61 protein-coding genes, 2 tRNA genes and 1 pseudogene (2 of these 64 running past the window's edge) are annotated in these 57,297 nt (G+C 36.6%); 34 read left to right on the top strand and 30 right to left on the bottom strand.

Annotated elements, in window-relative coordinates:
• On the bottom strand, nucleotides 1-38 hold the start of the coding sequence (locus CVS84_RS08015; RefSeq protein WP_107691838.1) for a hypothetical protein. The gene continues 172 nt to the left of window position 1, outside the view; only the first 38 of its 210 coding nucleotides appear in the window; its start codon is at nucleotides 36-38; its stop codon lies off the left edge, out of view.
• A 98-nt stretch (nucleotides 39-136) separates the two neighbouring features.
• On the opposite strand from CVS84_RS08015, the gene CVS84_RS09745 reads away from it, so the two are divergent.
• The 12 genes from CVS84_RS09745 (at nucleotide 137) to CVS84_RS07960 (ending at nucleotide 11,811) form a co-directional block, all read left to right on the top strand.
• Nucleotides 137-403 (top strand): transposase, encoded by a 267-nt coding sequence (locus CVS84_RS09745; protein WP_320205228.1) that lies wholly within the window; start codon nucleotides 137-139, stop codon nucleotides 401-403.
• Between the two features lie 16 nt (nucleotides 404-419).
• A complete protein-coding gene (locus CVS84_RS08010; protein WP_320205229.1) occupies nucleotides 420-1,013 on the top strand; it encodes an IS1595 family transposase in 594 nt (197 codons plus the stop codon).
• Nucleotides 1,014-2,270: 1,257 nt separating this feature from the next.
• Entirely contained in the window at nucleotides 2,271-2,492 is a 222-nt protein-coding gene (locus CVS84_RS09555; protein WP_199906122.1) for a hypothetical protein, read from the top strand.
• Entirely contained in the window at nucleotides 2,413-2,670 is a 258-nt protein-coding gene (locus CVS84_RS09550; protein WP_199906121.1) for an FkbM family methyltransferase, read from the top strand. The genes CVS84_RS09555 and CVS84_RS09550 overlap by 80 nt, the downstream gene beginning before the upstream one ends.
• 94 nt (nucleotides 2,671-2,764) lie before the next feature.
• Nucleotides 2,765-4,624, top strand: a complete 1,860-nt coding sequence (gene asnB, locus CVS84_RS07995; RefSeq protein WP_107691836.1) for an asparagine synthase (glutamine-hydrolyzing) — start codon at nucleotides 2,765-2,767, stop codon at nucleotides 4,622-4,624.
• Nucleotides 4,611-6,230, top strand: coding sequence for a glycosyltransferase (locus tag CVS84_RS09740; protein WP_107691835.1), 1,620 nt, complete (start codon nucleotides 4,611-4,613; stop codon nucleotides 6,228-6,230). Before asnB ends, CVS84_RS09740 begins: the two co-directional genes overlap by 14 nt.
• The gene (locus CVS84_RS07985; protein WP_107691834.1) at nucleotides 6,227-7,144 is read left to right on the top strand and encodes an NAD-dependent epimerase/dehydratase family protein; all 918 of its coding nucleotides are present in this window, start codon (nucleotides 6,227-6,229) and stop codon (nucleotides 7,142-7,144) included. The genes CVS84_RS09740 and CVS84_RS07985 overlap by 4 nt, the downstream gene beginning before the upstream one ends.
• Nucleotides 7,137-8,279 carry a glycosyltransferase family 4 protein gene (locus CVS84_RS07980; RefSeq protein WP_107691833.1) on the top strand — a complete coding sequence of 381 codons (1,143 nt, stop codon included), beginning with the start codon at nucleotides 7,137-7,139 and terminating at the stop codon, nucleotides 8,277-8,279. The genes CVS84_RS07985 and CVS84_RS07980 overlap by 8 nt, the downstream gene beginning before the upstream one ends.
• 9 nt (nucleotides 8,280-8,288) lie before the next feature.
• A complete protein-coding gene (locus CVS84_RS07975) occupies nucleotides 8,289-9,041 on the top strand; it encodes a glycosyltransferase (RefSeq protein ID WP_107691832.1) in 753 nt (250 codons plus the stop codon).
• 10 nt (nucleotides 9,042-9,051) lie between these two features.
• The gene (locus CVS84_RS07970; RefSeq protein ID WP_107691831.1) at nucleotides 9,052-10,032 is read left to right on the top strand and encodes a glycosyltransferase family 2 protein; all 981 of its coding nucleotides are present in this window, start codon (nucleotides 9,052-9,054) and stop codon (nucleotides 10,030-10,032) included.
• 21 nt (nucleotides 10,033-10,053) lie between these two features.
• Nucleotides 10,054-11,184, top strand: a complete 1,131-nt coding sequence (locus CVS84_RS07965; protein ID WP_107691830.1) for a glycosyltransferase family 4 protein — start codon at nucleotides 10,054-10,056, stop codon at nucleotides 11,182-11,184.
• Between the two features lie 551 nt (nucleotides 11,185-11,735).
• Nucleotides 11,736-11,811 (top strand) — tRNA-Val (locus CVS84_RS07960).
• Between the two features lie 74 nt (nucleotides 11,812-11,885).
• Here the strand turns inward: CVS84_RS07960 and CVS84_RS07955 are convergent.
• The 4 genes from CVS84_RS07955 to CVS84_RS07940 all read right to left on the bottom strand — a co-directional run bounded on the left by CVS84_RS07955 (nucleotide 11,886) and on the right by CVS84_RS07940 (nucleotide 15,715).
• A complete protein-coding gene (locus tag CVS84_RS07955; RefSeq protein ID WP_087578171.1) occupies nucleotides 11,886-13,304 on the bottom strand; it encodes an alanine/glycine:cation symporter family protein in 1,419 nt (472 codons plus the stop codon).
• A gap of 279 nt (nucleotides 13,305-13,583) precedes the next feature.
• Entirely contained in the window at nucleotides 13,584-13,925 is a 342-nt protein-coding gene (locus tag CVS84_RS07950; RefSeq protein WP_107691829.1) for a hypothetical protein, read from the bottom strand.
• Between the two features lie 67 nt (nucleotides 13,926-13,992).
• Nucleotides 13,993-15,159 carry a replication-associated recombination protein A gene (locus CVS84_RS07945; protein WP_234411923.1) on the bottom strand — a complete coding sequence of 389 codons (1,167 nt, stop codon included), beginning with the start codon at nucleotides 15,157-15,159 and terminating at the stop codon, nucleotides 13,993-13,995.
• Between the two features lie 28 nt (nucleotides 15,160-15,187).
• Nucleotides 15,188-15,715, bottom strand: a complete 528-nt coding sequence (locus tag CVS84_RS07940; protein WP_107691827.1) for a pyridoxamine 5'-phosphate oxidase family protein — start codon at nucleotides 15,713-15,715, stop codon at nucleotides 15,188-15,190.
• An 80-nt stretch (nucleotides 15,716-15,795) separates the two neighbouring features.
• On the opposite strand from CVS84_RS07940, the gene CVS84_RS07935 reads away from it, so the two are divergent.
• Nucleotides 15,796-16,089 carry a hypothetical protein gene (locus CVS84_RS07935; RefSeq protein ID WP_107691826.1) on the top strand — a complete coding sequence of 98 codons (294 nt, stop codon included), beginning with the start codon at nucleotides 15,796-15,798 and terminating at the stop codon, nucleotides 16,087-16,089.
• Between the two features lies 1 nt (nucleotide 16,090).
• On the opposite strand, the gene ung is transcribed toward CVS84_RS07935, so the two are convergent.
• The gene (gene ung / locus CVS84_RS07930) at nucleotides 16,091-16,783 is read right to left on the bottom strand and encodes a uracil-DNA glycosylase (RefSeq protein ID WP_107691825.1); all 693 of its coding nucleotides are present in this window, start codon (nucleotides 16,781-16,783) and stop codon (nucleotides 16,091-16,093) included.
• Between the two features lie 63 nt (nucleotides 16,784-16,846).
• Here ung and CVS84_RS07925 point away from each other — a divergent pair, with 63 nt between their 5' ends.
• From CVS84_RS07925 to infC, 3 genes are all read left to right on the top strand, one after another.
• On the top strand, nucleotides 16,847-17,422 hold the full coding sequence (locus tag CVS84_RS07925) for a YbaK/EbsC family protein (protein ID WP_107691824.1): 576 nt from the start codon (nucleotides 16,847-16,849) through the stop codon (nucleotides 17,420-17,422).
• Nucleotides 17,423-17,764: 342 nt separating this feature from the next.
• Entirely contained in the window at nucleotides 17,765-19,585 is a 1,821-nt protein-coding gene (gene thrS, locus CVS84_RS07915) for a threonine--tRNA ligase (RefSeq protein WP_107691823.1), read from the top strand.
• Entirely contained in the window at nucleotides 19,582-20,100 is a 519-nt protein-coding gene (infC, locus tag CVS84_RS07910; protein ID WP_107691822.1) for a translation initiation factor IF-3, read from the top strand. Before thrS ends, infC begins: the two co-directional genes overlap by 4 nt.
• 1,317 nt (nucleotides 20,101-21,417) lie before the next feature.
• Here infC and gdhA read toward each other — a convergent pair.
• Nucleotides 21,418-22,776 carry an NADP-specific glutamate dehydrogenase gene (gdhA, locus tag CVS84_RS07905; RefSeq protein ID WP_107691821.1) on the bottom strand — a complete coding sequence of 453 codons (1,359 nt, stop codon included), beginning with the start codon at nucleotides 22,774-22,776 and terminating at the stop codon, nucleotides 21,418-21,420.
• A gap of 196 nt (nucleotides 22,777-22,972) precedes the next feature.
• A complete protein-coding gene (locus CVS84_RS07900) occupies nucleotides 22,973-23,560 on the bottom strand; it encodes an SMI1/KNR4 family protein (RefSeq protein WP_107691820.1) in 588 nt (195 codons plus the stop codon).
• A gap of 523 nt (nucleotides 23,561-24,083) precedes the next feature.
• On the opposite strand from CVS84_RS07900, the gene CVS84_RS09460 reads away from it, so the two are divergent.
• Nucleotides 24,084-24,260: a hypothetical protein gene (locus CVS84_RS09460; protein WP_159070077.1), complete on the top strand. Its 177-nt coding sequence runs from the start codon at nucleotides 24,084-24,086 to the stop codon at nucleotides 24,258-24,260.
• Nucleotides 24,261-24,363: 103 nt separating this feature from the next.
• Here CVS84_RS09460 and CVS84_RS07895 read toward each other — a convergent pair whose 3' ends face one another.
• The 6 genes from CVS84_RS07895 to glmM form a co-directional block, all read right to left on the bottom strand.
• The gene (locus CVS84_RS07895) at nucleotides 24,364-25,803 is read right to left on the bottom strand and encodes an acetyl-CoA carboxylase subunit A (RefSeq protein WP_054195976.1); all 1,440 of its coding nucleotides are present in this window, start codon (nucleotides 25,801-25,803) and stop codon (nucleotides 24,364-24,366) included.
• A 117-nt stretch (nucleotides 25,804-25,920) separates the two neighbouring features.
• On the bottom strand, nucleotides 25,921-26,466 hold the full coding sequence (locus CVS84_RS07890) for a hypothetical protein (RefSeq protein WP_107691819.1): 546 nt from the start codon (nucleotides 26,464-26,466) through the stop codon (nucleotides 25,921-25,923).
• A gap of 9 nt (nucleotides 26,467-26,475) precedes the next feature.
• Nucleotides 26,476-26,910: a CopD family protein gene (locus CVS84_RS07885; RefSeq protein WP_054195978.1), complete on the bottom strand. Its 435-nt coding sequence runs from the start codon at nucleotides 26,908-26,910 to the stop codon at nucleotides 26,476-26,478.
• 9 nt (nucleotides 26,911-26,919) lie between these two features.
• Entirely contained in the window at nucleotides 26,920-27,282 is a 363-nt protein-coding gene (locus CVS84_RS07880) for an NINE protein (protein ID WP_107691818.1), read from the bottom strand.
• Complete coding sequence (gene lspA, locus CVS84_RS07875; RefSeq protein ID WP_107691817.1) at nucleotides 27,272-27,724, bottom strand: signal peptidase II; 453 nt, start codon at nucleotides 27,722-27,724, stop codon at nucleotides 27,272-27,274. The genes CVS84_RS07880 and lspA overlap by 11 nt, the downstream gene beginning before the upstream one ends.
• Complete coding sequence (gene glmM / locus CVS84_RS07870; protein ID WP_087578184.1) at nucleotides 27,717-29,057, bottom strand: phosphoglucosamine mutase; 1,341 nt, start codon at nucleotides 29,055-29,057, stop codon at nucleotides 27,717-27,719. Before glmM ends, lspA begins: the two co-directional genes overlap by 8 nt.
• A 157-nt stretch (nucleotides 29,058-29,214) precedes the next feature.
• On the opposite strand from glmM, the gene rpsT reads away from it, so the two are divergent.
• From rpsT to CVS84_RS07850, 4 genes and pseudogenes are all read left to right on the top strand, one after another.
• Complete coding sequence (gene rpsT, locus CVS84_RS07865; protein ID WP_107691816.1) at nucleotides 29,215-29,484, top strand: 30S ribosomal protein S20; 270 nt, start codon at nucleotides 29,215-29,217, stop codon at nucleotides 29,482-29,484.
• A 13-nt stretch (nucleotides 29,485-29,497) separates the two neighbouring features.
• Nucleotides 29,498-30,565 (top strand): peptide chain release factor 1, encoded by a 1,068-nt coding sequence (gene prfA / locus CVS84_RS07860; protein WP_107691815.1) that lies wholly within the window; start codon nucleotides 29,498-29,500, stop codon nucleotides 30,563-30,565.
• 344 nt (nucleotides 30,566-30,909) lie between these two features.
• The gene (locus CVS84_RS07855) at nucleotides 30,910-31,329 is read left to right on the top strand and encodes a TOBE domain-containing protein (RefSeq protein ID WP_107691814.1); all 420 of its coding nucleotides are present in this window, start codon (nucleotides 30,910-30,912) and stop codon (nucleotides 31,327-31,329) included.
• A gap of 224 nt (nucleotides 31,330-31,553) precedes the next feature.
• Nucleotides 31,554-31,739, top strand: a pseudogene (locus tag CVS84_RS07850) (FAD-binding protein); the annotation flags it as partial.
• Between the two features lie 27 nt (nucleotides 31,740-31,766).
• Here CVS84_RS07850 and CVS84_RS07845 read toward each other — a convergent pair.
• Entirely contained in the window at nucleotides 31,767-31,994 is a 228-nt protein-coding gene (locus CVS84_RS07845; protein WP_107691812.1) for a replication/maintenance protein RepL, read from the bottom strand.
• A gap of 1 nt (nucleotide 31,995) precedes the next feature.
• Complete coding sequence (locus CVS84_RS07840) at nucleotides 31,996-32,361, bottom strand: diacylglycerol kinase (protein WP_021090215.1); 366 nt, start codon at nucleotides 32,359-32,361, stop codon at nucleotides 31,996-31,998.
• A gap of 53 nt (nucleotides 32,362-32,414) precedes the next feature.
• Between CVS84_RS07840 and CVS84_RS07835 the strand changes: the two genes are divergently transcribed.
• Entirely contained in the window at nucleotides 32,415-33,173 is a 759-nt protein-coding gene (locus CVS84_RS07835; RefSeq protein WP_107691811.1) for an exodeoxyribonuclease III, read from the top strand.
• Between the two features lie 3 nt (nucleotides 33,174-33,176).
• Here CVS84_RS07835 and CVS84_RS07830 read toward each other — a convergent pair whose 3' ends face one another.
• Both CVS84_RS07830 and CVS84_RS07825 read right to left on the bottom strand, forming a co-directional pair.
• Nucleotides 33,177-35,597: a GGDEF domain-containing phosphodiesterase gene (locus CVS84_RS07830; protein ID WP_107691810.1), complete on the bottom strand. Its 2,421-nt coding sequence runs from the start codon at nucleotides 35,595-35,597 to the stop codon at nucleotides 33,177-33,179.
• Nucleotides 35,587-36,459: a cytochrome-c peroxidase gene (locus CVS84_RS07825; RefSeq protein WP_107691809.1), complete on the bottom strand. Its 873-nt coding sequence runs from the start codon at nucleotides 36,457-36,459 to the stop codon at nucleotides 35,587-35,589. Before CVS84_RS07825 ends, CVS84_RS07830 begins: the two co-directional genes overlap by 11 nt.
• Before the next feature lie 142 nt (nucleotides 36,460-36,601).
• On the opposite strand from CVS84_RS07825, the gene CVS84_RS07820 reads away from it, so the two are divergent.
• Complete coding sequence (locus tag CVS84_RS07820; protein WP_107691808.1) at nucleotides 36,602-37,051, top strand: type II secretion system protein; 450 nt, start codon at nucleotides 36,602-36,604, stop codon at nucleotides 37,049-37,051.
• A 257-nt stretch (nucleotides 37,052-37,308) separates the two neighbouring features.
• The gene (locus CVS84_RS07815; protein ID WP_107691807.1) at nucleotides 37,309-38,640 is read left to right on the top strand and encodes an MATE family efflux transporter; all 1,332 of its coding nucleotides are present in this window, start codon (nucleotides 37,309-37,311) and stop codon (nucleotides 38,638-38,640) included.
• On the opposite strand, the gene CVS84_RS07810 is transcribed toward CVS84_RS07815, so the two are convergent.
• Genes CVS84_RS07810 through CVS84_RS07795 form a run of 4 tightly spaced genes read right to left on the bottom strand, consistent with a single transcriptional unit; the run spans nucleotide 38,621 to nucleotide 42,659 of the window.
• The gene (locus tag CVS84_RS07810) at nucleotides 38,621-39,427 is read right to left on the bottom strand and encodes a metal ABC transporter permease (protein WP_054195991.1); all 807 of its coding nucleotides are present in this window, start codon (nucleotides 39,425-39,427) and stop codon (nucleotides 38,621-38,623) included. The two genes, CVS84_RS07815 and CVS84_RS07810, sit on opposite strands and share 20 nt — an antisense overlap.
• A gap of 1 nt (nucleotide 39,428) precedes the next feature.
• Entirely contained in the window at nucleotides 39,429-40,214 is a 786-nt protein-coding gene (locus CVS84_RS07805) for a metal ABC transporter ATP-binding protein (RefSeq protein ID WP_085657950.1), read from the bottom strand.
• Nucleotides 40,211-41,716, bottom strand: coding sequence for a nickel/cobalt transporter (locus tag CVS84_RS07800; protein WP_107691806.1), 1,506 nt, complete (start codon nucleotides 41,714-41,716; stop codon nucleotides 40,211-40,213). The genes CVS84_RS07805 and CVS84_RS07800 overlap by 4 nt, the downstream gene beginning before the upstream one ends.
• Before the next feature lie 16 nt (nucleotides 41,717-41,732).
• Nucleotides 41,733-42,659, bottom strand: coding sequence for a metal ABC transporter solute-binding protein, Zn/Mn family (locus tag CVS84_RS07795; protein WP_107691805.1), 927 nt, complete (start codon nucleotides 42,657-42,659; stop codon nucleotides 41,733-41,735).
• Nucleotides 42,660-42,806: 147 nt separating this feature from the next.
• Between CVS84_RS07795 and CVS84_RS07790 the strand changes: the two genes are divergently transcribed.
• Complete coding sequence (locus tag CVS84_RS07790) at nucleotides 42,807-43,166, top strand: Fur family transcriptional regulator (protein WP_072594097.1); 360 nt, start codon at nucleotides 42,807-42,809, stop codon at nucleotides 43,164-43,166.
• On the opposite strand, the gene CVS84_RS07785 is transcribed toward CVS84_RS07790, so the two are convergent.
• Nucleotides 43,157-43,549, bottom strand: coding sequence for an acyl-CoA thioesterase (locus CVS84_RS07785; RefSeq protein ID WP_107691804.1), 393 nt, complete (start codon nucleotides 43,547-43,549; stop codon nucleotides 43,157-43,159). The genes CVS84_RS07790 and CVS84_RS07785 overlap by 10 nt on opposite strands.
• Before the next feature lie 45 nt (nucleotides 43,550-43,594).
• On the opposite strand from CVS84_RS07785, the gene CVS84_RS07780 reads away from it, so the two are divergent.
• A complete protein-coding gene (locus CVS84_RS07780) occupies nucleotides 43,595-44,320 on the top strand; it encodes a class I SAM-dependent methyltransferase (RefSeq protein WP_107691803.1) in 726 nt (241 codons plus the stop codon).
• On the opposite strand, the gene CVS84_RS07775 is transcribed toward CVS84_RS07780, so the two are convergent.
• Both CVS84_RS07775 and CVS84_RS07770 read right to left on the bottom strand, forming a co-directional pair.
• A complete protein-coding gene (locus CVS84_RS07775; RefSeq protein WP_107691802.1) occupies nucleotides 44,317-45,198 on the bottom strand; it encodes a DMT family transporter in 882 nt (293 codons plus the stop codon). The two genes, CVS84_RS07780 and CVS84_RS07775, sit on opposite strands and share 4 nt — an antisense overlap.
• The gene (locus tag CVS84_RS07770) at nucleotides 45,195-45,944 is read right to left on the bottom strand and encodes a DUF4197 domain-containing protein (protein WP_107691801.1); all 750 of its coding nucleotides are present in this window, start codon (nucleotides 45,942-45,944) and stop codon (nucleotides 45,195-45,197) included. Before CVS84_RS07770 ends, CVS84_RS07775 begins: the two co-directional genes overlap by 4 nt.
• Before the next feature lie 110 nt (nucleotides 45,945-46,054).
• On the opposite strand from CVS84_RS07770, the gene CVS84_RS07765 reads away from it, so the two are divergent.
• Entirely contained in the window at nucleotides 46,055-46,615 is a 561-nt protein-coding gene (locus CVS84_RS07765) for a manganese efflux pump MntP family protein (protein WP_107691800.1), read from the top strand.
• Between the two features lie 83 nt (nucleotides 46,616-46,698).
• On the opposite strand, the gene CVS84_RS07760 is transcribed toward CVS84_RS07765, so the two are convergent.
• Nucleotides 46,699-46,773: transfer RNA gene (locus tag CVS84_RS07760), tRNA-Glu, on the bottom strand.
• A 68-nt stretch (nucleotides 46,774-46,841) separates the two neighbouring features.
• Between CVS84_RS07760 and CVS84_RS07755 the strand changes: the two genes are divergently transcribed.
• Genes CVS84_RS07755 through CVS84_RS07735 form a run of 5 tightly spaced genes read left to right on the top strand, consistent with a single transcriptional unit; the run spans nucleotide 46,842 to nucleotide 52,811 of the window.
• Complete coding sequence (locus tag CVS84_RS07755; RefSeq protein WP_107691799.1) at nucleotides 46,842-47,312, top strand: hypothetical protein; 471 nt, start codon at nucleotides 46,842-46,844, stop codon at nucleotides 47,310-47,312.
• Nucleotides 47,309-48,160, top strand: a complete 852-nt coding sequence (nfo, locus tag CVS84_RS07750) for a deoxyribonuclease IV (protein ID WP_107691798.1) — start codon at nucleotides 47,309-47,311, stop codon at nucleotides 48,158-48,160. Before CVS84_RS07755 ends, nfo begins: the two co-directional genes overlap by 4 nt.
• Nucleotides 48,157-49,389, top strand: a complete 1,233-nt coding sequence (locus tag CVS84_RS07745; RefSeq protein ID WP_107691797.1) for an OmpP1/FadL family transporter — start codon at nucleotides 48,157-48,159, stop codon at nucleotides 49,387-49,389. Before nfo ends, CVS84_RS07745 begins: the two co-directional genes overlap by 4 nt.
• A gap of 12 nt (nucleotides 49,390-49,401) precedes the next feature.
• Nucleotides 49,402-51,078 carry a fatty acid--CoA ligase gene (locus CVS84_RS07740; RefSeq protein WP_107691796.1) on the top strand — a complete coding sequence of 559 codons (1,677 nt, stop codon included), beginning with the start codon at nucleotides 49,402-49,404 and terminating at the stop codon, nucleotides 51,076-51,078.
• On the top strand, nucleotides 51,078-52,811 hold the full coding sequence (locus CVS84_RS07735; RefSeq protein ID WP_107691795.1) for an ATP-binding protein: 1,734 nt from the start codon (nucleotides 51,078-51,080) through the stop codon (nucleotides 52,809-52,811). Before CVS84_RS07740 ends, CVS84_RS07735 begins: the two co-directional genes overlap by 1 nt.
• Here the strand turns inward: CVS84_RS07735 and CVS84_RS07730 are convergent.
• The 4 genes from CVS84_RS07730 to folE all read right to left on the bottom strand — a co-directional run bounded on the left by CVS84_RS07730 (nucleotide 52,808) and on the right by folE (nucleotide 55,436).
• Entirely contained in the window at nucleotides 52,808-53,155 is a 348-nt protein-coding gene (locus CVS84_RS07730; RefSeq protein WP_107691794.1) for a hypothetical protein, read from the bottom strand. The two genes, CVS84_RS07735 and CVS84_RS07730, sit on opposite strands and share 4 nt — an antisense overlap.
• Nucleotides 53,148-53,369 (bottom strand): hypothetical protein, encoded by a 222-nt coding sequence (locus CVS84_RS07725; protein WP_159070076.1) that lies wholly within the window; start codon nucleotides 53,367-53,369, stop codon nucleotides 53,148-53,150. Before CVS84_RS07725 ends, CVS84_RS07730 begins: the two co-directional genes overlap by 8 nt.
• A gap of 190 nt (nucleotides 53,370-53,559) precedes the next feature.
• Nucleotides 53,560-54,852, bottom strand: coding sequence for a flagellar protein export ATPase FliI (gene fliI / locus CVS84_RS07720; RefSeq protein WP_413784324.1), 1,293 nt, complete (start codon nucleotides 54,850-54,852; stop codon nucleotides 53,560-53,562).
• Nucleotides 54,853-54,863: 11 nt separating this feature from the next.
• Entirely contained in the window at nucleotides 54,864-55,436 is a 573-nt protein-coding gene (gene folE / locus CVS84_RS07715) for a GTP cyclohydrolase I FolE (RefSeq protein ID WP_021090409.1), read from the bottom strand.
• A gap of 137 nt (nucleotides 55,437-55,573) precedes the next feature.
• Between folE and tig the strand changes: the two genes are divergently transcribed.
• Both tig and clpP read left to right on the top strand, forming a co-directional pair.
• Entirely contained in the window at nucleotides 55,574-56,905 is a 1,332-nt protein-coding gene (gene tig / locus CVS84_RS07710) for a trigger factor (protein ID WP_107691792.1), read from the top strand.
• Nucleotides 56,905-57,297: the 5' portion of an ATP-dependent Clp endopeptidase proteolytic subunit ClpP gene (gene clpP, locus CVS84_RS07705; RefSeq protein WP_054196008.1), read on the top strand. 198 nt of this gene lie beyond the right edge of the window; the window shows 393 of its 591 coding nt (coding positions 1-393); the start codon lies at nucleotides 56,905-56,907; its stop codon lies beyond the right edge, outside the window. The genes tig and clpP overlap by 1 nt, the downstream gene beginning before the upstream one ends.

Genomic DNA, 57,297 nt, shown 5'->3' with positions numbered 1-57,297 from the left:
GCTTCTTTTAACCTTAATAAAAACTCATCGTAATTCATTATGTGCCTTAATTATATATTAGCGTATTATACAATTTTTCTTAATTTAAAAGCAAGTATATTTAGGTAAATAACTTATAGTATTTTAAGCAAAATTTATGTATAATACATATTTTAGAAATAAAAACACATATAAAGGTTTAAAAATATCTCAACACTTCCTTCTCTCATCTAAAGCTAGAACAATCTCGGTTAGAAAGATAGCTAGTATGAGCGAGAATGAGTGTTACGAGTATTTTAAGTCGATTCGTTGGAGTAGCAACAAGGGTAATCCCGTTTGTCCGACTTGCGGAAGCGCTTCATCTCATTATTTTATAGAAAGTAGACTTACAGTATCGTTGCAAGGATTGCTTTCATACTTTTAGCGTTACAAGCGGAACGATATTTCACTCTCATAAGCTTGATTTTAAAGTTATCCTTCTTGCTATCGTTATATTCTCCAATGCTACTAAAGGAATTTCAGCCTTACAGCTTAGTAGAGGTTTAGACGTTCAATATAAAACGGCTTGGGTCTTATCTCATAAAATAAGAGAAAGCCTTATGACTAGTAATAGCGGAAATAAATTTAGCGGCATAGTCGAGATGGACGGAGTATACGTCGGAAACTATATAAAGCCCGCTAATAATATAAACGATAGAATAGATAGACGCAAGGCTTTTAAACCTAATAAACGAGTTATCATATCTTTACGAGAGAGAAATCTATTTGGAAGCGGAGCTAGTAAGACTAAGACCTTTATTCTAAAAAGCGAGAATAACGTAAATATAAACGCTATCGCCAAATCTCATATTGCGCCAAACAGCGAAATTCATACCGATGAAAACTCGGCTTACGACGATTTGCTGGCTCATTACGATTTAAAAAGAGTAAATCACCAAATAGAATATAGCGGTATGAACGGAGAGAATAATAACCAAAGCGAAAGCTTTAACGCTAGATTTAGACGCTTACAATACGGTCAATGCCATGGCTAGGAACGCTATATTTATCAAACTATGCCAACGAAATAGCTTATAGGGAGGACACAAGAAGGCTAGATAATAAAGCTATAATGGACGATATTTTATCGAGATGTTTAGCCGATAACTCAATATCTAATGAATTTTGCGGTTACTGGCAAGGAAACAAACGAGTAGCCGAAAGGCTTGGAGCTTAGGAAGCTATTTTATAAAATTTTACTCCGTTGTCGGTAAATAACGAGATAGTTCCTCTTTTTATAAGCTTTGAAATTAAAGAGGATATGTTTTGCTTATATTTGGCGATGAGGGCGTCATCTACTTTTTCATCTTTAAAAACATACTCGGCTATTTCATTTACAGTGCTAGGCTTTATCTTTAAACACTCTATAATCCTACGATTTAATTCTCCGTGAGGAAAGTATGAAGCATTACTAATCCTTTTTAGCCTGAATAAAGGTGGTCTTATAGCTAGGGTCAAATATCGCGATAGCCTTATCTATCGTTTCAAGCTCAGACTTTATTTTTGAGATTATATTCTGATGATATTTGATATTCCATCAAAGTTTAGAATACTTACTAACTAGAGCCAATATTACGTGAGATTCAGCCATATAAATCCTTTACGATATGCTATAATAGACTGAATCTTAGCGGATTTTAGGATGAAAGTCTTGTGCGGATGCTACATAATACCGAAAATTTGATATAGTTATAATAGATGGTATTAGAAGACCTCAATGTTCAAATCTAATTAAAAAATACTTAAATTATCAATCTGACGTGTAGGTATTGCAGTATTAGATAATTATTGATTGGCTCAGAGAAATGTTAAAATATTTAAGAGAAAAACTAGACTTCTTGGAGATTGATTTTCATGGCTTCGGCCCTATAAATGTGACTTCTGTATTTATAACAAGAAATTTTAGATTCAAACCAATTGATAACATACAGCCTATTTTTTCTGTATCAGCTATCAAATATAGTGGAGAATAAATATTGCTACAACAAATACTTAAAAAAATTTTACCTAAAACATTAAAAGAAAAATTATTGAGTTTGGAAATAATAATTTAGATGGATATGCAACAAAATCATATTCACAAGAGAGTGAAGATATAATTTTGGAAAGATTATTCGTAGAATAAAATTTGGTTTTATGTAGATGTGGGTACTCATCATCCCAAGCGTTCTTCAAATATATTATTTTTATAAAAAAGGATGGAGGGGTATTAATATAGTATAATTGCTTTTGATAAATTTCGTCCAAGAGATATGAATATAGAAAGGCCAATATCTGATAAAAAACAAATTTTAACCTATTACGCCTCTAATGAACCTGCTTTAAATACCTTTTCAAAGGAGTTAGCAGTAGAGCATGAGAAAGAAAATTATTTTATAAAATTTACAAAAGATATTGAAAATACAATACTTGAGGATATTCTTAAAAGAAATTTGCAAAAACCAGGATATAGATTTTTTATCGGTAGACGTTGAAGGACTGGATCTTATGGTTTTAAGATCAAATAACTTTGAAAAATACAAACCAAAAATAGTTTTGATAGAAATTTTAGGAAATAGTTTTAGTGAAATTGAAAACAATAAAATAGCTGATCATTTAAATCAATACGGCTACTCTATCTTTACAGAGACTATTAATACTGTATTTTTATAAATAGTAGTTTTAAAAAAGATAGGTTTTTGTAGTCTTATGATTTAATATCTGTATTGGTCTATAAAGTAATTATGTGAAGGATCTTTAAAAATATATGTGTGGAATATTAGGAACAATACCATCATCAAATGGAACCGAATTTAAAAATGCCTTGAATAGATTAGAGCATAGAGGTCCTGATGGTTTCGGGATAGAAACAATTGAAAATAGTATTACATTGGGACATAGAAGACTAGCTATTGTGGATTTGTCAAACGATGCTCATCAACCAATGTATGATAAAACAAAAAGATATTGTGTAATTTTTAATGGTGAGATATATAATTTTTTGGAAATTAAAAAAGAGCTAGAAGTAAAAGGGCATACATTTTGTTCATCATCAGACACAGAAGTTTTGCTTTATTCTTATATAGAGTGGGGTGAAGAGTGTGTCTTAAAATTTAATGGAATGTGGGCTTTTGCTATATGGGATAGTCAAAAAAAAGAGCTTTTTTTATCCAGAGATAGATTTGGCAAAAAACCACTTTTTTATGCCATGACTGATGGTAAATTTATATTTGCCTCAGAAATGAAGGCTATCTATCCATTTTTAAAAGAAATAAGACCATCACAAGATTTTCATTGGATGAAAAATAATATTTTTTCCTATGAAGCAACCGAAAAATGTTTGATAGATGGAATTAAAAGATTTCCTTTTGGACATAATGGAATTTATAAAAATGGAAATTTGGTTACAAAAAGATACTGGAACACGCTTGATAATATTGTGGACCCACCCAAAACATATGATGCTCAAGTAGAGCGTTTTAGGGAGCTATTTTTGGATGCTTGTAAGATTAGGATGAGAGCAGATGTTCCTATAGGAACAGCCCTTAGTGGAGGACTTGATAGTAGTGCAACTATTTCAGCTATGGCTCATCTGTCAAAGTCTAATGTTGATTATGGCAAGAATGACTGGCAACATGCTTTTGTTGCATCTTTCCCAGGTACTCCACTTGATGAATCGCATTTTGCAAAAATGGTTGTTGATCATATAGGAATTGAAGCTACTTATATAAACATTGAGCCTCTTAAATATTGGGATAACCTAGAAAAATATTTTTATATGTTTGAGGATTTATATATAACTAGCCCGATACCAATGATGGCTACATATGGAGCTGTAAAAAAATATGGAACGACAGTGACATTAGATGGGCATGGAGCAGATGAGCTTTTTAGTGGCTATGGGCATTTAGTTGAAGCCTTATGGAATAGTAAATTTTCGATAAAAAATAGTATTGACATACTTAATACCTATCAAGAGACATTGGGTAATGGAACACAGTTTGATAGGAATAGTAATTTCAATATATATGTTAAATTTATGATAAAGAAAATAGCAAAAATATTTTTTGGAAAAGAAATTAGGTCAAAAGATGCCAACCATAAAAATTTTAAAAAACTTGATAGCTTTTCTCAGCAACTATATATAATTTTTCATGAAACGATATTGCCAACCTTGCTTAGGAATTATGATAGGTATTCTATGACAAATAGCGTAGAGATAAGGATGCCTTTTATGGATCATAGGATCGTCTCTTTTGTAACCTCTTTGCCGTATTCTAGTAAATTTGGAAATGGCTATACAAAAAAGCTCATAAGAGATGCTATGGATCCTTATATGCCAAAAGAGATAACATGGAGAAAGTCTAAGGTAGGATTTAACTCTCCAATAGTTGATTGGATGCAGGGCGATTTAAAGGAATGGTTTTTGGATACGGTTCATGAAAAAGGCTTTATGGAATCTAGCTTGATAGACAATCCACCTGAGCTTCAAAGACAAATTTCGAATATAGCAAATAAAAATACAAATAGCTATGTGTTGGCTGAAAATTCTTGGAAGAATTTAACACCATATATTTGGGAAAAAGCAATTAAAAAATTTGGGGCTGGCAATAATGCAACAAAGTGATATAAAATCGTATAATTTAGCACCAATAGTGCTATTTGTCTATAATAGATTAGATCATACAAAGCAGACCATAGAGGCTTTGCAAAAAAATGAAATTTCAAATAAGAGTGATCTTTTTATATATTCTGATGCGGCTAAAAACGAAGGGTCAAAACAAAAAGTAGCAGAGGTAAGAGAATATATAAAAAGTATAAACGGATTTAAAAATATTACAATCATTGAAAGAGAAAAAAACTATGGTCTTGCAAATAGTATCATAGACGGTGTTACAAAAATTGTAAATGAATATGGCAAAATAATTGTTCTTGAAGATGACTTAATAACAAGTCCAAATTTTTTAAAATTTATGAACGAGGCGTTGGAAATTTATAAAAATGAGGACAAAGTATACAGTGTTACTGGGTATTCTTTTACTGATAATATATCGGATATCGAAAGTAGCTATTTTTTGAAACTTACTAGCTCTTGGAGCTGGGGTACTTGGGTGGATAGATGGCAACAATTCAAACGAGATAAAAAGGATTTGGAGCAAATTGTCAGTAGCTCAATACAAGAAAAAAATCTTTTTAACTTCGATGATTCTTATGATTATATCAGCATAACTAAGATGCAGATCAATGATAAAATAGATTCGTGGGCGATTTATTGGTATCTGTGTGTATTTAAACAAAATGGACTTACACTATATCCTGCTAAGAAGTTAGTGAAAAATATTGGGTTTGATGGAAGTGGAACTCACTGTTCTTTCTCGGAACATGAGGACGAACTAGTAAATTTTTATCCTAGTTTTACAAAAGATATTGTTGAAAAAACAGTAAATAGAAATGTAGTGTCTAGCATATTAAGAGAAAAAAATAAAATAAGCATAAAAAGAAAAATAATAAATAAACTAAAAAAACATTTATCTCAAAAACAAAAACAGATTTTATTAATACTATTTTCTAAGGCACAATTACTCTTTCATAAAAAAGATATAGGCAAAAATACATATATTGATAAGACAGTGCATGTAACAGGCTGGAAAAATATCTTAATAGGGAATAATACTGGTATCAGCGAATACACTTGGATAAATGTAAATAAAAGGTTGGGAGACAATAAGCATATTATAATTGGCAGCAACTGTTATATTGGCAGAAGGAATTTTTTTAGCTCAGGATTATTAATAAAAGTATCAGATTATTTTATGAGTGGCATTGATTGTAAATTTATGGGAAGCGACCATATTTTTAAAAATCCTTTTATACCATATATTGCTACTGGAACAACTATGGAAAAAAAAATTATTATTGAAACCAATGTATGGCTAGGCGCTGGAGTGAGTGTTATTGGAAATTTAACAATAGGTAGAGGCTCTATAGTAGGTGCTGGAAGTTTGGTTAACAAAGACATACCACCTTTTAGTGTTGCTGTTGGGAGTCCTTGTAAAGTTATAAAAAGATATGACTTTGGTGCTGGAAAATGGGTAGGAATAGACGAATATGATTTCAACAATGATTCATTGATTCCAACAGAAGAGGAGTATGCAAATAAATTAAAACAAAATTTTCCAAATGTTATCATTCCATTTGTTGCATGTGGAAAAAATAAAGGTGATTTGTTTTGAAAAAAATATTAATTACTGGAGCCAAGGGTTTTTTGGGTTCGAACGTAGCACATCATTTTAAAACTCTAGGATATCAGACATATGGTATAGGACATGGTGGACTGTCTATAGAAGAGTCGAAAGAGATTGGGCTTGACTACTGGAAAAAGGATGATGTGTCGATAAAGGCAATTTTAGAATTTGAACAAGTTTTTGATGTTATAGTGCATTGTGGCGGTAGTGGCTCTGTTGGTTTTTCTGTTAAATGCCCATACGAAGATTTTAAAAAAACAGTAAATGGTACACTTGAAGTTTTAGAATATATAAGGGTGTATAACAATAATTCCCATCTTATCTACCCATCAAGTCCAGCAGTACATGGCGAATGTGAGGATAAGCCGATCGTAGAAGAGTATTTCGGAAGACCAGTTTCTCCTTATGGGTATCATAAAAAAATAGCCGAGGATCTATGTCAGAGCTATAGTGAAAAATTTGGTTTAAATATTTCTATAATAAGACTCTTTTCAGTATACGGAAATGGTCTTAAGAAGCAGTTGCTTTGGGATGCTTGCCAAAAAATATTAGATAGTAGTGATGAGGCCGTCTTTTGGGGTACGGGGAAGGAGACAAGGGATTTTATACACATAAGTGATGTTTTGCGTTTAGTTGATATGTTGTTAAAAAAAGATGAGAAATTTTATATCATAAACGGCGGAACTGGTGTAAAGCATACCATAAAAGATGTAGTAGAAATGATAAGAAATCTAGTAAATCCAAATATTAATATAAAATTTAATAATCAAGCAAATGTAGGAAATCCAATATACTACTGGGCGGATACACACAAGCTAGAAAAAAATGGTTTTAAGGCGGATAAAAATTTAAAACAAGAGATAATAAACTATGTAGAGTGGATAAAGGGACTGGATGATTAAAGTTGGATTTATAGGTAGTGTGTCAAAAGAATGGATGGGCGGATTAAACTATTTTAAAAACTTGCTTTTTGCTATAAATTCTGTAGAAAAAAAAGAGCTTGAAGTATTTGTTTTTGTTGGTAAAAAAATAGATATAGAAACAAAAAGAATGTTTCAAGAATATGCAACTGTAATAGAAGATAGCGTATTTGACAGAAAAAGTATAAAATGGTTTCTTAGTAAAATAGAACAAAAAATATTTAAAACAAATATTTTGCTCGAAAATATCCTTAAAAAACATAATATACAAATACTTTCTCATGCAGCTATAACAAATTTAAAAAATGTAAAAACTATAAATTGGATACCTGATTTTCAACATATTCATTTACCTCAAATGTTTTCTGAAAAAGAGATACAAAATAGGAATAATAATTTTTTAAAGTTAATAAGAGATAGTGATCTAATTGTTCTTAGTAGTTTTGATGCATTAAAAGATATGAAAAAATTTGCACCTAATTATGAAGACAAGGCAAGAGTTTTGCAATTTGTTTCGCAACCAAATAGTAGATATTTTGAACTAGACGAACATGATAAAAGTTTGTTATTGCAAAAGTATGAAATAAAAGATGATTTTTTTTATATACCAAATCAATTTTGGAAGCATAAAAATCACATGATGATATTTGAGGCCATTGGTGAATTAAAAAAAGATAGCATTGAGATTAATATTGTTTGTACTGGGTATCTAGGTGATTATAGAAATAAAACATATATTGATGATACAAGGGGATTTATAAAATCAAATAATCTTGAAGATAATATAAAACTTTTGGGTCTTGTGGATTATGAAGATGTTTTTGCATTAATTAAATTCTCAAAAGCGGTGATAAATCCATCTTTGTTTGAGGGTTGGAGCTCTACAGTTGAAGAGTGTAAAAGTGTAGGAAAAAATATGATCTTGTCTGATTTGGATGTGCATAAAGAACAATATCCAAACGCAGTTTTTTTTGAAAGGGATAGTATTGAGTCTTTAAAAGAAGTACTAAAATTTTATAAGATAGAAAATGAGAGTAATGTAGAGCCATTAGAAGCAAGGACAAAAAAATTTGCAAATATTTACTCTTCAATTTGTAGAGAAGCTTTAACTTACTAGGGCGTAACAATGAATAAAGATATCTACTATAAAAATTATGAAGAAAGACCCACAAGACTTAGTGTAATTACCGCAACTTATAATGTAGAAAAATTCTTACCTAGATTAATAAAAAGTCTGCAAGAGCAAGTCGATAAAGATTTTGAGTGGATCATTTCTGATGGAGCGTCTAGCGATAAGACTTTAGAAATTTTAAAAAATACGCATGGGATAAATATAAAAGTAATTTCGGGCGAAGACTTTGGGATTTATGATGCTTTAAATAGAGGCATAAAAGCTTGTAATGGAGAATTCTATCTTGTTATCGGTGCTGATGATGAGCTTTATCCAAATGCTATTCAAGATTATAAGAAAGCCATGGGGGATGGTGTAGACATAGTAACAGCTTGTATTGATACTAATAATGGCAAAATCGAGCCAAATAGTGGGCCAAGATGGCTAAAGGCACAAGCTCATTATATCTCTGGGCATGCTGTAGGCTCAATATACCGCACAAGTCTTCATCAAAAACTTGGTTACTATTCAAGAAAATTTCCAATAGCAGCAGATCAGCTATTTGTACTAACTGCTGCAAATTATGGAGCAAAGATAAAAGTTGTAAAAAGTGTTGTCGGTAAATTTTCAAATGATGGAGTTAGTAGTATTGATATATTAGGAACTCTTTGTGAATTTTACAGAGTTCAGGTGGCGATGGGCGAAAATAAATTTTTACAAACCGTCCTATTTATTTTAAGACTTATTAAAAATTTTAGAAAATTATAAAGATATATAAATGAAAGACTACGATGTTTCTATAATAGTTCCTATTTACAATGTGGAGAAATATATAGAAAAGTGTGCAACTACGCTTTTAGAGCAAGACTATAACAATATAGAGTATATTTTTGTAAATGATTGCACTCCAGATAGTTCTATGAAAATTTTGAAGGACATTATTGAAAGATACCCAAATAGAAAAAGCCATGTAAAAATTATTAATAAAATAAAAAATGAAGGCTTACCGCAAGCTAGAAAAAGTGGGTTGAAAATATCAAGTGGAAAATACATTTTACATGTAGATAGTGACGACTGGGTCGATAAAGATATGGTAAGTTCTTTGATTAGTGAAGCTAGAAAAAGTGATGCAGACATAGTTTGTTTTGACTATATTAAAGAATTTAATAAAAAAAGTATCGCAAAAAGTTTTTTTTATACAAAAAATCATCCAAAGTCTAATTTGGACTTTGTGAAAGCTATTTTATCTCATGAAATTTCTGTTTCCATGTGCGATAAATTGGTTAAAAGAGAGCTTTATGAAAATGTTGAATTTCCACATTTTTCACACTGCGAAGATAGTTTTGTAAATTTACAGCTTTTTTATTGGGCAAAAAAAATTACTCACGTTGCAAAACCATTTTATCACTACAGGACAAATCCTAATTCACTTTCTAGTAGTTTTTCAAATAATAAAAAAGCCCTTGGTGATTTTGCTGATTTTAGCATAGCTGTAAAGAAATTTTTGATACAAAAAGATCTTTTTGATGAATATTTTAAATTTCACATTCCTACTATTTTAAAATTTACTTTGGATTATTCTGAAAGCGATTTTAAAAAACAAATAAATGCTATATGCCCAGAAGCAAATAATATAAAATATGTTTTTCAAATCAATAGAAATATAATCTATAAAATTTTATATAGTACTGTTTTTATAGGGTTTCCGCAAATTTTTGTTTTTGCAAAAAAAGTATTTATTAGGCTTAGAAATTTTTAGATTCATATGATTGGAGTTGCTATGAAAATTTTTATAATCGGTAATGTCTCGTCTATGATGATAAATTTCAGAGAAGAGTTTATAAAACTACTTGTATCAAAAGGGCATGATGTCTACTGTTTAGTTAGTGACTACAATGAAGAAAGTAGAAAAAAAATAATCTCATTGGGTGCAACACCGCTTGACCACACTTTAAATGCAAAAGGGCTAAACCCATTTAAAGATCTCATTGCTACATATGATTTGGTTAAGCTATTTAGGCAGCATAGGCCAGATGCGGTTTTTTCTTTTTTTGTTAAGCCAGTTATTTTTGCAACTATAGCCGCAAAAATAGCAAGAGTGCCACGAATAGTAGGCATGATAGAAGGGCTTGGCGGAGCTTTTACAGCTCATAAAAATGGGCAAACAAAAAAGGCAAAAATTATAAAAACTATACAAGTTCTTTTATATAAAATTTCACTACCATCTCTTGATGAGCTTATATTTTTAAATAATGACGATAAAAAGGATTTGATTGATAGATACAATATAAAAGTAAAGTCCATAAATATATTAGGTGGTATAGGTGTTGATCTTGATAAATTCTCATATACTAAAGCACCTACTGATCCTATAAGTTTTATTTTTATAGCAAGACTTCTTGCAGAAAAGGGAATATTTGAGTATTTAGAGGCAGCTAAAATCGTAAAAGAAAAATATAAAGATGTAAAGTTTTATATATTTGGTGGTTTTGATGAGCACAATCCATTTGGATTAACGCAAGAAGAGCTAAAAACTTATCTTGATAGTGGCGTAGTTATATATCCTGGCTTCGTAAATGATATAAAAGAACGGATAGTGAATAGTTCCATTTTTATCTTGCCTTCGTATTACAGAGAAGGTGTGCCAAGAAGTACGCAGGAAGCCATGGCAATAGGAAGGGCAGTAATAACCACAAATAGCGTAGGATGTAGAGAAACTGTTGAAGATGGAGTAAATGGATTCTTGGTGCCACCATTTGATAGTAAAATTTTGGCACAAAAGATGATTTATTTTATACAAAATCCAGAAATGATAGTCCAAATGGGTATAGAAAGCAGAAAAATAGCTGAAGTAAAATTTAATATAAATGAAAAGAATGAAAGACTTGCAAAGATTATTATTGGGAAATAGCACATTGCCATTTTTAGGTTTTTAATTTAAAATTTTATATTGACTGGATTTTAGCAAACTTATCGTGATTTAAATAATAAAACCAAGACAAGCTCACTAGTTTTTTCTAGGCTAGACTTCTACCCCGTTAGTCCACTAACTGATTTTGTATTATTCTTATCAGCCTTTTGTTTTAAAAATTCCTATTCATCTTTTGTAGGTTTATACTCACCTTTGAAGAATTTTTAGCATCAATCTTTTACTCTAGATATTCTCTTTGTAAATTTTTATATGTTAGCTTCCAGTATTCAAGATAATTTCCAAAGCTAGCACCATGTCCTACATCATGGCGGTAGCTTACACATTTTAGCTCTTTATCGCTATCAAGGAGTCTTTATGATGACGTGTGAGTTGCCGATATTGACCGGGTAGTTTTTATCTTTACCAATAACTGCGAAGCAAGCGTTAGCTAATTCTAAATTTATCCATTACATTTACTGCTTATAAACAAATTTAATTACTAAAGAATTAAGCTAAATAAAATATAAAATAAAATATAATCCCAAATCTTTGGTCCCGTAGCTCAGTTGGTAGAGCACTACCTTGACATGGTAGTGGTCGATGGTTCGAGTCCATTCGGGGCCACCACTTCTAATAAAATATCCTAAACAAGAGATTCAAAAATTAATTGTTAGTAATTTTTCTAAAGATGTGGTAAAGATTTATTTCAAATAATCTTTCACATCATACTCTTTGCCAGCATCGTGATCTTTTAAAAGTTTTGCCACGATAGGGCTTAAAATGATGATGGCAATTAAATTTGGTACGACCATCAAGCCATTAAACATATCTGCTAGGCTCCAGACAAAATCAACTTTTTGCAAGCTTCCCAAAAATACAAAAACGACTACTAAAATTTGAAAAGCTCTGACCGCTTTTGCCCCAAGAAGGTATCTTACGTTGATCTCAGCAAAATAGTACCATCCAAGAATCGTTGTGAATGCAAAGAAAAATAGGCAAACAGCTACGAAACTATATCCGCCAACCTTACCAAAGATATGCGATGAGAAGGCTTCTTGCACCAAGGTGATACCTGTAAAGACTGCCTTACCGTTTTCAAAGCTAATAACATTTGCAGTAAGCACTACAAAAACCGTGATATTTAGCACGATAAATGTATCTACAAATACGCTCATTATACCAAGTACTGCTTGATCGACTGGGTGTTTGACGTTTGCAGCAGCGTGTGCGTGCGGAGTCGAGCCCATGCCAGCTTCGTTGCTAAAAAGACCCCTTGCTATTCCGTATCTCATCGCAGCTGCTATGCTGGCTCCAGTAGCTCCACCCCACGCAGCTGAAGGATCAAACGCTGCTTTGTAGATAAGCAAAACTGCATCTGGAATTTCGTGAAAATTTAAAGCGATAATGATTAGTCCAACACCTACATAAAGTAAAGCCATCAAAGGCACGATCTTTTCAGCCACTCTTGCGATCGCCTTTACGCCGCCTATAAAGATGACTGCGCAGACGATTGCTAAAAAAGCTCCAGTTATCCACTGAGGTATACCAAAGGCACCTTTAAAGCCGTCTGAGATCGAGTTTGCTTGCACCATATTGCCGATAAAGCCAAGTGCGATGATAATAGCGATAGCGAAAAATCCAGCTAAAATTTTTGCCCATTTTCCCTTTAATCCACGACTTATATAAAATGCCGGACCGCCTATCGTGTGCCCGCTATCATCTTTTGTGCGGTAAATTTGAGCTAGGCAAATTTCAGCAAAATTTGTAGCCATGCCTAAAAATGCAGCGCACCACATCCAAAATATCGCTCCAGGACCGCCCATGATAAGAGCTGTTGTCGCACCTACTAGATTGCCAGTGCCAACTTGTGCGGCGATTGCGGTTGCGACCGCTTGAAACTGGCTCATACCGGCCTTGCCAGCAGCTTCGCCGTGAAGTGAGAAATTCCCAAAAAGCTCTCTTAGGCCCATTTTAAACTTAAAAATTTGAACAAACCCAAGCCTAATAGTAAAAAATAGTCCAGTGCCGCAAAGTAGGGTAATAAGGAAGTATGGACCCCAAAGAAATGAATTTATACTTTCAACACAATTATTTAAAATTTCAGCAAAATTTGTAGGCATTTTCTTGACTTTCATTGGTGTAGTTTAGAGAGCGAGTATATTTAAAAAAATATAAAATTAAAATAAATAAGAAAAATTTTTTAGCTTGGTTTAAAATTTCGCGCTAGTTTTCGGCTTACTCGTGGCAAGCGTGTTTTTGATAGCTAGATTTTACGACAAATTTTTCGTGTTATAAGGCGTTTTTTTGATTGATAATTTCTAAATTTATTCCGCAAAGACGGCTTATGAGGACTAAAATTATTTCTTGATTTTTGGATTTTAAAATTAGGTTTTTGTTTTTTAGAAGGCTTTTACAAACAATTCGCTATTTTTCCTGCGTGGGCATAGCTTGGCAAAACGTATTTGGCTATTAGTTTTGCTAAAAATCTTATAAAGCACGTTAAAAGTAGCTTTGGCGTTAAATTTTGCTTCATTGTTATTTGCTGGATTTGCCATATTTTGTCCACTGTTTGACTTGTCGGTAGTCACGCTCTGCGTTAAATTTTTCTCGCCGATCGCTTCCCAAAGTTGTTTAAAAATTTCTGGAAATCCGCTTGCTCTGCCATAAGCTGTTGTTAATCTACTCCAAGGCACGTCTTCTATCTTTAAATTTGCGATGTACGCTAAATTTTGCTTGTTCATCTGCATTCCTTTTAAAATTTACTCTTATACTTGCCATAAATAAATCTGACAGAGTAAAGCCTAAAATTTAGCCCTTAGATTTTATTTTCTCTAGCCACTCATTTAGTGTTTTTTCAAAGCCTATGCCCTTGCTTTTGTAAAAAACGAGCGGTTTTTCTAGATATTTTTGCTCGACCCAGCCGCCAAAATCATGCGGATAAAGGTAGTCTTTGCTCTCTTTTGTGTGATTTTTTAGATATGGTGGGATTTTTAAAATTTCTTCGCTCTGCACGTATTTTAGGGCGGCATTTATAGCATTGTAGCTGGAGTTTGACTTTGGCGAGCTGGCTAGATAGATGGCGCACTGAGCAAGTATAATCCTAGCCTCTGGAAAGCCTATCTCTTTTACCGCACTTAGTGTGCTGGCGGCTAAATTTAGCGCATTTGGGTTTGCGTTGCCGATGTCTTCGCTGGCAAATATCGCCATCCTTCTAGCGATGAAGTCCGCACTCTCGCCAGAGTCTATGAGCCTTGCAAGATAGTATATGACGGCGTTTTCGTCGCTTCCACGCAGACTTTTTATAAAAGCGCTTGCTAGCTCGTAGTGCGTGTCGTCCTCTTTTGCCCCTTCTTTTAGGGCGTTTTGGCGAAGTGTTTTTAAATTTTCTAAGCTCACATTTTCATCAAGCGTGATGGCAAATTCGAGTAAATTTAGCATAGCTCTTGCATCGCCACCACTACTTTTAAAAAGATACTCCTTTGCCTCCTCATCAATGCTAAATGAAATTTGCTCTCTGATCTTGCCAAGAAGCTCCTCAAAATCGCTACTGCTAAGCGGCCTAAACTCAAAGAGCATCGAGCGACTTCTGATGCCTGAGCTTAGCGTGAAAAAGGGATTTTCCGTGCTAGCTCCGATGACTAGGGCCTTGTAGTTTTCCATGGGAATTAGCAGTGCTTCTTGTTGGGTTTTGCTTAGGCGGTGGATCTCGTCTATGAAAAAGAGTGGCTTATTTAAGGCGTTTTCGTAGTTTTTTAAAATTTTGCGAAAGTCATCTATCCTTAAATTTCCGCCATCAAACTCGTAAAAGTCGTAGTTTGCTCCGCTTGCTACTGCTCTTGCAAAGCTCGTCTTGCCACAGCCTGCTGGACCATAAAAGATGGAATGCGGGATTTTGCTAGAGGCTATAAATTTTAAAAATGCCGCCTTAACCGCCTTTTGTCCGCAAATTTCATCTAAGCTTTTTGGTCTAAACATCAGTGCAAGTGAGCTCAAATTTCATCCTTTACTTTGCTGGTTTTGGCAAAATTTTAGCCTTTGCACTAAGGCTCTCTATCTTTAGCTCATAAATTTTCATGATCTTTAGCCCATACTCGGCCGCCACGTCAAAAGTGCTCATCGCGTAGGCGGTATATTTTTGGCTGAGAATTTTTAAAATTTCATATCTTTTGGCTTCATCTGTCACCTCGTAGGCTCTCGTTTTTGCGATGGCGCTTTTATACTCAGTCGTAAAGACCTTGCCGCCAAGCGCTTTACCGTCGTCTTTTATCGCCTCTAGCTCGCTATCATTTAGATGTGGGACTTTGTTAAAACTAACGCAGACAAACTCTACTTTTCGTCCATTTTGAAGTAGTTTTGCCTTACAGCCAGCGGTAGCTCCGTGTATAAAAATGCTTTCACCAACTCTAACAGGCGAGACCGGTACGCTAAAAATTTCTCCCTCATCATCCACGCATGAAATTACTGCATATTCACATTCATCTATGATTTTTAAGCCATCTTCACGGCTTAGCTCTCTATCTTTTCGTCTCATTTTTTATCCTTTTTTTGAAAAAGTATTTTAAAATTTAAGTGCTTAAAGGCTAGTATAACGCAAAAATTTCAAGGAAAAACATGAAAAAAATAGCTATTTTTGCCCTTTTGCTGGGTGTAAATTTAGTCCATGCAAACGATGTTTGCAATGAATATATCAAGCAAAGTAGGCTATATCTTGACGAGCTTTATGCCAAAGAGAGCAAGCGACTTGCAAATGATGAAAAGGAGCTAAGGCTTTTTGAGCTTAAATTTGATGAGTTTAAACAAAGACAAAGCGGCCAAGAAGCCATAATTTTACAAAACAAAGATGAGAAATTTTGCAAAAGAAAGCTTGAAGAGACAAACAAACTTTTAAATGATCTAAAAAAATAGATCAAATTTTTACATTTAGATCCCAGTCTATCGGCGTTTTACCGTGATTTGCTAGGTAGATATTTGCCTTTGAGAAGTGACGGCAGCCAAAAAATGCGCCACGAGCTAGCGGACTTGGGTGGGCTGCTTCTAAGATGAGGTGCTTGCTAGCGTCTATTAGCGGTGCTTTGGCTCTAGCTGGATTGCCCCAAAGCATGAAAACTACGTTTTGTAAATTTTGGCTAACTTTTTTTATTACAGCATCCGTAAAGCCCTGCCAGCCAAAGCTTGCGTGGGAATTTGCCGCTCCAGCGCTAACGCTTAAAGTTGAGTTTAGAAGCAGCACGCCTTGCTTTGCCCATTTTGTGAGATCGCCACTATTTGGCTCTTTTATGCCAAGATCAGCGTAAATTTCTTTGTAGATATTTACAAGACTTGGCGGGACCCTTACACCACTAGGTACAGAAAAACTTAACCCCATGGCTTGGTTGGCGCCGTGGTAGGGGTCTTGTCCTAAAATGACAACCTTTACGGCGTGAAATGGCGTTAGGTTAAATGCGTTAAATATAAGCCCACTTGGTGGATAGACGACGCCAGCGCTCTTTGCTTTTAAGAAATTCTCTTTGATCTTGGCGAAATTTTCACTCAAAAACTCATCTTTTAGCATCTCTTTCCAGCTTGGTTCGATCTTTACGTCATCTAAATTTATCTGCATTTTCCTGCCCTTTTTTGGTTTTAGCGGTATAATTTTAACTAAATTTATCCAAAGGAAAGAGCGGTGTCTGAGCAAATTTTTAATAAAATCCATGACCTTCTTAGCAAAAATGGGGCTAAATTTAGGGTGATAGAGCATGAGAGTGTGAGGACTTCAGAGGAGGTCGCTAAGATAAGGGGCACGAAGATGAGCCAGGGCGCAAAGGCGCTGGTATGCTCTATAAAAGGCGTAGATGAGGAGAAATTTGGGCAAATTTTTAAAGATGAAAATGTGTTAAATGCCTACTTGCTAGATGACGAAAAGCCAGTGATGAAGGTTGGTAAAATTTACTTGCTTGCTGTCTTGCCAGCTGACGAGCAAGCGGACCTTGACGCGCTTGCTCAAAAATTTGATGGCAAAAGAGCGAGCCTTGCTAGCCCAGACGAGGTTACGGCCTTGGCTGATTGCGTATTTGGCTCGGTTCCGCCATTTAGTTTTCATAAAAATTTACACCTTGTCGTGGATGAGAGTTTGCTTGAGCGAAACGATGAGATCGCCTTTAATGCAGGGCTTCTTAATAGATCAGTTGTCCTAAATGCAAAAGACTACGCTAGGATAGTAAAGCCGGTGCTTGTTAAATTTAGAGAAGAAAAGTGCTAGGCTAACCACTTCCTAGCACTAAATATTGTCGGGAGAAAAATGAATTTTAGTAATGCAAAGACGAGAAATTGCTAAATTCATTTCAGTGGCAAATATTATCAGCGATAATCTTAAAATATAATAAATTATATAAATAAAATATGCTAAATTTAGGTATTTTTATAATTTTATATAAAAATATATATTTAATAATCCAAAAATTTTAGCTCGAATTTATTAAAATTTAAAAAGAATTTATAAAAATTTGCTTAGCAAATATTAAGTTTAGCTTAAAGCCCATTTTGATAAAATCCTTAATCGTTCTTTTATCGTAAAAAAGACAATTTGATATAAGGAAAAACAATGAGCGATATCATCGCATACAAACTAAATGGCGAAATAGTCGATACTCAAAGTATCGCAGGGCGCGAAAGTAGTGCTGAGCCTATCTATTTTGACAACTCAAAAGAGGCACTACACGTTATCAGACACTCCTGTGCACACCTCATGGCACAAGCTATCAAATCACTCTATCCAAAGGCGAAATTTTTTGTCGGACCAAACGTAGAAGATGGATTTTATTATGATTTTAGAGTTGATGATGAGGGCACGAAGCTAGGCGAGAGCGATCTAGCAGCGATCGAAGATAAGATGAAAGAGCTTGCTGAGAAGAAATTTGACATCGTCAAAACCTGCTCAACTAAAGCTAATATGAGCGATAAATTTAAAGATGACGATCTAAAACAAGAGGTCCTAAAAAGAATTCCAGATGGCGAAGTGAGTAGTTACTCGCAAGGCGATTTTGAAGATCTTTGCCGTGGACCACACCTGCCAAATACTAAATTTTTAAGATTTTTTAAGCTTACACGCGTAGCTGGGGCATATCTTGGCGGTGATGAGAATCGCGAGATGCTAACAAGGGTTTACGGCACAGCATATGCAGACAAAGAGAGCCTAAAAGAGCACATCCGCATCATCGAAGAGGCTAAAAAGCGCGACCACAGAAAGCTTGGCGTCGAGATGAAGCTATTTACATTTGACGACGAAGTGGGTGGCGGCCTACCGATCTGGCTACCATACGGCGGACGCTTGAGATCAAAACTAGAGCAAATTTTATACAAAGCTCACCGCGACCGTGGCTACGAGCCAGTGCGTGGGCCAGAGCTTTTAAAAGCTGACGTGTGGAAAAAGAGCGGCCACTACGCAAACTATAAAGAAAATATGTACTTTACGACTATTGACGACGTGGAGTATGGCATAAAGCCGATGAACTGCGTTGGTCACATCAAGGTTTATCAAAGCGACATCAGGTCTTACCGCGATCTACCGCTTAAATTTTTCGAGTACGGTGTGGTGCATCGTCACGAAAAAAGCGGTGTACTTCACGGACTTTTCAGGGTTCGAGAATTTGCGCAAGATGACTCGCATATCTTTTGTATGCCAAGCCAGATCAAAGAAAATATCCTAGAAATTTTAAAATTCGCCGGCAAGATAATGGAGAATTTTGGCTTTAACTACGAGATGGAAATTTCAACCAAGCCAGCCAAAGCGATCGGTGGCGATGAAATTTGGGAAACTGCGACCAAAGCACTAAAAGAAGCCCTTGATGAAAATGGCTTTAAATACGGCATCGACGAGGGCGGTGGCGCATTTTATGGACCAAAGATTGACATTAAAATCACTGACGCGCTAAAGCGAAAATGGCAGTGTGGCACTATCCAAGTGGACTTTAACCTACCAGAGCGCTTTGATCTAGGCTACATCGATGCAAACAACGAAAGACAGCGCCCTGTAATGCTTCACAGAGCCTTGCTTGGCAGTTTTGAGAGATTTATAGGAATTTTACTTGAGCACACTGCTGGTGAGTTGCCATTTTTCATCGCTCCTACGCAAGTCGTCATCGTGCCGATTAGCGACGCGCATTTAGACTACGCAAAAGAAATTTCACGCGAGCTAAGAAAGATTAACGTCGATAGCGAGATCGCAAGTAAAAATGAGAGTTTAAATAAAAGAATAAGAACGGCAGAAAAACAAAGGGTGCCTATGATAGTCGTGCTAGGAGACAACGAAGTAGCGAATAAGAGCGTTGCATTGCGCGACAGACAGGCTAGAACGCAGAGCGATATGAGCTTGGCGGAATTTATAAATTTAACGAAGGAGAAACTTAGTGAGGTACATTTTTGAGTAAGGAAAATGAAGTATTGCTCAATGAGGACATAAGGGCGAGAGAGGTAAGATGTGTAGGAGATGATGGCACTGCGTATGGTGTCATCTCAAGAGATGAGGCTTTAGAGATCTCAAATAGGCTTGGGCTTGACCTGGTGCTTATAGCACCAGATGCGAAGCCACCAGTTTGCAAGATAATGGACTATGGTAAATTCCGTTATCAGCAAGAGAAAAAGCAAAAAGAGGCCAAGAAAAAGCAAAAAACCATCGAGATAAAAGAGATAAAACTCTCTGTCAAGATCGCCCAAAACGATATAAACTACAAGGTTAAACACGCAAGCGAGTTTTTGCAAGATGGCAAACACGTTAAATTTCGTGTCTTTTTAAAGGGTCGCGAGATGAGTACTCCAGAAGCTGGTGTAGCTATGCTTGAGAAGGTCTGGGAAATGATAAAAAATGAAGCTGATCGCGACAAAGAGCCTATAATAGAAGGTCGTTATGTAAATATGCTTGTAACTCCAAAAAAGGGTTAAATTTTCACAAAGAGCAGGCTAAGGCTTGCTCTTTTTTATTAAATTTTTAATACAAAAACTCACAAATAACTATTTCTCAAAAATTCTATCATTTTTATATGTGTTAAATTTACGCAAAGGCGTTTGCAGGGTTGATATACCTTATGGTTAAATTTGATAGGCAAAATTTGGATGTGGTTTAAATTTAGTAAATTTTTGTCTTTACTTGCTGGAATTTGCCCGCTTTGTTATCGTTCGCATGGGTGTTATGCTGAAAATAATCTAGGCAAATCGACTTTCTTGCGAGCTTACAAATTTTTAATGCTTGCGTGAGTGTTTTTAAGCTAAATTTTGCCTAATATCTAGCTAAATTTGGTAATGGGATATTGCTTTAATAATACTTTTTACAAAAAGCTTTGACTACTCTTGGTTTTATGTGGCGACCAAATTTGACGAGAAATTTGCTTGTTCGTGGATTAAATGGAGCAAATTTTAATTTTTACTTACTAGAATTTGCTCCATCCTTTTTCTGCCAACCATTACATGGGTGCTTTGCTGAAATTCGACTAGGCAAGAGCTCGCCTGAAAGAGTAAATTTGATAACTTCTTGTGAATTTTTAAGTTTATGGTACTTGCGCTTAACATTTTAAGTTAAATTTCGCCTAGTAGCTGTATAAATTTGCTAAAAAATTCGCTTGTTTATAGTTTAAATTTATAAAAGAGAATTTAGGCTGGATGAGCATAAATTTACTAAATTTTATAAGCCATTTCTTGGCAAAAATCAAATGCACTATAATCTGCTTGGATAAAATTTAGTGTTTGCTCATTCTCTGTAAGGACTTCTTCATTTTGCCTTGCTATATCGATGCCAGCTAACACTATAAAAATTTCTCGCTCGCAACGCGCTTGCTACAAATTTCTTCATCTTTAAACAGCCACACATAAACATACCACTCGTGCAATCAAGCAAAAGCATCCATGACAAAAACTTTCAAATTTGTTTCACAAATTTCGCCACTCCACCATTTGCTACCACGCCAGCTTTTTTGACAAAATTTCTATTAAATGCTCTAAAAATAGTAATCTGCTCGCCAACTTAGTGTAAATATTTTAAATTTAGGCGAGCTTCAAATCCACATCTATCACACCGCCACGAATTTATCAAAACGAACGCTGCATAAAATACTTCAAACTAGCGTAAATTTGATAGTTTGTCAGTAAAATTTGCTATATAAAAAGCAAACTCTCTTTTAGCTAAAAGTCCAAACTTATTTCATATTGATTTACGTCCAAATTTAACTTGGACGTAAATTTACAGAGATAAGAGCAAAATCAGCCCTACACATACCCTTGCTCTATCATCGCATCGGCCACTTTTCTAAAGCCCGCGATATTTGAGCCAAGCACTAGGTTGCCCTCATCGCCAAACTCTTTACTAGTTTCGTAGCTTAGTTCAAAGATGTGATTCATAATGCCATGAAGTCTGCGATCGACCTCCTCGAAACTCCACGAAGTCATGCCAGCATTTTGCATCATCTCAAGACCACTTGTTCCCACACCGCCAGCGTTTGCTGCTTTTGCTGGAGCGAAGTAAAAATCCTTTTGCGCTAGCATAAAATTTATCGCATCAAGCGTGCTTGGCATATTTGCGCCCTCAGCCACGAAGCGACAGCCGTTAGCGTAGAGCGTCTTGATGTCGACTAGGTGAAGCTCGTTTTGCGTCGCGCACGGAAACGCTCCATCGCACGGCACGTCCCACACGCCGTTTCTGCCCTCTTTGTACTCGCTCACGCTTACGTATTTTGCGTTCGGTCTAAATTTGACGTATTCGCTAAGGCGCGCGCGTTTTACTTCTTTTAGCTCTTTAAGTACGGCTAGATCGATGCCCTCTGCGTCGTAAACGTATCCGTTTGAATCAGAAACCGTGATAGGCAGCGCGCCTACTTGATAGAGCTTTTCTACCGTGTATATGGCGACGTTTCCGCTACCGCTTATGCTGCATTTTTTGCCCTCTAGTCCCAGTCCTGCTTTTTTTAGCATATTTTGCGTAAAATAGACCAGTCCGTATCCGGTTGCCTCCGTGCGCGCTAGGCTGCCGCCCCAGTTTAGGCCTTTGCCAGTTAGGATGCCGTCAAATCTGCCCGTGAGTTTTTTATACTGCCCAAACATATAGCCGATCTCGCGCGCGCCCACGCCGATATCGCCTGCCGGTACGTCTACGGTGTTGCCGATGTGGCGGTATAGCTCACTCATAAACGCTTGGCAAAAGCGCATTATCTCGCCCTCGCTCTTGCCTTTTGGATCAAAGGTGCTGCCGCCTTTTGCGCCGCCGATATTTACGCCCGTGAGCGAGTTTTTAAAAATTTGCTCAAATCCTAGAAATTTTAGCACGCCAAGATCCACGCTAGGATGCAGTCTGATGCCGCCTTTATAGGGACCCACGGCTGAGTTAAACTGTACGCGGTAGCCGTTATTTACCTGCGGTCTACCGTCGTCGCCCGTGTACGTGACGCGAAAGATCACCGTGCGCTCGGGTATCACGATGCGCTCTAGGATCGCGTGTTTTTGGTACTTGCTTTCTCTTTTTATAAGCGGCTCGAGGCTGTTTAGCACCTCGGTCGCAGCCTGGACAAAGACGCCTTGACCCGGATTGGTCTTTTTTATCCACTCCATCGTTTTTTCGATGTACTCGCTCATTTTGGCTCCTATTCGTCAAATTTTCGTAGTTGAATATTAACTCTCCTAGAAAAAATTTTTATTTAAATTTATTTTTATATTTTTATTTTAGGCAATGAGCGTTACACATCGAAACTAAATTTATAAAAAGTGGTTTTTGTTTCGATCGCTGGGATAAATTTATAAAAGAGATTTTAGGCTAAGAAGCCTAATTTTGCTAAATTTCATATGCCATCTCTTGCCAGAAAAGAAGGACTTTATCGTCTGCTTGGACAAATTTTAGGATTTGCTCGGTTGATGGCAGAGTTTCTTCATTTAGCCTTGCTATATCGATGCTAGCAAGTGCTATGAACAATTTCTCAAAGTCGCTTGCGATGCATCTACCGCAAAGCTCCTCATCTCCAAAGAGCCATGCATAGACCGCGCCACTTGTGCAATCAAGCAAAAATATCCACGGATCACCCATGGCAAAGACTATCAAATTTAAAGGGCGAGCTTCACCTTGCCACCATTTGCCGCCGTACTCATCTATGCTATTTAGCCGTACTATCTCGCTTGCATAGTCACCTCTAGAGCCGAATTTGACATTGCAAATTTCAAAATTTCCAAGGTCAAATTTGCTTAAAAGCTTTGTAAATTTAGCTGGAAAATTTATGCCAAGAGTTTCTTGTGCGTTTTTAAGTGCTTGTGCGGTGGCTTTAACATCATTTTGAAGCAAGAGTCTCATGCCAGTCATACCCTCTTGCTCTAGTGGCAAGAAAATTTGATCTAACTTTTGAGCGATTTCATCTAGCTTTAAAAACATATCAGTCCTTTAATTTGCTAAATTTTGGCAAATTTTATCAAATTTATTTCAGGGAGCTTTTAAATTTGACCCATTTGTCGCCAAATTTAGACCACAATCTTCATAAATTTAAGAAGCTGGCAGAGATAACTAAGAAAACTAGCAATCACTAAATGCGAGATGTTATAAAGGATTAATGATGAGGTAAATTGGCTTGGTAAAGCCGCGTAGCCCATAAAAGAGATTTATAACGACGCTAAAACATACGAGATTGAGGGCTTTCGCATGTGCATGAGCTCGCCACTTATAGTGGAGTGTAAAGAAATTTTGAGCGGCGCAGCATTCAAAAGTGGAGCAAAAGATAAAAAAATTAAATGAGGGTATGCCGCCTAAAGACATGGTACAAGAATAGGTAAAACTATCTGGTGGCTAAAGCTTGGCGCATATCTCTAAACGCTAGTTTGCCTACGTGAGAGGGTGTGCTTTACTTTGGCACCGCTGGCAATAACGGACATCTCTATGCCGTTGAGGCAAAAGTGGCGAGGTGATATTTAAATTTAAAACAAGTGGCACGGAGCATTTTCTCTTAGTTGGCGATCAAATTTTGCTCGCAAACCACAAAAATAAGCCAGTTTTGATAAGCACTAGAAATGGCTTGCTTTTAAAAGAGATAGAGTTTGAGAATTTTAGGCTTGGTGTAGATCATGCTAGTAGACGCTAGCAGGTTTTATACCATGGCAAATGACGGAGCTAAGACGTACGCAGTTTGCGCGAGGATTTAGCTTTGGCGAAATTTATCGCCAAAGCTGTAGCGAGAGATAAAATTATCTCTTCTTTTTATATCTTTTTATCGCCTCTACGATGACTTCTTCTAGATCGTCGTTTGGCTCTTTATTCATGTCGTCGTAGGTATTTTCAAGGATAGTTTTTAAGTTTTTCTCAACGTAGCTAGTATCGAAAAATCCTCTTCTAAACTCCTTGCTTTTGCTGATCGTTAGCAAAAATGGGATGATCGTTCGCACGCCCTCGATAGTAAATTCTTCAAGCGCTCTTTCAAGCTTATTTACCGCTAGGTCGTAATCAGTCGCCTTTACGATCAGCTTTGCGATCAAAGAGTCATAAAATGGCGGTATGGTGTAGTCTTTATAGACGTGGCTATCGACACGCACAGATGGGCCAAGGGCTGGGTAGTAGCCCTCGATCGTGCCTGGTGCTGGGATGAAATTCTCCCAGACATTTTCAGCCGTGATCCTTGCCTCTATCGCGTAGCCTCGTGGTTTGATGTCGCTTTGCTCGATCTCTAAAATTTCACCAGCTGCGATCCTTATCTGTCTAACGACTAGGTCGTGGCCTGTGATCTCTTCAGTGATGCCGTGCTCCACTTGGATACGGGTGTTCATCTCCATGAAGTAAAAGTTATTGTAGTCATCTAGCAAAAACTCGATCGTTCCTACATTTGAGTAGCCCACAGCCTTTGCAGCGGCCACTGCGGTTACACCCATGATCTTTCTTAAATTTTCGCTGATAGATGGGCATGGTGCGATCTCGATGATCTTTTGGTGGCGCCTTTGGATAGAGCAGTCGCGCTCGCAAAGGTGGATGATGTTGCCGTAGTTATCGCCTAAAATTTGAAACTCGATGTGGCGAGGATTTACGACAAGCTTCTCCATAAAAACTTCATCGTTATTAAAGTAGGTCTTTGCCTCTCTAGTACACGACTCAAAGGCGTCTTGCATATCTTCTTCTTGCCAAACTTCTCTGATGCCACGTCCACCACCACCACCGCTTGCTTTTAAAATGACTGGATAGCCGATACGTCTAGCGTGCTCTTTTATGGCGTCCATGCTCTCGTCATTTAGCTTTTCTGTACCTGGAACGATTGGTATGCCGTTTCTCTTCATTAGGTATCTTGCGATATTTTTATCACCCATTTTTCTTATCACTTCAGCCTTTGGACCGATAAAGATAAGCCCAGCGTCCTCGACCGCCTTTGCAAATTCGTAGTTTTCGCTTAAAAAGCCGTATCCTGGGTGTATCGCGTCAGCTCCGCACTCTTTAGCAAGCTTTACGATAGCTTTGGCATCAAGATAGCCTTTGATCGGATCTTCGCCCACTTGATAGGCCTCATCAGCGATCCTTACATGCAAGCATTCGCTGTCTGGTGCTGTGTAAATTCCTACGCTTTGGATGTGTAAATCCCTACAAGCTCTGACTATCCTAACTGCGATCTCACCACGATTTGCGATAAGAATTTTATGTATCATAGGCTATCCTTTTTGAGTTTTGCTTATCATATAACTATTCGTTTTATTTTTAGATAAATTTATTAAGTCTGGTTTTAAAATTTGAGTGCAAAGGCTAAATTTACACTCAAAATTTTTCTATCTATTGATGATTTGTGGAAAAGGTGTGGCTAGGGCTTTTTTGCTAAAATCTTGCGACTCGATCGTGAAATTTGTAGCAAATCTTTGAATGCCCTCTTTTTTATAAGCACGCCTTTGGATAGTAAAAAGGACTAAATTTCCGCCTTGTTTGGTGTAGCGATATATCGAGTGCTCAGCTGTTGGCACACCATTTAGGTTTGAAAATATCGTGATATCAAGATAAATTTCATTTGCCAGCGGACCCTTTTTATAAGCCACTTTTAGCCCTTTTGCTTTTAGCTCTTTTAGATCATTTATTTTTTGCTCAACTGCTTGCTCTGGCGTAGCGTCAAATTTAAGCGTATTTAGCGAGAGCATATAACTAAAACTATCTAGTTTCTCGCCAGGGAGCAAATACTCCTGTGTGAATAAATTTGGCACAGGCTTGGCTGAATATGCTAGTGAATATAGTCTATTGTCAAATTTTATCTGCATCGGCTCAAAGTATTGAGTCGCTGCAAGCAAGAGTGCTGGCAAAGCGATAAATGCTAAAAATTTCTTCATCAAATTCCCTTAAAATGGATTTACTATCATGACCCAGATAATGATAAGCATCGCGATAGTTGGCACTTCGTTGTAAGCTCTAAAGAAGATGCCACTTTTGTTACAGCGTTTTTCTTTGAGCTGCTTCATGTAGCGTCCAAGGTCTAGGTGATAGATAGCCATTAAGATGACAACCAAAATTTTAACATGGATGTGACCAGTTTTTATAAGATCAGGCATCGCGATAAGTATCAAAATGCCAGTGAAAAATGAGCCAATGAGTGCGACCCAACCGATGTAGTGATACATCTTATACTCCATCACTTCGACCACTTTTACAAAGTCTGGCTTATCCATGTTTTCTACGTGATAAACGTAGAGCCTTGGCTGATAAAACAGCACTGCCATCCACGAGATGAAAAACAAATAGTGGAGGTATTTTAAGTAAAGATAATATTCTGCCATAACGTCTCCTTATCTAAAAAGTATCTCTTTTCTAGCTTCAAATTCAGCCTTGCTGATCGCACCATTCTCAAAAAGCTCGTAAAGCCTTTTTAAGTCCTCTTCTTTATCTTTTAGTTTTAGTCTCTCTTTTAGCTCGACTTTTTGTAAATTTTTCTCGACATAAGCGCCAACTAAAAATGCATCGATGATCCACCAAATGCCCCAAATAGCCAAGAATAAATAACCAATGAGAATGATTTGCAAAGAGTAACCGATAAAAAATAGTCCCATCATCAAAAAGCCAGTGATAAATTTACCAAGGTAAATTCTATGCGCCCCAAGCCAGCCAGTAAGTAGCCAAAGAGCGTATGCGACGTAGATATTATTTCCCACTCTCTCTCCTTTTTCTAAAACTTTGCCAAAGTATCATCACGACGCAAAGATCGATTATCACGTCAGCGAAGTTAAAGACCGCAAAGTTAAACCACTTGTGCCAAAAGACGTAATCCACGACGCCGCCATGGATAAATCTATCTGTGATATTTGAGCTACCAGCTCCTAGCAAAGCTCCAAGCCAAATGGCATGCGAGCAAAGCAGTTTTTTCTCAACAACTAGATAGACAAAAACGCCTAAAATGAGGGCGATCTGGATAAATTTCAGCCACTCATCTAAAAAGGCAAACATCGAAAATGCAACGCCCTTATTATATGTAAGCACTAGCGAGAAAAACTCGCCCTCCCACGAAAAACCATCTATAAATATCATTTTTATCGCTTGATCAACGATAAAAATAATAAAAAACGCTATGAAAAATTTAACCAAGCTTTTACGCATTTAGGGCTTTTACAAAAAATTTCTCAACTTCATCCATGCGTTTTTCAACTAAAGTTTGATTTTTACCTTCAAGCAAAAGTCTGATCAAATTTTCAGTGCCAGAGTATCTAAATAGCGATCTTATGCCCTCTTTTGCGAGGCTAGCCTCAAGCTCTTTTAGCCCCTCTATCTTATCAAGCGGCTTTTTCTCTGTGATCTTTAAATTTAGCAAAATTTGTGGATATGGCTTTAGCTCACCAAAAATTTCGCTAGCTTTTTTACCTTTTTTAAGCATCATCGCAACAACTTGCATTGAGGTAACAAGGCCGTCGCCAGTTTTAGCGTAGTCGTTAAATATCACGTGACCGCTTTGCTCACCGCCAAAATTTATGCCATTTTCTTTCATCATCTCAAGCACGTATTTATCGCCTACGTTTGAGCGAAGTAATTTGATCTTATGAGCTTTTAGATAGTCATCAAGTGCGGCGTTACTCATTACCGTAGCCACGATGGCTCCGCCTTTTAGCGCCTTTTGCTCGTGCAAAAATGCAGCCAACGAGCCAAGTATCGCATCGCCATGCACAACTTCGCCGTTTTCGTCAACTACTACAAGCCTATCAGCATCGCCGTCAAATGCAAAGCCGATGTCGGCACGAAGCCTTTTTACTTCGCTTGCTAGATCTTCTGGATGAAGCGCGCCACAATTTTGGTTAATGTTGCTACCATTTGGCTCGTCGTTTATGACGATAACATCAGCTCCAAGCTCGCTAAATACAGTTGGTGCGACCTTGTAAGCAGCTCCGTTTGCCACGTCTAAAACTACTCGTAAATTCTTTAAATTTAGCTCTTTTGGGAATGAATTTTTGATCTGCACGATATATCTGCCGATAACATCATCGATCCTCTTGTTTGCGCCGATCTCTGTCATCGTTTTTTGGGCGTTTGCGATGAGCTCGTCGTCGTAAAAAATTTTTTCTATCTCGGCTTCTATTTTTTCATCTAGTTTGTTGCCAAAGCTATCAAAAAATTTGATGCCGTTATCGTAGTATGGGTTGTGTGAGGCGCTTATCATTATGCCAGCGTCACAGCGCATATTTTCTGTTAAAAATGCAATCGCAGGCGTTGGCATAGGGCCTATTTGAAGGACGTTGTAGCCAACTGCAGTTAGCCCCGCAACGATGGCAGTTTCGATCATATAGCCGCTCTTTCTAGTATCTTTTCCAACCAAAATCACATTTGTCGCTGAAGTCTTTCTAAAATAAATTCCAGCTGCCATTGCAAGACGCATAGATGTTTGAGCTGAGAGCTTTTCGCCTGCCTTGCCACGAACACCATCTGTTCCAAATAGTTTCATAAATTTATCCTTTTTATTATAAAATTGTGCTATTTTATCAGAAATTACCTAATTTAAAATCTAAAATTTTACTTTCATTAAGGATGACTTAAATTAAGGTTAAATTTATTATATCTTTAATATAATCACCGACTAAAATTATTCAAAAAGGTATATTATGGCAAACCATAAATCTGCTGAAAAAAGAGCTAGACAAACTATAAAAAGAACAGAAAGAAATAGATTTTACCGCACAAGACTTAAAAACATCACAAAAGCAGTGCGTGTAGCCGTAGAAGCTAGAGATCTAAATGCTGCAAATGAAGCTTTAAAAGTTGCTAACAAAAGCATCCATAGCTTCGTAAGTAGAGGCTTTTTGAAGAAACAAACTGCTGCTCGCCGTGTTAGCCGCCTTGCACAATTAGTAAATACTCTAAAAGCTGCTTAACTTATAAAATTTAATGTTTGCTGATAAACTTCATCCATTTTTGGATCGCTATAATGAAATTTCTGCGCTTCTTAGCGATCCAAATATAGCAAACGATATCGAAAAGATGACAAAGCTCTCAAAAGAGCAATCATCTATCGAGCCAGTCGCAACTGCTGCAAAAAAATATCTACAAATTCTAAACGACATCGACGAGAACAAAGCCCTGCTTGAGGACACTGAACTTGGCGAGCTTGCAAAAGATGAGCTTAAAAATTTAGAAATTTCAAGAGAGAAGCTTGAAGAAGAGATCAAAATTTTACTTCTTCCAAAAGATCCAAACGATGATAAAAATATATTTTTAGAAATTCGCGCAGGTACTGGTGGCGATGAGGCTGCACTATTTGTTGGAGATCTTTTTAATGCTTACATTAGATATGCGGAGCTTCGAGGATATAAATTTGAGATCGTTAGCCAAAGCGAGGGTAACACTGGCGGCTTTAAAGAGATCATAGTGCTTATAAAAGGTAAAGGTGCTTACTCGAGGCTAAAATTTGAAGGTGGCACGCATAGAGTTCAGCGTGTGCCAGAGACCGAGAGCCAGGGCAGGGTGCACACTTCGGCTGTTACTGTGGCTATCATGCCAGAAGTCGAAGATAGCGAGATTGAGATCAATCCAAACGATATAAGAGTCGATGTTATGAGAAGCTCAGGCCACGGTGGCCAGTCGGTAAATACAACCGATAGTGCAGTTAGGATCACACACATACCAACAGGCCTTGTCGTGACAAACCAAGATGGTAAAAGCCAACACAAAAACAAAGAAGCTGCGATGAAGGTGCTAAAGGCTAGACTTTATGAGCTTCAAGAGCAAGAGAGGCTTGCAAAAGAGACTAGTGAGCGAAAGAGCCAAGTTGGCACCGGAGATCGTTCTGGTAGGATAAGGACATACAACTATCCGCAAAACCGCATAAGCGATCACCGTATAAATTTAACACTTTACCGCCTTGATGCGATTATGGCTGCGGGATTATTTGACGAGATCGTCGAGCCACTTATTACGCATTATCAAGCAGAAGCTATGCTAGAAGCTGGTATTTAAATTTTCAAATTTTTACTTCAAATTTTATAATTTATTTCTTTACTTAAAAATATTAGTTTAGTTTAAAATACTTTTAAATTTACCAAACTTTAAAGCCAAATTTACAAGAATTTTATAAAAATAGATATTTAGAAGTAGTAGTTAGTAATATTTTTTCTCGTTTTTTTTAAAAATAATATAAATTAAATTTTTAGATTTTATTTCTCAAATAGCGATTTCTAGGGCATTTAAAAGTATAAAATTTTTATTTTTGATATTATAATTTTGTATAAATGGTTTTAAGTTTTGCTTAATAATTTTACCTTACAATTTCACCATAATTTAATTCAAAAGAAGGAGACAAAATGTCAATAAGTGCAAGAAATCAACTAAATGTTGAGATCACAGAGGTAAGAACAGGTACGGTAAATTCGCTAATATCTGCTAAGCTTGCAGGCGGTGAGGTGCTAAAAGCAACTGTTACGGTTGATAGTGAAAAAGGTCTTGATCTTAAAGTTGGTAAAAAAGCTATATTTTTATTCAAAGCTTCAAGCGTTATCGTTTCAAAAGATGACAGCATCAAGCTTAGTGCAACAAACCAAATCAAAGGTGTTGTTAGCGAGATAAAAGACGGAGCTGTAAATGCTGAAGTTATTATCGATGTAAATGGAAGTAAAATTTCTGCTATCATCACAAGAGAGTCAGTTAGCAGCCTAGCATTAAAAGCAGGAGATAAAGTAACTGCAATTATCAAAGCAACTCAAATCATAGTTGGTGTTAAATAATTTACGGAGCAATTTTGCTCCGTTCTTCTAAACAAAATTTCATTCTTAAGCTAAAATCTAAAATACTCTAAAAATTATCAGCCAAGTTATAAATTTAAAGAAGTCGTAGTGAATATTTTTAAAGCTATTTACTTAAAAATTTTATAGCTAAAATTTATATTATTTTTTTACTTTTATAGTCTATCTGCCATTTTAAGCAGAGCGTAGCACGTCAAAAGTTTACCACGCAAAGCGGCCTAAATATCAAAACAAAAGCCCAAGTCATGAACTCCCAAACAGCTATACCTATACCAAATTTATATGCAGCTGGCGAGATCACTGGTGGCGTTCACGGAGCCAGCCGTCTAGGGTCAGTTGTGATAACTGACCGCTTGACATTTTGCATAATCGCTGCTGAGACTATCGGCTAGAAAGAGGTGGCAGGCGTTTGCTTGACACTATAAATTTTTAAATCTATAAACTCCGTTTTTTACTCGTTCAAAAATTTTCTTCTCTTCAAGCAACTTAAACGTGCTTATCACGGTTGGTTTGCTTACATTTAGCTTTTCGCAAATGTCTGAAATTTTAAGCATAATAAAGCCATTTTCATCACAGCTTTTAACTAGCAAATTTATAATTTCTACCTTTTTCTCGCCAATTATTGCCTTATAAATTTCTTCATTCATACTAGCTCCAAATTTTATATCCTATTGCCACGCACCAAAGCGCGCCACATAAGAAATTTGCGATCATCACAGCTGCACTTCCTGCATCTTTTGCCGCCTTTGCTAGGGCGTGATAGTCTGGGCTTGCAAGATCAGTTACTCGCTCTAAGCCAGAGTTTAGGCACTCGCAAACTAGCACAAATGCCATGCTAAAGATCAAAAATAGATTAAAAACAAGGTCAAAATTCCAAAAAAATAGCGAGATCGTAGTTACCAAAAATATATAAATTTCTATTCGAAAGCTCTTTTCATTTTTAAAAATTTCAGCCAAGCCCTCTCTTGCATAGCCAAAATTTTTAAAAAATTTATACTCTGGCTGGTTTCTCATAATTTTCCTTTTTGCGATTTTTGGCATAATTATAATTAAAAAAAGGATGAAATTTGAAACTTATTAGCTGGAATGTAAATGGCCTTAGAGCACTTGTAACAAAAGATGGTTTTGCATGGCTTACGGAGCAAAAGCCTGATTTCCTGGCACTTCAAGAGATTAAAGTTAAAGAAAGTGATGTGCCAAAAGAAATTTATAACCTTGGCTTTAAAGATATAAGCGTAAACTCAGGCGAGAGGGCCGGATACTCTGGTGTGATGAGCCTAGCAAATTTTGACATTTCTACACAAAAGGCAGCCTTCTTTGATGACACGGAGGGGCGTGTTTTGGAGCATAGATTTGGCGATATTGTACTTTTTAATATCTATTTTCCAAACGGACAAAAGGATGACGAGCGCCTAGCCTATAAAATGGACTTTTACGAGAAATTTCTAGCTTACTGCAAAGAACTTGTAAAAAGCGGTAAAGAGGTGATATTTTGTGGCGATGTAAATACCGCTCACCGCGAGATCGACCTTAAAAACCCAAAGGCAAACTCTAAAACTTCAGGCTTTTTGCCTATCGAACGAGCATGGATAGATGAGGTGCTAAAAAGTGGCTTTATAGATACCTTTAGATCTATAAATGGCGATATTACGGACGCTTATTCGTGGTGGAGTTACCGCTTTAACGCAAGGGCAAAAAATGTCGGCTGGAGGATTGATTATTTCTTCATTTCACAAGGATTAAAAGATAGGCTAAAAGATGCATTTATCTTGCCAGAGATCACAGGCAGCGATCACTGCCCAGTTGGGATAGATATAGAAATTTAGCCACTATTCCATTCTGCGAGGCTTGCCCAGCAAGAAACCTTGTGCGTAAGGTATTCCAAAATTTTTGATTTGGTTTAAAATTTCTTCTGAGCTTGCGAACTCGGCTACTATTTTGTAGCCTTGTTTTTTTGCAAAGCTTACGATGGTTTCTACTAGAACTCTAGCATTTTCGTCAAATGGAAGCTTTTTGATTATCGAGCCATCTATCTTTATGGTGTCTATATCGAGCTCCAAAATTCGGTAGTAGTTTGAGTATCCTGAGCCAAAGTCATCAATCGAAATTTTACATCCATAGCCTTTGACGCGTTTTATGAAAGAATTTACCGCAACATAGTCGCTAAGCTCTTCGCTCTCTAGCATTTCAAAGCAAATTTTATTAGGATCTTTGCACTCGTTTAGCTTGCTCTCTATAAGCTCTCTCATACTAGCATCAGCAATATCGGTAATTGATAAATTTATCGAGAACATATAATCTGGATATCTCTTGGCAAGATCAAACGCAAGGCTTATCACTTTTTTGGTTATTTGCGGATATAGCTGCGTTTTCATGGCAATATCTAAAAATTCACCCGGATAGTGTATCTTGCCATTTTGATCAATTATGCGAACTAAAACTTCATAATACTTTGCTTCGGTCTCATTTTCTTCTAAGTTAAAGATACCTTGTGCTTCTACTATGACTCTATCGTTTTCTAACGCATCTTCGATTAGTTGAACTGCCAGCTGGTTTTTGTGATATTTCATCTCAATGGCGTCATTTTCTAAATAGTAGTAAATATTGCTACCATTTTCTATTGCGAGCTGATTTGCAAGGGCTGATTGCATTAGGCGGTTAGTTTGTGGTGTATCGTTTGGCAATGAAACACCAAATACCATCTTTATGCCTGGTAAGTTTTCAAATTTTTCATCAATAGCGACATTTATTCTATTTGAGCCAAAATATTCTCTTATATATTCAATATCTCTTACGATATTATCGCCTTCATACCATATATAAAATGCGTCATCTTGAAATCTAAATAACTTTGCTTTTATCTCAGAAGTATCTATACAAAGCTTTAGTGTATCAGCTACTGCTTTTAGCATTGCATCGATAATCTTAGTTTGATAAAAGAATCTTAAAATTTTAAAATTCTTAATGCTTAAGCAAATGAGCACTCCATCTTTTTGTGCGTCTAAAATTTCAGTTAAAGCAAAGTAGTTACCAAAGCCTGTTAGCTTATCGATTGAAGATTGTATTTTTATTTGTTCATTTTTTTGAGTTAGTTCATTTAGTATTAGCGTCTCTTTAGTCCTATCAAGTTTTACCGCTATATAGCCCTCAAATTTATTTTTAAAGAAAAATGGTGAAAATTTTACCTTTTCATATAAAAAATTACCGTTTTTTGTTCTGCTTATAAGCTCATCGCTCTCCCAAGGTAGAGATTTTTGCACAGCCTCTTTTATGGATTCATAAAAGCTTTGCGGGTGCATATATGATTTTAGTATTCTAGGGTTTTTGCCTATTACTTCTTTTAGCTTGTAGCCAGTTTTTTCTTCAAAGGTTTTATTTACGTATGAAATTCTATTGTATTTATCGCAATAGATAATAGAGCTATGATCGTTTTCGACTGTCGTTCTTAGGAGTTTTATCTGTCTTAAACGCTCTGAGGCCATTTTAATTTGATAGAGACCGAATGAACAAAATATTATAAATGTAAGCAAGCAAATTCTCTGAGCTATTTTTGCCTTATTCACCTCATCAGAGTGAAATTCTAGGATTTTGTTTCTAAAATTTTCTATTAGATTATCAAGATGTAGCTCTTTTACACTATTTGAGATTGTACGTAATGTTTTTGTAGCTTGAGCTGCATAAAGTATCTTGTCTAATACGTTTTGAGCTTTTTGGTTATCTTTATACTCGTTTTTATACATTTTTATTTGCTTTGAAATATCATCTATTGCTTCAGGACTAAGCATCAAAGCACCTTTTATCGCATAAAATATAGGCTCAAGCTTATTTGAAAGTGCGAGATTTTGTATTTCATATTGACTTATTTGGATATAAGAATCTATAGATGAGTTTACATAAGCTGATCTTTGTGTAAAAAATACTTTTTTAATAAATACATCTCTTATGTTTTGTAGGTCTTTTGTTATTTCATTTTTATGAAATAACATCATCTCATCATTAAGCATTGAAAGGTTGCTCAAATTTGTATCAAAAGAATTTATGTCAGCATTGAGTTTGTCGTAGTTTGAGATATCATAAATATTATTTAAAGAAAAAGTTATCTCATTGTCTATAAATTTTAGATTTAAAATTCCATCATCAAATTTATGAGCTGCACCAATAGCTATATTTGCTTTATATATAAAAAATGCACTAATGAAAAATATAGCTGTTAAGACGCTAAGTATGGTTTTTATTCGTTTAGTACTCATTTAGTATCCTAGGCTTTTTACCATTTAATGTCAGAAAAAATGAGTATAAAGCATCAATTTCATCTTTGCTAAGAACGTATCCTAGCTGGTAGTTACCAATAAAGCTTATAGCCTCTTTTAGATCGTTTATTTCTCCATGAGATAAATATGGAGCAGTTTTTGTAATATTTCTTAGTGATGGCACTCTTCTTAATCTTTTGTTTGCATCTAAGGCAGAAATTCTTTCTCGGCCAATATCTTGTGTCAAATTTCCTCCCAAATTTCTACCATTATGACAAGCGGCACAGCCTATATTATTGAATATCTCAAATCCTTTCTTTGCGCTATCATCTATGGCATTGTTATCACCTGATATAAAACGATCAAATGGCGAATCAACACTTAAGACTGCCTTTTCAAACTCAGCTATTGCATCTGCAATGTTATCAAAATTAATGCCGTCATTATAAATTTTTTTAAATAAAATTTTGTACTCAGAGATGTTATTTACAGAATCCACTATCTTGTCGTTATCCGAGTTTAGTTCTATTCTAGAGGTTATAGACTCTTTTACTTGATCTTTTAAATTGCTAATCTTTGCATCGCTATAAAATAGATAGTTTGCTGCAGCATTTAATATGGTTGGAGGATTTAAAGTGCCTTTTTCCATGCTATCTTGGTTGCTTCCGCTTAAATTCCAATACAAGTTGTGACAAGTTTGACAAGAGTAGTTTTCATTTGGGCTTAGTCTTTTGTCAAAAAAGAGTTTTTTGCCAAGCAGAGCCTTTTCTTCATTATATTTTACTACTGTGAGAGGTTTGTAGGATTCATATTTACAAAATGAAATCGTGATGATAAATAGACAAAGTATAACGCCCTTCATAACGCCCCTAAATTTTAATTTTCTTTTTTATATCGGCAAATTTTTGATTTTTTATATAGTACATTATTTTATTGTTTTTTTGAAATTTATGATACAATTCGCTCGATTTAGAAAATATTTATATTTCAGGGAGGAGAAAGTCATGAAAAAAGGCTTTACGATGATTGAGTTGATCTTCGTGATCGTTATATTGGGTATATTAGCTGCGGTTGCTATACCAAAACTAGCTGCAACAAGGGATGATGCAGAGATATCAAAAACTGCTTCAAATATACAAACACTTATTTCGGACTTGGGTTCTTACTACACTTCACAAGGTGAATTTGCTACTGATTCGGATATTAAAGAAGCTGTCAAAAAAATGTCAAATGTAAAAATACCAGTAAAAGCAAAAGATGATGAGTGTTTAGAAGTACGTCCTGGAAATAATACTACTGGTGAGATAGGAATAACTATAAAAACAGGCGGTCTTTGCAAACAAGTTTGGGGCTTGCCAGGCTTAGTAGATGTTAAAGCCTTAATCGAAAGTACTACCGACAACAAGACAGCTAATACGCTTAAATTTGGCGGCATGGGCATAAAATATAAATAAAATTTAGCAAGGTATTTTCCTTGCTTTTTATGATTTTTGGCTTACTAAATTTTTAATATAACAAAGCCTGATAGAAATACAAATTTTCTTTTATACAAATAATTTATATACATAAAAATAAAAGCTTTCTAAGATTTAATGCGTTGCCAAAAGATATCAAATCTTAACTTCTACTAAATAGGCAATGGCTTTTTATTAAAATTTAATTGATTTTTATCCTTTACAAATTTTAAAGATAAAAAACGTAAAATCAAACCATGGATTTACTAAAAGACCCGCTAAATAAGCTCATCATTTCGCTTTCGCTTCCAGCTGGCACCGCAATGATGTTTAATACTCTTTATAACGTTACTGGTACATTTTTTGCAGCAAAAATTTCTACTCTTGCCGTAGCTGGTATGGCTATGAGCTTTTTGCTTTATCTAAGTATTGTAGGCATTGGGCTTGGTTTTGGCTCAGCACTAACTGCGCTAATAGGCAATAGTCTTGGAGCAGGAAAAGTAAAAATGGCTAAATTTTATGCAGCAAATGGAATTATCTTCGTGCTAGTATTTGCTATTTTTATGGGGTTTTGTGGCTATTTTTTAGCACCGAATTTGCTCGCTTTTTTAGGAGCTGATCATCGCTATTTAAAAGAGGCGCTTGATTACGCAGGTGTTATCTTTCTTGCTGCACCATTTTTCTTGATTATCAAATCTCTAAACGGCGTGCTTGTGGCACTTGGAGATACAAAAAGTTACCGCAATTGGCTATTTTATGGCCTTTTTATCAATGCATTTTTTTGCTACTTTTTTGCATTCATTTTGGGTCTTGGTGTAAAAGGACTTGCTCTAGCAACAGCTAGTGTTCAGCTTTTGGGCATGATCTACCTTTTTGTAAAAGTTAAAAAAGCTAAGATGATCGAGCCAAGAAATTTAAGCTATTTTGTGCCAAATTTTAGCATTTGGGCAAAGATTACAAAGCAAGCTCTACCAGCTTGTTTGAACTATCTATCGATGTCGCTTGGTTCACTTGTGCTTTTAAAATTTATAAGCTACTATGGCGTAAATGCCGTAGCAGGATATGGTATAGCTTTAAGGATAGAGCAAATTTTGGTATTGCCGACCATTGGTATGGCCGCAGCAGTTTTAAGTATCGTTTCAAGAAACTATGGCGCTAAAAATTTTAAAAGAGCTAAACAATGCTATAAAGTTTCACTTCTTTTTTTACTTATTTATTGTGCATTTGCTTGTGTTTTTATTAGATTTTTTGGTGAAGATATGATAAGAATTTTTGATGATACGCCGGTAGTTTTGGGAATAGCAGGGCTTTATCTTGGTATAAATTCTCTTGCTTACGTAGCTTATGGCACGATAAATGTCTCAGGCAGCACTCTTCAGGCCATAAAACGCCCAGTGGCCATCTTTTTGCTAAATGGATTTAGGCAATTCGTACTTCAAGGATCACTTTTTTACGCAGTAGTTTTTTATTTTGGTCTTGAGATAAAATTTATATGGCTAGCTCTATTTTTTAGTGTCTATCTCACAGCCATTTGTTTCGTCTTTTGGACGCTTTATCAGTTAAGAAGGGCTACTGGCGTAAGCTTTTAAATTTAAAACAAAAAGCAAAAAAGCAAAGTGAAGCAACTAAGATTATGCTAGCTCCGCCTGTTAGGTTAAAATAAAAGCTAATAAATAGACCGCTAAAACAAAAAACGACTGAAAAGATAGTGGAGATTAACATCATCAGTCCAAGTCTTTTGGCAAAAATTTGTGCTAAATATGGCGGTATAGTAAGAAGAGCGATGACTAGAATCAGCCCAACAACACGAATCGTAGCCACCACACAAAGTGCCATCATGCACACTAATAAATAGTGAAAAAATGTTGTATTTACGCCGCGCAACTTTGCAAACTCTGCATCAAAGCTAATAGCTACAAATTGACGATAAAAAAGAGCAATGAGTGCTAAAAATAAGATATCTAAAATACTCATAAATGTTATATCTTGCCCGCTTACTGCTAAGATAGAGCCAAAGAGATAACTCATAAGGTCGGCATTGTATCCCGGAGTTAAATCGATAAAAATGATACCAATAGCCATGCCAAATGCCCAAATAGCACCGATAACTGAGTCGATGTTGGTTTTATCTTTTAGCGTGATAGTAGCGATTATAAGGGCTAAAAAGAGTGAAAATATACTAGCGCCAAGAAGTGGTTCAAGCGAGAAGAAAAAGGCAAGTCCGATGCCGCCATACGCTCCGTGCGCGATGCCGCCAGCGATAAAAGTCATTTTATTTATAACAACGAGCGATCCTATGAGCCCACAAATGATACTAACTAAAATACCAGCAATAAAGGCATTTTGCATAAAATTTAACTCTAAAATTTCACTCATTTTATCTCTTTAGCTTAAAAACATTACTTTTGATTTTGCACTCACATTCGCCAAGTGCGATCTCGACATCGCAAAAATGGCTATGAGATTTTGCCAAATGCTCTATAAATTCTCTTTTTGCGGTATCTTCATGAGTTTTATGAATATGTAAATTTTTACTCACATAGGCGATTTTTGTAGCATAATTTAGTACGATATTTAGATCGTGACTTACCAAGACTACGCCAACACCGCTTGCATTTATATTTTTTAAAATTTCATAAATTTCAGCCTGGCCCTTTGTGTCGATACTAGCTGTTGGCTCGTCTAAAACGAGAACCTTTGCATTTGCACAAAGCGCTCTTGCGATATATACACGCTGTCTTTGGCCACCGCTTAGCTCACCAATTCTAGCGCTTGCGAATTCTTTCATGCCAACTTTCTCAAGGGCACCAAGAGCCATTTGTTTCTCATCTCGCGAGTAAAAACCAAAAATTTTTTTATCGATTAGCCCCATTAAAACTACTTCTAAAACCATCATTGGAAAGCTTTGATTTGAGAGGAAATTTTGAGGCACATAACCTATAAATTTACTGACTTCACTTGGCTCTTTTCCAAAGAGCTTTATCTCGCCACTTTGAGGCTTAAGTAGTCCTAAGATAAGCTTTAAAAGCGTGCTTTTGCCACCACCATTTGGACCGATGATAGCTAAAAACTCATCGCTACTATAATCTAAATTGATACCTTCTAAAACCACTTGCTTATCGTAGCTAAAGTTTAAATTTCTAATTTTTATAATTTCTTTCAAAACAGACTCTTTTGCGTAAATGTCGTAGTAAAAATAAAAAGCCCAAGCCAAAGCATAACGCTAAGAGCCATAAATTCGGCATAGATTTTAAACTTTTTTAACTTAATGTTTGTGCTCTCATTTATCTTGGCCCCAAAAACAGCCGCTAAAAATATCACTGCGCTCATGCCAAGCGCCATAAATAGGCCACTTATAACGCCTGCAAAGTAGCTGCCTAGCTCATTTGCTAGCACAAAGACAAGTATCGTGCCAGGACAAGGAATAAGTGCCGCAGCAGCCGCAACCAGCCATTCTTCTTTGTTTTTTGGTTTTTTTGTAATGCAGATATTACAGCCACAGTCGCTAGTAAATTTTGTATTTTTACTCAAATTTTGGCTTAAACTTGAGCTAAAAATATAAAATTTATTTAACTCTTTTTTGCTTGAAAGATAAATTTTGACCTTTTTATAAAGCATAAAAATCGCTACAAAAAAGATAACAATGCCAGAAAATGCTGTTGTAACGCTTGCTGTATCTTTTGTCAGATCGCTACTGATCTCACGCAATATCATAAAACTAGCAAGCACAAAAATAAACGCACCCACAACATGTAAAAATCCGATCTTTAAAGAGAAGAAAAAGGCTTTGGCGTAGCTTCCGCCAGTTGCGGCAAAATAGGAGCTTGTAAGCACCTTGCCATGTCCCGCAGATGCAGCATGCAAAAAGCCATAACCAAATGATATGAGCGCTAAAAATAGCAGAGTCAGCGGATTTTTTTGATCAAAATTTCTTAGAATTTGCTTTAATCTATCAAGCATATTTAGACTTGTTTTTGAAACAAGATCAAACTTAGCTTCATCGATCTTATCGATCTGGCTTAAATTTTCATCTTCAAAATTTACTGAGTTTGGCTCTTTTAGAAGCTCTTTTAATGCAGGCTTTTCGTTATGAGCTTTGGCTGCAGCTTTACTTGAAAATGTAAAAAATATTAAATTTGCATTTGGATTTGGTATCGTCCAAAACTGATCTGATACCAAAAATGCGTTGTTTTGTGTAAATTTAAAATTAAAATATCCCTCTTTATCGTCCATTTCGACAGACACCACAAAGCCATCTTTAATAAGTAAATTTGTCTTAAAACTAACATCAAATTTTAATCTGCCCTCATCAAAATAGAGTTTATACTTTTTTAAATTTAGCTCAAGCTTTGTAGCATTTTCATCTTTGTAAAAGTACTCAATATTCGTTAAATAGTGCCTTGGCACAAGATAATCAAGTAAATTTAAGCGGATCTTTTTGATCTCGCTTTCATCTATCTTTTCATCCTGATTTAGGTCAAAATTTTGCCTCATAAGCTCTGAGAAATTTTGCGAAAATGTCCATGAAAAAGCAATTGTAGTGATATTGTTTTCGTTTGAGTCAAATTTTACGCTCACGTGAGCGGTTGGGCTATAAAGCGAGCAAAGAGCACACCCGAAGGCATTTATAGCAAATAAGCAAATGACAATCAGGCGTACTAACATCTTTTATAGACTCTTTTTATAGACTCTTAGCAAAAATTTCTGCTGTTTTTTTCATCTCATCTAGCCAATTTTCTGGGAGCTGATCAATGCTTATAACCTTTGAGCCAGTCTCTTTTGCTACTAAATTCGCAGCCTTTGTTGGAAACTGCGGAGCCACGAAAATGACTTTTACGCCGTGCTCTTTAGCCTCTTCGATGAGCTCTTTTAGCTCAGCTGGCTTTGGCTCTTTGCCCTCTATCTCGATAGCGATTTGCTCTAAATTATAACGTTTTGCAAAATACCCCCAAGATGGGTGATATACGATAAATTCGCGAGTTTTAACATCTTTTAGAGTATTTTTTATAAAGCTATCAAGCTCGTCAAGATTAGCTTTAAATTTAGCTAAATTTTCCTCATAGAGCTTTGCATTTTGCGGGAATTTCTCTATTAATGCCTTGGCAATATTATCAGCTTGAGTTTTTACTAAAACCGGATCAAGCCAAATGTGCGGATCAAGGCCATCATGATGATGGTGATGATGCTCGCTAGCTTCGTGGTCATGGTCATGATGCTCGTGATGCTCATGTTTATGCTCGCCCTCGTGCTTGTGCTCGTGATGTTCATGGTGTTCGTGTTCATCGCTCATAGCTATCTTTTCGATACCTTCTTGTGTTTTTATAATGCGTAAATTTTTAAAAGATTTTGAAAAACGCTCTAGCCAAGTATCTTCAAATTCAATACCAATAGCAAAGTAAAGTTCGCTCTTTTCAAGCTCCTTCATCTGTTTTGGCTTTGGCTCATAAGTGTGCGGATCAGCACCTTTGCCAACCATTGTATTTACGCTTAGTGTATCACCAGCGATCTGCTCAACAAAAAATTTTGTAGGCAATATACTTGTCGTAACAACTGGCTTTGCAAAAAGCGACAAAGCGCAAACTGCTAAAAAAACAAAAATCTTTCTCACCATCTCTCCTTTATTTGAAAAAATATTGCGGAAGTTTAGCAAATTGCAACTTGGTTGCAACTTAAAGAACAAAAGCCTAAATATAGTGCTTTTTAAATGAAATTTAAAACTTTTAGCGTTAATATACAAAAAATAAAAAGGGCAAGGATGAATGCAAGAAATTTCTTAGAAGAGCATAGTATCAAGGCAACTACTTTTCGCATAAAGCTCGTTGAAATTTTGCAAAATGCCAAAACTCCATTAAGTTATGATGAAATTTTAGAAAGCCTTAATGCAAATAAAACCACTTTTTATAGAAGCATAGAAATTTTTGAAAAAAAAGGCCTTGTCATAAAAACTGAAAACAATCATAAAAGCTACTACGAACTAGCAAATGAGGCAAAAGCGTACTTTATCTGCGATATCTGTCATAAAGTCACAAACATCGATATGCCCCATCTAAACGTCGCTAAAAATATAAAAAGCGCCGTGATAAAAGGCGTTTGTGATGAGTGTGATCACGAGTAAAGAGCGATGACCTCAGCTGGAATGGCTTTTGGGCGATTTGTTTTTAGATCAACGTAAACAAACTCGGTCTTGCCAGTTGCTATTAGCTTGCCATCTTTTTTAAACTCAAAGTATCTACAAGAAGTCGCCTTGCCCTCAGCTTGCGTGTAAGTGTGGATTTCTATCTCATCCATTAATTTTACGCTTTTTATATATTTGGCTTCATTTTTTCTAATGAGCCAAATTTCACCCCTTTTATACTGCGCCTCGACCGTGTCGCCAACCGCAGCAGAGTGTGCGAATGCAGCCTCTTGCATAAGAGTGAAATAATAGACATTATTCATATGTCCGTGCATATCTATGGCTTGTGGCGGGATGATGACGCGATATATAAAATCTCTCATTTTTGACCTTTTTTGCTAAAATTATAACCAAAAAGAGGAGCTAAAATGCAAAATTTATGGGATAAAAAGGCGTCAAACTACCAAAGATTTGACGGCAAGATCAGCGCTATTCAGCAGCAAATTTATGGCAAAGCCTTGGCTTGGGGGATAGACTTTAACGGCAAAGAAATTTTAGATATAGGCTGTGGTACGGGCGTTTGGAGTATATTTTTATCCAAAACCGCCAAAAGCGTAACTGGCATAGATAGCTCAGAAAAGATGATAGAAATTTTAAATGAAGATGCAAAAAGATTTGGCGTGACAAATTTAACCAGTGAGGTTTGCTCGTGGAGAGAATTTAAGCCTACAAAGTACTTTGATATTGCTATTTGCACAATGAGTCCAGCGATTGCTAGCGATGAAGATTTTGCTAAATTTCATAGTATCGCAAAGCAAAAACTCTACCTTGGCTGGGATAAGCCTAGAAGCTCTGATTTGATTGAGCCATTTTTTGAAAAATTTGGACGCACTCTCTCTCAAAAAAATGTTGTAAATAGACTTGAAGCGTGGCTAAATGAGCAAGGCATTACCTATAAGAGTGAAATTTTAAATGAGACAAGGATTGCTAGGCGAAGCGTGCAAGAAGCTGCTGAAAATATCTGCTGGCACCTTGAGATAAATGGAGCTAAAAACTACGATGAAAAGGTGGTTTTAGCGATGTTAAAAGAGAGATTTGACGGCGAGTTTATAGATGAAAAGATAGAGTCGCAGATGAAGCTTTTTGTCTTTTAAGCTAGTTTTGACCTAGAGAAAAATTTTTTACCAAATTCACTAAAAATAACTCCAAAGATTATTAAGATCGCGCCAAAAATTTGTATGAGAGTTAGCTTTTCACCAGCAAAAAAATAGCCGATAAAGCCAGCAGAGACTGGCTCAAGGCAGAAAAATAAAGCTGCTTTACTAGCCGTTGTATATCTTTGAGCGATCGTTTGCACAAAGTAGCAAAATATGGTGCCAATCACCGTCGTGATAAATATCGCTATGAAAAATTCCCTATCGTAATTTGGCACCACACTACCTTCAATAAATGCAAAGACAAATGAGAGTAAAGAGACGGTAAGAAATACCACAAATACGAGTAGATAAAGCTCACATTTTCTTACAAAGTGGCCATTTAAGCTTGTGTAAAGTGCGTAAAATATGGCACAAAGTAGGGCAAGTGCCTCGCCAGCTCCTAAGGCAAGAGTGGCTCCACTTAAAAGCCATAGTCCAAAAATGGCAATAAATGCACCAAAAATAGCAAAAATGGTTATTTTATTTTTGAAAATGAGTGCTGTCATAAAAGGCACTATTACGCACTCAAGCCCTGTAATAAAGGCAACACTTGAGCTAAAAGTAAGTTTTAGAGCGTAAGTTTGAGCAACAAATGAGCCAAAGAGAACTACGCCAAGGATAGTGCCATAAACCACACTTTTTTTATCAAAAATTTTAGAAAATTTAAATGCTATAAGTCCCATAAAGATAGCGGAAATAAAAAATCTACAAAAGAGCATGACAAAGACGCTATTTGTTTTTAGTGCGTTTGCCATAGGTAAAAACGTAGCGCCCCAAACGATGGCAACTACGATGAGTGCGATGTCGGCTCTATTTTGCGCGCTTAAATTTTTCATTTAAAGATCGAGTCTAGCACCTTTTTGCCGCTATCTAGGCTAAAGCCGCTTCTTAGCCCCTTTTCCTTCTCGCTCATCACGTTAAATAGTCCATCTAGCGTCTTTCTTGTGATATAGGCGTTTAGATCCTCGCCGTCATCTGGTACATACTCGCTTGCACCTAAATTTTTAGCTAGGCTCTTTACTGATTTTATCGTTTCGTTGTTTTTTGCTGAGTTGCCGATGAAAGAATTTAGCCCATTATAGGCAGTCGCGAAGCTATTATCACTCATCATTTTTTCAATTATCGGCGCAAATGCCGCCTTTAGCTTTTGGCTTGAGCTTTTCTCTAAATACTTCGTAACGCTGTCACTACCGCCGTTAAAGAGCTTTTTGACATCTGCTTCGCTCATATTTTTTATGCTATCACTAAAAATTTCAGCAGCCTTTGGCACGGCCGTGGTCGCGGCATTGTTTATCGACTTGCTAAGATCCTGCGCCCACTTTTCGCCGCCTACTTTTTTGGCTAAATTTGACGCCATCTCAAGGCTTTTTGGAAGCGGGATTTTAGCTGTGGCGTTGTTTATAAAGCCCTCTTTTGAAAGCTCGCTAACAGCGGCATTTAGTGCTTCACTAACTAAGCTTTTATAGTCGTCGCTTGATGCGTGAGTAGCGATTTTGACGCCTTTATTTATCATATCATCCATACTTGCGGCTTGTAAATTTAAAGCAAGCGCGCCACAAAGAACAACAAGAGATCTTTTCATCTTCTCTCCTTTTTAAAATTTAGAGCAAAATCATACAAAAAATATCTAAACACTTAAAATAAATTTAATCTTTTTGCACTAGAATTCACCCTTTTTTCTAAAGGAAGATTATGCAACTTTTACTTCTTAGCTTCGCTCTTAGTATGGATAGTGCGGCACTAAATATGGCGAATGGTGCAAGGTATAAAAATTTAGCTCTTAATAAAATTTTATTTATTGCTTTTATGCTTGGCTTTTTTCAGTTTCTTATGCCGCTTCTTGGTTATCTTTTAGGTGTTAGTTTTGCAAAATTTATAAGCTCGGTTGATCATTTCGTCGCATTTTTTATACTCTGTTTTCTTGGTTTTAGAATGTTTAAAGAGGCCTGTAGCAAAGAGGAGTGTGAGTATCTTAAGATAGGATTTAAGACTATTTTATATGGAGCATTTGCTACTAGTGTGGATGCTCTTGCCGTTGGCGTCACACTTAGCTTTGAAGAGATAAATATCTTTCAAAGCTCGCTCATCATCGGTGTATTCTGCTTTGCATTAAGTTTGATTGCTTTTTATATAGGTAAATTTATGGGTGAAATTTTAGAGAAAAAGGCGCTCTTTTTGGGAGGAGCGATATTAATTTTTCTAGGTTTTAAAATTTTAATAACGCATTTAATTGAAAGCGGCGCGGTTCAATAAAAATTTAAAATAACAATTAAAAATAATATTTAAGATTAACTATATTTTAAAGCTTATATGGATAAGATTTTGATTTTTAGAAGTGGTGACCCATACGAGACTCGAACTCGTGTTACCGCCGTGAAAGGGCGATGTCCTAACCGCTAGACGAATGGGCCACATGTCGGTTATGAAGTTGGGATTATATTTCTTTTATACTTAATTTTAGATTAATAAGGAAAAATTTTTGAAAAATTTTTTATTTACTTTGTTGTCTGTTTTTATTTTTACAGGTTGCGTGGCTACTAAAACGCCGCAAAATTCACAAGCTTTTCAAGTTACTTTATTTTCTCCGATGATAAAGATAAATGATGTTGGATTTTTCCATAAATATAAAAATGAGCTAAATTTACAAATTTATAGCTCTGGCGTAAACACCGCAAACATAAACATAAGAGATAAAATTTGCATAAATAGCGCTTGTTTTAATAAGACTGAGTTTAATGAGAAATTTTTTCTAGCCCCGCATTATGAGAGCCTTTTTGAAGAAATTTTGCAAAAAGAAAAGATTTATGATGGCAAAGGATTGGTGAATACGGAGTGTGGTTTTAGTCAAGATCTAAGTTCATATTTTATAAAATACGAGGTTTGCGATAACTACGTCAAATTTATAGATAGCAAAAACAAAATAAGAGTGATAATAAAAGAGTTAAAATGAGATACATCGGAGCTCACGTAAGTGCGGCTGGGGGTGTGTTTAATGCACCTTTAAATGCTGCAAAAATAGGAGCAAATGCCTTTGCGCTTTTTACAAAAAATCAACGGCAGTGGAATGCAAAAGAGCTAAGCGCCAGTGAAATAGAGCAGTTTAAAGAAAATCTAAAAATTTCTGGCATAAGCACAAAGCATGTTTTGCCGCACAGTAGCTACTTGATAAATTTAGGCCATCCAGATGAGGATGCAAGAGCAAAGTCGCTTGAAGCCTTTATAGATGAGATAGATCGCGCCAGTAAGCTTGGGCTAGAGCTTTTAAATTTTCATCCAGGCTCACATCTAAAACAAATAAGCGAAAAAGAGTGCTTAGATAATATCGCAAGCTGCATGAACATGGCACTTAAACGTACAAGCGGTGTAAAGCTAGTCATCGAAAATACAGCTGCACAAGGTTCAAATTTAGGCTTTAGTTTTAAGCAGATTGCTTATTTGATAGAGCGAGTAGACGATGAGAGCAGAGTTGGTGTTTGCTTTGATACCTGTCACGCATTTGCTGCTGGATATGATCTAAGAAGCAAAGAGGCCTATGCCAAGACGATGGGGGAATTTGATGCGATCATCGGCTATAAATTTTTATCCGGCATGCATTTAAATGATGCAAAATTTGGGCTTGGCTCGAAAAAAGATAGGCACGAGAGTCTTGGCAAGGGTGAGCTTGGATTTAGTGCTTTTAAAAATATAATAAATGATGATAAAATAGGCGAAATTCCTTTAATATTAGAGACGATTGACGAGAGTATCTGGGAAGACGAGATAAAAATTTTAAGAAATTTCGAAAAGGAAAAACTATGAAAAAAGTGCTATTAAGCATTATTGCAACATCTACTTTGCTAAATGCTGGAGGTTATAAAGTTCCTGAGCAAAGTGCTGATTCTTTAGGTCTTGCTGCTAGTAACGTAGCCTTTAGTTTTGGGGCTGATGCGGCGTATTTTAACCCTGCAAATATGATGTTTTTAGATGGACGCCATCACATAGAAGGTACCCTTGGCTGGTTTCATATAAATAAGCTTGAGTTTAAAAGTGATAGTGGCAAAAGCTACAAGTCAGAAAAATTTGACTCACTAGCTGGTACATTTAGTTTTGTAACGCCAGAAATTTATGAAAACTGGAAATTCGGTTTAGCTCTTGCCGTTCCTGCTGCTGTTGGTGTATCATGGGAGGATCCAGCTACCGCATTTACCGCTAAAAGGTTTAAGCTGCAAGTTGTTGAACTAAATCCAACCGTAGCTTACCGCATAAACGATAAGCTCGCCGTTGCTCTTGGTGCTAGAGGTGTTTACACCAAAGGTAAGATAGCAAGTGACTTTGGACGAATAGGCTACAGAGAGATAAAAGGCGATGGTATGGGCTATGGCTATAATGTTGCACTTACTTATAGACCTATTGAGGATTTAAGCTTTGCTGTTACTTACCGCTCAAATGTAAATTTAGAACTTAAAGGCCATACAGATGCTGATTTTAACGGAGCGCTATCTCCTATAAGCTATCATGGCAAAACAAAAGTTGAGATCCCACTTCCTGCTCAGCTTGTACTTGCTGCTGGCTATAAATTTAGCGACTTTACTCTTTTACTAGCTTTTGAGAGGACGTATTGGTCTAAATTTAAAGGCTATGACTTTGAATACATGGATAAAGGTCCAGCTCACTCGCATCCAGCTTTTGCAAGATTCATGGACGATCCAGTCATAAAAAATGCAAAAGATACAAATACATATAGACTAGGCCTTGCCTATGATGTCAATGAAAAATTTAGACTAATGGCTGGCTTTGCCTATGATGAAGACATTACAAGTAGTAAGCATACTGGCTTAGAGCTTCCAAATACTACATCTAAGGTGTATTCTCTTGGGGTAAATTATAAATTTACACCAAATCTTGAAATGGCACTTGGATATGTCTATCAACACCGTGATAAGAAGCGTGCGACAGGTATTACCAACAGTATTGCTACAAAAATGTCAGGGGAATTTGATACTGGTACGATCCAAATCCTTGGTACGACTTTTAAATATACATTTTAGTTAGGGTTAATAATGCGATACTCTTATAATAATTTTTATGAAATTTTAACCAAAGTAGCAAAGGAAAATCCAAATCAAGTAGTTCTTTTTGAAGAAAAAGAGAAGCTAAAATATCGCGAATTAAAGCAAAATATCGATAAAGTGGCAGCTTATTTGCAACTTGCTGGAGTAAAATTTGGTGATAAAGTAGCTATGGCGGTTACAAACTCGAAAGAATTTATCATCTCATACCTTGCGATAACCGCAATAGGCGGTATTGCAGTGCCTATGAATACTTTTTTAAAAGCAAACGAGTTTGAATATATCATAAATGATTGCGGTGCAAAGGTGCTTTTTGCTTCTAGCTCGCTTGCAAAAGAGTTAATCGCATTAAATGAGCTTGAAATTTTAAGAAAGATAATCTGGATCGGAGCAATACCAAAGAAACTTCAAAGTGCCTCAAAGGATGAATATATAGACACTGACGAAGAGTATGGCGAGAGCGCGTATCTTACTTCAACTCCTCAAATTTCAAAAGAGGATATGAGCAAGGGCTATGAAAATAATGGCCTTGTTAAAAACATAAATTTTATAGAAACTCTAAATCATAAATACGCTCTTAGTATCACAAAGTATCCGGTAATAGATGATTTAATGCATATAATTTACACTTCAGGCACTACTGGCAAGCCAAAAGGCGCGATGATAAGCTATAAAAATATCTTTTCAAATTTAATTGGAGCTCATGATCGTTTCATAGTAAAAAAAAGTGATCGTTTCATAGTCTTTTTACCGATGTTTCATAGTTTTACACTAACTGCAATGGTGTTGCTTCCGATATTTGCGAGCGCTTCGATGGTTCTTGTAAAATCAGTATTTCCATTTTCAAATGTACTAAAACAAACTTTACTAAAGCGTGTAACTGTATTTTTGGGAATCCCAGCCATCTATACAGCTATCGGTAAGGCTAAAATTCCTTGGTATTTTAGATGGTTTAACCGCATTAGATTATTTGTAAGTGGTGCAGCTCCGCTTGCAAAGCAGACGATAGATGACTTTAGAGTGAAATTTCCGCGTGCAACACTTGTTGAGGGATATGGACTTAGCGAATGCTCGCCAGTCGTAGCTGCAAATTTATATGATAAACAAAAGCTTTTAAGTGTAGGGCCTGTGCTTGATGGTTATGAGGTAAAGATCGTAAATGATGAGATGATGGAGCTTCCAGTTGGCCAGATAGGCGAGATCATTGTAAAGGGCGACTGCGTTATGCAAGGCTACTATGGTATGCCAAGCATCACTGATGAGACCATAATAAATGGCTGGTTAAAGACCGGAGATCTTGGCAAAGTCGATGAAGAGGGCTTTATCTATATCGTTGATCGTAAAAAAGACCTCATCATATCAAAGGGCATTAATATCTATCCGCGTGAGATAGAAGAAGTCATTTACAAACTTGAAGCAGTTGAAGCAACAGCGGTAATTGGCGTAAAAGATGTACATGCTGATGAAGAGGTCGTTGCTTTCATACAAGTAAAAGATGGCATGGATCTTGATGAAAAAACAGTAAGAGAGCATTTGAAGAAAAATTTAGCGAATTTCAAGATACCAAAGAGTATCTATTTTGCCGAAGAGTTGCCTAGAAATGCCACTGGTAAGGTGCTAAAACGTGTATTAAAAGAACAAATAGAGCAGATGAAGGATAAATTTTAGTGAAATACTTGCTTGATTTTTTAAACCAGGACCTCAAAAAAAGCAAAATTTACGAGCTGATAAAGTGTGGCGATGAAGAGGGAGAAATTTTAAAATATCTAAGTAAAGCTTATGTGCAAGGAACGGCTAATATGAGCGTTTTTGAGCTACTTGGAGCAGTCTTTGGCACACAAAATGATAAGCAGCTTTTGTATCTAAAATTTATAAAAAATTTGCTTGATAGCGGTTGGATTGTACAAAATTATAGTCTTTTTAAAATACCTGAGAGCACGCAAAGGGCTTCAGCTCAAGGGCTTCTTTCGTTGCTTCATTCTGAAATTTCTCTATCAGCCACATTTTTAAAAATTCTTGAAGATGGCAACGCTGATATAAATTTGCCAGAGCTTACGCCATATGAAGATCATTTGGAGTATTTAAAAGATCAGTTTTTAAAGGTGGAGCTTTACTCAAAGGCTGCCATTTTTGAAAACAGCTCAAGTGATGCCAAAAAGCGGATAAATGAGCAAATTTCTGAGCTTACAAAGCGAATCAATGAGCGTGTAAAACTAAGCAAGATCAGCCTAAAGATAGAGCAAATTTTTAAAGAAAACTCACTTGACGAAAAAGAGCAGATCATATTTTTAGCCCTTTTAAAAGAGGAGTACGCGGGCGACTTTGAAAATGGTCGCGACCTAAACACGCTAGTTGGGCTAATAAGCAAAGATGAGCTTGAACGCATCAAAAATCGTACTCTTTTAGAGGATGGCTCAAGGCTCATCGAGAGCGCACTCATTGACTACGACGAGGTTTTAAACGCTTATGGCAATGTAAGCAAGAGCTTTTTTATAAATGAAGAAATTTTGCAAAGCATAATGCACCCAAAAAATGACAAAAATAGCAAGAAAATCAAGATCGAAAGCCTGGTAAAAGAGCAAGAAATTTTTGAGCTCATTGAGCCAGTAACGAGCCTAGAAGACGTCGTGCTAAACGAAAAGACAAAGCAGCTTTTAAGCACGATACTAAAGCAAGTCGATAAAAAAGTGCTCGCTAGACTTAGTAGCTGGGGCATAAAAACTAGAAAAAACATAGACGCCAAGATTATCTTTTACGGTGAGCCTGGCACTGGTAAAACCATGAGCGCCGTTGGGCTTGCAAAAAGCCTAAAGAAGCAAATTTTAAGCTTTGACTGCTCAAAAATTTTAAGCAAATATGTCGGCGAGAGCGAGCAAAATGTAAGGAAAATTTTTGATACTTACAAAGAAATTTGCAAAAAAAGTGGCAGCGAGCCGGTGCTCTTGCTAAACGAGGCCGATCAGTTTTTAAGCACGAGAGTGGAGAGCTCGAGCGGGGCTGAAAAGATGCATAATCAAATGCAAAATATCTTCTTAGAGCAGATCGAGCGTTTTGAAGGCGTGCTGATCGCCACGACAAATTTCTTGCAAAGCCTTGATGTGGCGTTTTCTAGAAGGTTTGATTATAAGATCGAGTTTAAAAAGCCTGATTTTAACGGCAGGCTTGCCATTTGGCGTAAAATTTTGCCTGAAAATGCGAGCTTTGAAGATGGCTTTAGCGTAGAAAGACTGGCTGAGTTTAACCTAAGTGGCGCGCAGATCGTCCTTGCACTAAAAAATACCGCTTTGAAAGTCGCTATAAAAGATGATGGGATCTTTACCTTTGAGGACTTTAAAACCACGATAGAGCGCGAGCTAAACTCTAGCTTTGGTGAGGATAAAAAGATGGGATTTGGCTCTTAAGCCTTTTTCTTACCGACTTTAGTTATTTTGTATGGGATCAGCAGTAAGATGATACTTCGTACCAAGACAAAGACAAAAGTACCGATGATCACTGACGTGAGCGAGAAAATTTGTTTTTCGTCTACGAAAATTTGCATGAGTGTCACTACTAAAATCCACAGCAGGATAAATATCCACTCATAACCGTTTAGTATAAATTTAGCTCGCTCGCTTACCTCAAATTCGCTATCACAACCTTTGCAAATAAGTAGTTTTTTATCAAAAAAGTCCCAAAATTTTGAAATTTTATCGACTCTGTGACCGCAGTTTGGGCATGTAAAGTGTGTGAGTTTTGGCTTATTCAAGCTGATCTCCTCGCTTTGTCATCTTATATGACACAAAGTGCAAAACTACTACTTTTACCACGAAATATAAAACCACAAAGATAATAAAAGCAGCTAGAAAATATTCTTTTTTATTATTAAAAAATATTGAGTGGACTGCACTAAATAGTGCTATCATCGCTATAAAAGAAGCACTGGCATATATCTCGTTTGCTATCTTAAAAAGATTTACCACTTCAAATTCGCTCCTGCACTTTTTGCAGCATCGCTTTTCTGGACCAAAAATGAGATAAGAAAACGTAAATTTATTGATTTTTTGACCGCAATTTTCACACCTAAAACAAAGCAACGAAATCACCACCATTTTTGATAATAAATATAAAGATTTGATTATATTTTAGTCGCACTTCAGACACTATGAAATTTTACTGATTGATCTTATCAAGCAGTTCTTCGACCTCTTCGAGCGCAAAGGCCTCTTCTGAGCTTTGTTTCAAGAAACTCTCCATAAATTCTTTTTTCGAGATCGCAAGGTCAAGCTCCTTGTCACTTCCCTTTTGATATGCGCCGATGCGAAGCAAGACCTCATTTTCTTTTAAAAGCGAGTAAAGGCGCTTAAATTTCATCGCATTTAGCTTATGCTCTTTACTGATCACATCTCCCATGACACGCGAGGCTGAGTTTTGGATATTGATAGGTGGATAAATTCCAAAATCCGTTAGCTCACGACTTAGCACGATGTGCCCGTCTAGGATAGAGCGGCTTTGGTCGGCTATCGGGTCGCTCATATCATCGCCCTCGACTAGCACGGTGAAAAATGCCGTGATACTGCCCTTACCCTCCTCTTTGCCGGCGCGCTCCATTAGCTGTGGCAGGAGTGTGAGCGAGCTTGGTGGATAGCCTTTTGAGGTCGGTGGCTCGCCAAGTGCAAGGCCGATCTCGCGCTGTGCCATCGCAAAACGCGTAACGCTATCCATGATGAAAAGCACATCGTTGCCCTGCTGTTTGAAGTACTCAGCCACGCTCATCGCACAAAATGCACCGTACTTTCGCATGAGCGAGCTGTCATCGCTGGTCGCTACGATGATGACCGTACCCTCTAGGTCACCGCCTAGGTTTTTTTCGATAAATTCGGGTACCTCACGGCCGCGCTCGCCTATTAGCGCGACTACTTTTATCGGTGCTAGCGTATTTTTTACGATCATGCCCATTAGGGTTGATTTGCCCACACCTGAACCTGCAAAAATTCCCAGCTTTTGACCCTTACCACAAGTAAGTAGCCCATCTATCGTCTTTATACCAACACTAAATGGCTCATTTATAAGCCCCCTTTTCATCGCATCTATCGGCGCTCTCATGATCGGCATATATTCAGTCGTCTCGATCGCTCCTTTGCCGTCTATGGGCTTCATAAATGGATCGACCACGCGGCCTAGCAAATTTGGCCCCACTGGTATGCTCATGCCCTGATCGCTCTCATAGACAAAGTCACCTATCCTAAAGCCCTCGACAAAGCCAAATGGACTGATATAAGCGCCATCTGTCTTTATTTGTGTAACCATGCCAAGACCATTTTTGCTCTTATCTTTTGCAACTATACGCACGATGTCTCCGATGCTTGGACGAAGTCCAGTGATCTCGATAGTTGTAGCTGTGATTTTAGTTATGATGCCAAAGGTGTTTGAGAGTTTCACACCCTCCTTAAGCTTTAAATTTATATGCTCTAAGCTCAAAAATGCGTTTCCCTAGGAGAATTTATAAGCGAGAAAAATTCTCGCCTTGTGTCTGCGTTTTTGATAAAGCAACCTCTAAGTGCTGAGGTTGTAGTGGTTGAGTTTATCTTTTGCACACCCCTCATCTCAACGCACATATGTCTAGCCTCAACGACGACACCAACGCCTTTTGGAGCGATCACATCCTCAAGTGCTTTTGCGATCTGCTCAGTCATCTGCTCTTGAATTTGCAAGCGTCTTGCGTAGATATTTACCATGCGTGGAATTTTACTAAGGCCAACGACCTTGCCATTTGGGATGTACGCCACATGCACTCGGCCGATAATGGGCAACAAATGGTGCTCGCAAAGACTGTAAAATTCGATGTTTCGCATCAAAACCATCTCATTATTTGAGCTAGTAAAAAGTGCGTCACCAAGAACCTCTTTTGGATCTTCATCATATCCGCTAGTTAGAAATTTAAATGCTTTAAAGACACGCTCAGGCGTCTTTATAAGGCCTTCTCTATTTGGATCTTCGCCTATTATCGTTAGCATGTTTTTAACCGAATTTTCAAAACTCTCTTGCATAAATTTTCTCCATAATTTTATTGCTAGATTCTACGTTAAAACGCCTTTTATATCTATAAAAATTTACAAATTTACAATGAAATAAGGAAAAATCTGCTATATTTTGGGCTAAAAATTTGTATTCATAAAGGAATTAGATGGAAATCAAAACAAAAGCTCTAGATAGCGTAAATACTCTAGCAAGCACGACTATAAGTGCAGATGCTATAAAGTCTAGCGTAGAAAAGCTAGCAAAAAAAGCAGCAAAAACTATGAAAGTAGATGGCTTTAGGCAAGGTCACGTTCCAGTTGCTGTTGTATTAAAACGCTACGAGAAAGAGCTAACAAACGACGCTGAACAAGATGTCTTAAGAGATGTAGTAGAAGAGGCTATAAAGCAAGCAGGCAAGAAAAACGATGATCTTATCGGCGAGCCTATCGTTTCAAAATTTGATAGAAAAGATGGTAAGATCGATGTTGAGCTAACAGTTTCATTTAAACCAAGCGTCGATGTGAGCGGCTATGAGAGTTTGATACCTGAGTTTTCAAACCCACGTGTTTTGAAAAAAGATATCGATGAGAAAAAAACTGAACTTCTAAAAATGATAGCTCCACTTGAAAAAATTGATGGCAAAAGAGGTCTAAAAGTTGGCGATTTTGCTAAATTTGACTTTGAAGGCTTTGTTGACGGCGTAGCATTTGATGGTGGCAAGGCTGAAAACTATGTGCTTGAGATCGGCTCAAATCAATTTATCCCAGGCTTTGAAGATGGTATGGTAGGCATAAAAGCTGGTGGCGAAAAAGATATCGAGGTTAAATTCCCAGAAAACTACGGCGCTGCACATTTAGCTGGCAAAGACGCTGTTTTTAAAGTCAAACTTCATGAAATTCAAGAGAGAAAAATTCCTGAAAAACTAGATGAAGAGATGCTTAAAACTCTACTTCCAAATGAAGAAAAACCAACTGAAGAGTTACTTGATGAGCGTATAAAAGAGCAAATCCGCCAAGAGAAAATTTATAAACTTATAAATGATGAGCTTAAGCCAAAATTTGCTGAAGCTGCGGTTGAGAAATTTAAATTTGACGTGCCAAAAAATATTGTCGAGCAAGAGATTGATATGCAGTTTAGAAACGCATGGAGCTCATTTACTCCAGATGATATGAAAAAATTTAGAGAGGACAAAGATGCTCTTTCTAAAAAACGTGACGAGTTTAGAAAAGACGCTGAAAATAGCGTTCGTTTAACTTTCATTATCGATGAGCTAGCTCGCGTAAGAGGCGTAAAAGTAAGCGATCAAGAGGTCGTTCAAGCGATCTATTTTGAGGCGTATAGAAGCGGACAAGATCCAAAAGCACACCTTGATATGTACCGCAATCAAGGCATGCTTCCAGCTATAAAGATGTCAATGATCGAAGAGAAGCTATTTAGCGAGCTTTTCAACAAAGAAAAAGACGAAAAAAAAGCAAGTAAAAAAGAGAAGGCTGAGTAATGAGCTATTACGTTCCTGTCGTAGTTGAAAGAACTAGTAGAGGTGAGCGAAGCTATGATATATATTCCCGTCTTTTAAAAGACAGGATCGTTATGCTAAGTGGTGAGATAGAAGACGGCATGGCCGCTTCTATCGTTGCTCAGCTGCTATTTTTAGAGGCTGAGGATCCAGATAAAGATATCTATCTATATATAAACTCACCAGGTGGCGTGATAACAAGTGGCTTTAGTATCTATGACACGATGAACTACATAAAGCCAGACGTTTGCACGATATGCATCGGTCAAGCGGCTAGCATGGGTGCATTTTTGCTAAGCTGTGGCGCACCAGGTAAAAGATATGCATTGCCAAATTCTCGCATCATGATACACCAACCCCTTGGCGGCGCTAGA

The organism is Campylobacter concisus (genome assembly GCF_003048575.1).
Classification (GTDB): Bacteria; Campylobacterota; Campylobacteria; order Campylobacterales; family Campylobacteraceae; genus Campylobacter_A; species Campylobacter_A concisus_U.
This window is presented reverse-complemented; position numbering and strand designations above follow the sequence as displayed.

Coding starts and splice junctions, on each gene's coding strand:
- glmM (WP_087578184.1), bottom strand. CDS start 29,057: ATGAAACTATTTGGAACAGATGGTGTTCGTGGCAAGGCAGGCGAAAAG.
- CVS84_RS07845 (WP_107691812.1), bottom strand. CDS start 31,994: ATGAATGAAGAAATTTATAAGGCAATAATTGGCGAGAAAAAGGTAGAA.
- CVS84_RS07885 (WP_054195978.1), bottom strand. CDS start 26,910: ATGGCAGAATATTATCTTTACTTAAAATACCTCCACTATTTGTTTTTC.
- CVS84_RS07980 (WP_107691833.1), top strand. CDS start 7,137: ATGATTAAAGTTGGATTTATAGGTAGTGTGTCAAAAGAATGGATGGGC.
- rpsT (WP_107691816.1), top strand. CDS start 29,215: ATGGCAAACCATAAATCTGCTGAAAAAAGAGCTAGACAAACTATAAAA.
- CVS84_RS07825 (WP_107691809.1), bottom strand. CDS start 36,459: ATGAAGGGCGTTATACTTTGTCTATTTATCATCACGATTTCATTTTGT.
- CVS84_RS07810 (WP_054195991.1), bottom strand. CDS start 39,427: ATGAGTGAAATTTTAGAGTTAAATTTTATGCAAAATGCCTTTATTGCT.
- tig (WP_107691792.1), top strand. CDS start 55,574: ATGGAAATCAAAACAAAAGCTCTAGATAGCGTAAATACTCTAGCAAGC.
- CVS84_RS07790 (WP_072594097.1), top strand. CDS start 42,807: ATGAATGCAAGAAATTTCTTAGAAGAGCATAGTATCAAGGCAACTACT.
- nfo (WP_107691798.1), top strand. CDS start 47,309: ATGAGATACATCGGAGCTCACGTAAGTGCGGCTGGGGGTGTGTTTAAT.
- thrS (WP_107691823.1), top strand. CDS start 17,765: ATGAGCGATATCATCGCATACAAACTAAATGGCGAAATAGTCGATACT.
- CVS84_RS07740 (WP_107691796.1), top strand. CDS start 49,402: ATGCGATACTCTTATAATAATTTTTATGAAATTTTAACCAAAGTAGCA.
- CVS84_RS07955 (WP_087578171.1), bottom strand. CDS start 13,304: ATGCCTACAAATTTTGCTGAAATTTTAAATAATTGTGTTGAAAGTATA.
- CVS84_RS07775 (WP_107691802.1), bottom strand. CDS start 45,198: ATGAAAAATTTAAGCGCGCAAAATAGAGCCGACATCGCACTCATCGTA.
- CVS84_RS07785 (WP_107691804.1), bottom strand. CDS start 43,549: ATGAGAGATTTTATATATCGCGTCATCATCCCGCCACAAGCCATAGAT.
- CVS84_RS07830 (WP_107691810.1), bottom strand. CDS start 35,597: ATGAGTACTAAACGAATAAAAACCATACTTAGCGTCTTAACAGCTATA.
- ung (WP_107691825.1), bottom strand. CDS start 16,783: ATGCAGATAAATTTAGATGACGTAAAGATCGAACCAAGCTGGAAAGAG.
- CVS84_RS07940 (WP_107691827.1), bottom strand. CDS start 15,715: ATGAGACGAAAAGATAGAGAGCTAAGCCGTGAAGATGGCTTAAAAATC.
- CVS84_RS07765 (WP_107691800.1), top strand. CDS start 46,055: ATGCAACTTTTACTTCTTAGCTTCGCTCTTAGTATGGATAGTGCGGCA.
- CVS84_RS07800 (WP_107691806.1), bottom strand. CDS start 41,716: ATGTTAGTACGCCTGATTGTCATTTGCTTATTTGCTATAAATGCCTTC.
- prfA (WP_107691815.1), top strand. CDS start 29,498: ATGTTTGCTGATAAACTTCATCCATTTTTGGATCGCTATAATGAAATT.
- folE (WP_021090409.1), bottom strand. CDS start 55,436: ATGCAAGAGAGTTTTGAAAATTCGGTTAAAAACATGCTAACGATAATA.
- CVS84_RS07855 (WP_107691814.1), top strand. CDS start 30,910: ATGTCAATAAGTGCAAGAAATCAACTAAATGTTGAGATCACAGAGGTA.
- CVS84_RS07945 (WP_234411923.1), bottom strand. CDS start 15,159: ATGTTTAGACCAAAAAGCTTAGATGAAATTTGCGGACAAAAGGCGGTT.
- CVS84_RS09555 (WP_199906122.1), top strand. CDS start 2,271: ATGAATATAGAAAGGCCAATATCTGATAAAAAACAAATTTTAACCTAT.
- CVS84_RS07895 (WP_054195976.1), bottom strand. CDS start 25,803: ATGATACATAAAATTCTTATCGCAAATCGTGGTGAGATCGCAGTTAGG.
- CVS84_RS09745 (WP_320205228.1), top strand. CDS start 137: ATGTATAATACATATTTTAGAAATAAAAACACATATAAAGGTTTAAAA.
- CVS84_RS07900 (WP_107691820.1), bottom strand. CDS start 23,560: ATGTTTTTAAAGCTAGATGAAATCGCTCAAAAGTTAGATCAAATTTTC.
- CVS84_RS07890 (WP_107691819.1), bottom strand. CDS start 26,466: ATGAAGAAATTTTTAGCATTTATCGCTTTGCCAGCACTCTTGCTTGCA.
- asnB (WP_107691836.1), top strand. CDS start 2,765: ATGTGTGGAATATTAGGAACAATACCATCATCAAATGGAACCGAATTT.
- CVS84_RS07770 (WP_107691801.1), bottom strand. CDS start 45,944: ATGAAAAGATCTCTTGTTGTTCTTTGTGGCGCGCTTGCTTTAAATTTA.
- CVS84_RS07970 (WP_107691831.1), top strand. CDS start 9,052: ATGAAAGACTACGATGTTTCTATAATAGTTCCTATTTACAATGTGGAG.
- CVS84_RS07780 (WP_107691803.1), top strand. CDS start 43,595: ATGCAAAATTTATGGGATAAAAAGGCGTCAAACTACCAAAGATTTGAC.
- CVS84_RS07745 (WP_107691797.1), top strand. CDS start 48,157: ATGAAAAAAGTGCTATTAAGCATTATTGCAACATCTACTTTGCTAAAT.
- CVS84_RS07815 (WP_107691807.1), top strand. CDS start 37,309: ATGGATTTACTAAAAGACCCGCTAAATAAGCTCATCATTTCGCTTTCG.
- CVS84_RS07820 (WP_107691808.1), top strand. CDS start 36,602: ATGAAAAAAGGCTTTACGATGATTGAGTTGATCTTCGTGATCGTTATA.
- CVS84_RS07950 (WP_107691829.1), bottom strand. CDS start 13,925: ATGAACAAGCAAAATTTAGCGTACATCGCAAATTTAAAGATAGAAGAC.
- gdhA (WP_107691821.1), bottom strand. CDS start 22,776: ATGAGCGAGTACATCGAAAAAACGATGGAGTGGATAAAAAAGACCAAT.
- CVS84_RS07840 (WP_021090215.1), bottom strand. CDS start 32,361: ATGAGAAACCAGCCAGAGTATAAATTTTTTAAAAATTTTGGCTATGCA.
- CVS84_RS07975 (WP_107691832.1), top strand. CDS start 8,289: ATGAATAAAGATATCTACTATAAAAATTATGAAGAAAGACCCACAAGA.
- lspA (WP_107691817.1), bottom strand. CDS start 27,724: ATGCGTAAAAGCTTGGTTAAATTTTTCATAGCGTTTTTTATTATTTTT.
- CVS84_RS07965 (WP_107691830.1), top strand. CDS start 10,054: ATGAAAATTTTTATAATCGGTAATGTCTCGTCTATGATGATAAATTTC.
- CVS84_RS09740 (WP_107691835.1), top strand. CDS start 4,611: ATGCAACAAAGTGATATAAAATCGTATAATTTAGCACCAATAGTGCTA.
- CVS84_RS07935 (WP_107691826.1), top strand. CDS start 15,796: ATGAAAAAAATAGCTATTTTTGCCCTTTTGCTGGGTGTAAATTTAGTC.